Genomic DNA, 57,671 nt, shown 5'->3' on the forward strand with positions numbered 1-57,671 from the left:
CAAAGGCCTTATGCCTTCCATTCCTGCCCTGTATGAAGATCCTGCATTCGTAGATTTCAAAGATGATTTCTTCGGTGGACAACAAACCGCTGTAGAATTCGGTAAAGCAGCAAACCGGGTAAAACCTGTATACTACGGTCCGCTTCACGACCAAACCGATACTTTCTTCAAAAACGCCTTGAAAAATGTGTTGGAGAAAAAAGCAGATCCGACCAAAGAATGGAACGAAGCAGTAAAACAAGCGAAAACATTGGCTGAACGCAGCTAAGATTTCAAGCTTATGAAATTCAATTTCTAGAAGGTCCGGATTCATAGAGTGAAACATTCTCTGTGAATTCGGATTTACACGTTAGATTACCTGGAGGTGTGACATGGCACAACCTGTTATTTCAAGTCCGCATGCCGAGAGCAAGCGCCGCTTTTTAACTGAACAAAGAAGGAGCCGCATCACTGCTTACACGTTTATTTCGCCCTTTTTTATTCTGTTCTCGATATTTGGACTATATCCGATCTTTTTCACGATCTATCTCTCGTTCTTTAAATGGGATGCCCTGAATCCTATGAAATTTGTAGGGTGGAAAAACTATGATCTGGTCACAAGTGATCCGACCTTTTGGATTTCTTTTAGCAACACGTTAATTATGGGGCTTATGGGTACTGTTCCACAGATATTACTAGCTCTATTGATTGCTGTTTTGTTGAATTCGGCGATGACTCGCTTTAAGAAGACGTTCCGGGTTTTATTTTTTATGCCTAATATTACGTCTATCGTTGCGGTTACGCTCGTGTTCAGTACACTGTTTGGCAACAACGGAATGATCAACTGGATACTAAACGGCTTGGGACTGGATAGTATGGCCTTCAACTCTGGCTGGTGGGGCGTTAAAATCGCCATTTCTACGATGGTAATGTGGCGCTGGACGGGATATAATGCCATTATTTTTCTATCAGGCTTGCAAAGTATCCCTACGGATCTATATGAAGCGGCCCGTATTGACGGTGCGAACAGAAGACAACAGCTAACCTTTATAACGTTACCGCTATTGAAGCCATTCATTGTATTTGTTACCTTGCTTTCAACTATAGGTGCCTTGCAGCTGTTCACTGAGCCTTATGTATTTTTGGGCCAAGCGGGAACTGGATCTACACGTCAGGAAGGAATCACTATGGTTACTTATTTGTATAGCGAAGCATTCCGCAACGGATTTTTTGGTACGGCAGCAGCTACGGCAGTCTTGCTGTTCCTGGTCACGATTATTTTCTCTGTCCTCAATATGCTGGTCTCAAATCGCATGGGTGGAGATACGGGAGGGGGTAAAGCGTGAGTACGCTGCGTGTATTTAAAAAAGATCCGGATGATCTAGGGATCATCGGCAAGTTAGGATTTTATCTGCTGCTGGTTGTTGGTGCGCTCGTGTCCATCTTTCCTTTTTATTGGATGTTTGTAGTTGGCACTAATGACAGAGGCGCAGTATTCCATGTGCCACCTTTGCTTACGGTTGGAGACCAGTTTTTTGAGAATTTCCAGCGGGTACTGGACAAAACAGACTTCTTTCAAGCCTTGGGCAACTCTTTATTTGTCTCATCTATGGTTACAATATCAGTCGTGTTTTTCTGTACACTGGCAGGTTATGCCTTTGCCAAATATGAATTTCCGTTTAAAAATTTTCTGTTCTACTTTGTAATTGCTACATTATTTGTGCCACAGCAGCTTGGTGTATTACCTACTTACGTAATTATGGCCAAGCTCCACTGGATAGACTCTTTCAAGGCACTTATTGTTCCGGCGATGGTTAATGCCTTCGGGATCTTCTGGATGCGGCAGTATATCACTACAGCTGTACATACGGAATTGATTGAAGCAGGTCGGATCGATGGCGGCGGACATTTCCGGATCTTCTGGAACATCGCTATCCCGGTCATTACTCCAGCTATGGCTACACTAGGTATACTGAATTTTATGACCGTTTGGAATGACTTCTTCTGGCCTTTAGTGGTACTGAAGAATCAAGAGCATTTCACAATTCAAATTGCGCTCCAGCAGCTGTTCTCCAATCGCGATGGTCTAGACTACGGAATGATCATGTCAGCAACATTTACGGCAACCTTGCCACTGCTGATTGTATTCCTGTTATTTAGCCGCTGGGTGATTGCTGGACTTACTTCAGGAGCTATTAAGAGCTGATCTTACTTTTTGATCTTTACAGGGAATAGGCGGTTTTGTGAAGAATACTAGAGGACAGAGACAGCAGGGGGAAGGGGAATATCATGAAACTCCGCCGTAAAATCTTGTTCGCTATTATTCTTCTCGTCTTTATTCCGGTTATTCTGATGGGGATCGTCACTTACGTTAATTTTTCTAATGCAATGGAGAAAAAATCAAGCAACTTCTACTGGATTTCACTGCTTGAAACGGATCGAAAGCTTAAATTTGCGCTTAGTGAAATCACCTCGATCACGAATTCAAAAATTACGCAGCCGGTTGTTCAGCAATCACTGAAGCAGAAGAACTTTGTAATCACTTATGATCGAAAGCAGGAGCTTAGCAGTTATCTCATTGATCATCCAATGATTACTTCATTTAGTTTTTATAGTAAAGATCGTTTAATTTATCAATACAATGCATCGATGTCTTTTGAGGACTTGAAGAGACAAAGCTGGTTTGACGCGATGGAAGGCGCCGAAGGGCGGCCTGTGTGGTCAGGACCGGGAGAAAATGGCTCGGAGATCTCCGGCAATCCGGTACTTGTACAAGCAAGAGTAATCAAAGATTCATATTCTCTCGAAGATATCGGATATCTGGTTGTTAATGTAAAACCTGATTTATTGGATCAGATTTTCTGGGAAGCAGCAACCCTTAAGAAGGGGGATATTTTGCTGGTCAACAAGCTAGGAAATATCGTTTTTAATAAATCCGGTGAACATATTGGACAACGCACAGATTTCCCCTTTTTACAAAATGATTATGCTAAGGAACATGACTATTACATCGACAACTATCAGGGGGAAAAATCACTCATAACCTTCCTACCTTCTCATAATGCAGCCTGGTATTTAGTAGCCATTACACCTATGAATCTCATCTCGTCAGAATCTGTATCCATCCGGAATATTGCGATTATTTTAAGTACAGTTTCGCTGTTATCCGCCATTTTGTTCGACCGCTATTTCGTACGGAGGCTCGTTCATAGTATTAATAGTGCGGTTAACGGGATGAAGCGGGTGAAGCAGGGGATATTTACGCCGATCACTACACCCTATCGTGCTGATGATGAAAGTGATTTGCTGATTGATGGCTTTAATCGGATGAGCACGCAGATCAATGAGCTGCTTGTGCAGGTGGAGACTGAGCAGGGACGTAAGAAGGAAGCAGAAATGCAAGCGCTAATGGCGCAGATTAACCCTCATTTTATTTATAATTCACTCGAATCGATTAATTCGATGGCCGTGCTGCAAGGCAATAAAGATATTAGCAAAATGGTCATCTCACTCGGTAAGCTGCTGCGAATCAGCATCAGTCAGAATCAGGAGCTGATTCCGCTGCATATGGAGTTCGAGCATGTCCGTCATTATTTGGATATCCAGAAGTTTCGTTTTGAAGATAAATTCTCGTATATCATAGATCTTTCGGATGGTCTTAGGACGTTCATGACACAAAAGCTGATCGTTCAGCCGATTGTTGAGAATGCGCTGTATCATGCGATTGAGCAGATGGAGGACCCAGGGGTCATTGAGATTACGGCCTATGAAATGGGCATGGATATGATCATTATCGTAAAAGATAACGGCCCCGGCTTTGACCTTGCCAAGATGATGAGTCTTTGGGATAACGAGGGAAGTGCTCAGAAGAAATACAGTGATAGCGGCGTGGGGCTTAAAAATGTGCATGAACGCTTGAATATTCGGTTCGGCAGTCCATACGGCATACTAGTGTGTTCATCCCCCGGCTTTGGTTCAACCATCCGAATCCGAATACCAAAAATACTGCCGTAATCGACCGTACGGAAAGAAAGGGGGAGAATGTTATCAAAAAATGGTTATTGAAATGGGGCTGGATGTGGTTATATCTAGTGCTGATTTCGGGTGCGGTTTTATTTATAACTTTAGGAAAGCAAGAACCCATTGAAGATGATTCACCAGAGAAAATCACATTAACTTTCCGTCATTTCTGGATTAAAGAGCATGATCGGCCACTGTTGACTATTTATGAAGATATCGTGGACAAATACCAGTTAGAGCATCCAAATGTGAAAGTTAACTTTGAAGGTGTGGATCAGACGTTGCACCGTGATCAAAAGCTGAAGAACGAGATGGTTACTGGCACCCCGCCAGATATGTTTGTTTTGTTCGGTGGAGCGGAAATTGAGCCCTATGTGCGCTCTAAGCGTCTGATTGATCTGACGGATTTCGTCCGGGAGAATGCGCTAACCAATCAATTCAAGGATCTGGATCTCTGGACCTTTGACAACCATATTTATGGCTTGCCCATTGAAGGGAATGCTGAACCTTTATATTTTAATAAAACCATATTCGAAAAGCTCGGTTTGAAGCCGCCAGAAACGCTGCAAGAGCTTGATGCTGCCATACTAAAGCTGAAGTCGGCAGGATATATTCCATTTGCACTTGGCAACGAGGATCGTTGGCCCGCAGGAATTTTTGCACATTATTTAATGGATCGTTATGCCGGCGCCGACTTGATCGAGAAGCTGATCACTGGTGAAGATCAAGCCAGCTTTCAGAATGAGGCGTATTTAAAGGCTTTTCAGCACTTGGAGCAATGGATCAAAGAAGGTGCCTTCAGCACGAAATCGAATGCGTTATCCACAGAAAATGCGGTGGGACTATTTACGAGCGGCAAGGCTGCGATGTATCTGAACGGAAACTGGGATATCAATTTATTTGCCGGAACAGCAGCTCCTACGGATTTTCAAAATGAGGTAGGTGTTATTCCGTTTCCCACATTGAAGAAGGGGGAACAACCTTCGATTGCCGGCGGTTATACATTTGGCATCGGTCTTTCCTCCGAACTAAGCGGAGCGAAGCGGGAGGCTGCACTCGATCTAATGAAAGCTTTTTACACCCAGGAGGTTCAGACTCGGATTGTATATGAAGGGTTGAGAATTCCGTCCATGCGCATCGCCTTTGATCCTGAGAAGACAGGACCCGTATTCGCGCAAGTCATGAATATGATGGAAGTTAACCGGAAGAGCTTTGTCCCTTATGATAATGTATTGTCACCAGAAGTGAAAAAAACGTTCCTGAGTGTTATAGAACAGATGATTAACGGAGAAATGTCTGCTGAGCAAGCGTTAAAGCAAGTGCAGGCATCCTCCATTCAATATTGGAATTTGATCCAAAGCTCAAGTGTACAATGATGCTGGAGGTACAGGGAATGGATGAGTTACAAGAGAAATATAAAGTAATAATCGTGGATGATGAGCCGATTATTCTTCGTAGCTTAAAAGCAGCCATTCCATGGAATGATCTTCAGATGGAGATTGTGGGAGAGGCCCGAAATGGAGAATTAGCTCTCCGCTTGATAGAAGACACTTCACCACATATCGTGATTAGTGATATTCGCATGCCCGTAATTGACGGGATTACGTTGATGAAGGAAGTATTGTCTAAAAACCCGAAGCTGGTGTTTATTTTTATAAGCGGGTACGGAGAGTTCGAATATGCAAGAGAAGCATTACGTCAAGGTGCTTTTGATTATTTATTGAAGCCGATCGATCATGATGAACTGGTTGAAATGCTAAACCGCGCCAGAACCAAGCTGGATGAACAGAAGCAAAATGATCAGCTGATTCATTCTGTGCAGATGCTGTCACTGCTTGCACGTGAACGTCTGTTTGCAGAAATCACTTTGGGAAATGCAAGGCCGCTTGAGCATCTGAAATGGCTGGAGAACAGTGAACTGGAGAGCGGATATTTCATGGCTGTTGTCCAGTTAGATGACTACACCACACTGAGCAGTCAATGGAGTGTAGAAGAAAAACGGCTATGGCTGTTTGCAATCCGCAATATTGTGGAAGAATGGTCACTGGAGCATGGCGTGCTGACGGTTTTCCCGTTTCATAATGGAGAGTGGATACTACTGTTCCCTGGATCTTTAAGCGCCAGCAGGAGAGAACTTGGTGAACATTTGATAGCGGGAATCAAGAGATACTCCAAGCAGTCTTGTTCCGTAGGCATCAGCCGCACCACACAAGGCATTGATCAATTAAGTACGGTTTACCCTCTGGCCGCGAAGGCCTTATATCAACGGTTCTATTCGGGTCTTGCCGGGGTCTTTATTGATGAAGAGATATCGTTCCCAAGCAGTAAAGAGGTGAAATACCCAAAAGAGCTGGAAACCGCGCTGATAGAAAGTATACGTACCTTAAATAGAGACCGGATGTGGTCTTTATTTGATAAGCTTGCTTTATTTATTGAGTCACAAGCTGTTCCTAAGGATATGGCTGAACGTCTTCTTGTTGAACTGATTGTTGTTTTGTATAGAAATTATGAGTATTTGAATATAAATTCAGATTGGTCCTTGCATGGATTACTTAGCAAGATGCACAATCTCGGCACTTTAAATGAAGTGATCTCTGCTCTGAAAGAAGAGTTTGGTGTGCGATTGGAGCAAGGGAACAAGCCTGTGAATCGCGAGGATACGCGTAGCGCCATCGAGAAAGCGAAACGTTATATTGAGAGTAATTACCATAAAGATTTAAGTATTGAGGAAGTAGCGGAGCTGGCTGATCTCAGCATCAGTCATTTCTGCACTTTATATAAGCAAATAACGGGTTATACCTTTTTGGAGTATGTTACTCACTGCCGGATGGAGAGGGCAAAGTATATTTTGCAGAGCAGCAACGTAAAAGTGTATCAGATAGCTCCTCTTGTCGGTTATCAGGACCCACGTTATTTTACACAGGTTTTTAAAAAGGCTAGTGGTCAAACACCAACAGAATACCGAGAAGAGCATACTAAGCAGAGCCATTAACGAGGAGGTAAGGGATGGAATTTCATTTGGAGATGATTGTTAAGTGTTTAACGAACCTCAAGCTGCAGAAATATTGGAAAGGGTTCGAGGCTGTTTCTTTTGCATTTTATAATAAGGATAACGTGTATCTGTACAATCATCCCAAATTCAAAACGGTAGGATATCATCCACATTTGCTTTCTTGGAGTAATGAATTCTCAGGAGATACCATCATCTTATATGAGGATCACCCTACAGCCATCGTTAATCTGGAATTACATGAAGAATTCGAAGAATTGTACGCCATTTGTGTACACGAATTATTTCATGGTTATCAATTCCTGATGGGAGATGAACGTTATGCAGATGAATTATTGATGATTACCTACCCTTTATCCCTCGAAAATATGGAATTGCGGATTCAAGAAAGACATCATTTATATCTTAGTGTAATGGCAGCTACTATTGAAGAGCGTAATCACGCAATGTACAGATTTATTGCCATCCGTCAACAAAGAGAACAACTGCTTGGGGAGTACGTGCTAAATGAATATCTTATCGAAACGCTGGAAGGACCCGCTTGGTATGTTGAATTAAATGCCTATGCCGAAAAATCCACCCTACCTAATGAGGAAGTATTGCACAAATTCAGTTCGTATTTAATAGATGAACTTGAATCTTCGGCTAATATCAGAAGAAGCTGCTACGGTTCTGGTCTGTTTATATGTTTGCTGCTGGATGAGCTTCGCTCCGATTGGAAAGAAGAGTTTATGAAATCGGAGTTAAGTTTATATGCGTTTTTTAAGCAATTTGTGGATCAAGTCGTCATTCCCTTCGAGGAGATATCCATCAGCAAAGAAACGGAAGATATTATGCAATCGGTCAAAACAATCAGGGAGAAGGAATTCATTGATTTTATCAGCCTGGATGGGTACCACCTGTATATTGAAGGAGATATAAAATCTACGGGTTTTAATCCTATGGGTATTATTGGTGGAGATGAGAAATGCATTCATAAGAATAATTTACGAATCCAAATCAATGATGCGGAGTATTTTCTGGAAAAGCCAGTGATTAGCTACTATACAGCTGACCTTCGAAATATTAATAAACTGCACCTCGTACTAGATGAACCTCCAACTTTTAATAAAGATTCGTTAATCCTTAATGGAATTGGTGAGATCAAAGGTCAATACGAAGTGAAGGAAGATGGATGTTGGCTGCAATGCTAACGTAATTTAAATGAGAAGGAGAGTATGACATTTGTCATACTCTCTACTTGATGTTTATGACTTATAGGATGACACTTCATCACCTATACTTAGAGTAGATGAAAAGATCCTTAGCCGGACACATCAAGGAGGAAACGATATAGATGACTACAAAACAGACATCACAGCTCTCCAGCCTTAAAAAGAGTGTAGCCCCTTACGAGAAAAATGACCGCAACGCAAGTATAAGACAGCTCATCAATACTTTAGGACCACTTGTGCTGTTATGGGGCGGAGCTTATTTCTCTTTATCCGTTTCCTATTGGCTCACCCTTCTGTTAGCTATTCCTGCAGCAGGATTTGTAATTCGAACTTTTATTATTTTTCATGATTGCACACATGGATCGTTTTTTAAGAATCGTAAAGCGAATGATATTATCGGAACGATCACAGGTGTACTGACACTGGTTCCTTATCGGCAGTGGAAACATAGTCATTCCATTCACCACGCCAGCTCCAGTAATCTCGATAAAAGAGGGATCGGCGATATTTGGATTATGACGGTCGAGGAATACGCAGCCGCTTCCTTCTGGAAACGTCTATATTACCGGATTTACCGCAATCCAATCGTGATGTTTGGTCTTGGACCGATTGCTGTATTTATGATTCAGTATCGTTTCAATGTTAAAGGTGCTAGACGCAAAGAGCGGATGAATACCTATTTGACGAATATTTCAATCGCAGCGCTTTATGGCTTGCTAATATGGGCGATTGGCTGGCAGGCATTTCTTATGGTGCAGTTGCCTGTAGCATTTGTATCAGGGTTTCTCGGCATATGGTTGTTCTACGTCCAACATCAGTTTGAAGACTCTTATTTCGAGAATGAATCTGAATGGAGTTATGTGATGGCCGCGGTTGAAGGTAGCTCATATTATAAGCTGCCGAAGGTGCTGCAATGGATTACGGGCAATATCGGCTTCCACCATGTGCATCATTTAAGTCCAAAGGTGCCAAACTATAATTTGGAAAAAGCGCATAACGCGACGCCACCGCTACAAAAAGCAACAACGATTACGATTGGTACCAGCCTGAAGGCCCTTAATTTCCGTCTTTGGGATGAGGAAAATAAACGATTCATTAGCTTCAAAGAGATGAAGTCCATATTAAATAAACCGAAAACTGCAGGCGAGGTCCTGCAAGTTCATAAGCCCAGACTCCAGGGAGAATAATGGCTACATTGTAATCAAATAGCAGCAATATGGAAGGTTAGAGCCGGAGAACTCATTCGTGCTCTAATCTTTTTTCTCTTTATCGTTGTGGTTCACCGGATTTTACCGGATTTATGCTAGAATAAGGTGAGTGGCATATGGCAAAAAGGAGAGCAAACATGCAGAAGTGGCATCATATTTTTCATAAAAGTACAGGTCTTAGCCCTTATGTATGGGTCGTATTTTATATTCTACCGTTTTATTTCATCTTTCGGTCCTCTTCTCCCTACCAGGTAGTTTCGGGAATCTTGATGATCGCTGTGTTTTTTGTTTGTTATGTGCTTTCTTTTGTCTCCAAGGGTTGGTTAGTTTATTTTTGGACGAGCGTGCAGATACTGGTCTCTATAACGATGACGTTGTTGTTTGGATATATGTATTTTGCGCTTTTTTTAGCCTTTTTTATTGGGAATATCCAGAATCGAGTAGGGTTCTTCACCCTGTACTCCATTCATTTGCTGACTACGATTATTACGATCAATTATGAGCTGCTGTCGCGTAATCCCGTATTTATCAGCCAGCTTCCCTTTGTTCTTGTCAGTATGATTGCAGTGATCCTGCTGCCAATCAGTACCTATAACCGCAATAATCAAGGGAAGCTGCAAGACCAATTGGAGGATGCTAATAAGCGTATCTCAGAATTGGTTAAGCTCGAGGAACGCCAGCGGATTTCACGTGATCTTCACGATACATTAGGTCAGAAGCTTTCGTTAATTGGTCTGAAAAGTGATTTGGCAGGAAAGCTTATCGACAGTAATCCGACGCAAGCCAAAGCCGAGATCAATGATGTACGCCAGACGGCAAGAAGTGCACTGAAAGAGGTCCGGGAGATGATTACGCGAATGCGCGGCATTCGGCTTGAGGACGAACTCGTTCATATTCAGCAGTTTCTTGCGGCTGCGGAGATTGACTATGTTTTGCAAGGCAATCCTAAACTGTCTAATACTTCATTGATTACGGAGAATGTGCTCAGCATGTGTATTAAGGAAGCTGTCACAAATGTTGTGAAGCATAGTAATGCACAATCTTGCACAATTATCATTGAACCCACACGCACAGATCTCATCATTAAAGTGAAAGATGATGGAACCGGCATCCCGGGCAATGATCTTTATTTTAAAGGACATGGGCTGCAAGGTATGCGGGAACGTCTTGAATTTGTAAATGGCTGTATGGATATCGTGCGAGATGAGGGGACTACGATAGTAATTAAGGTCCCAAATGCATTTAAGCATCCGGAACAGGAGGTAACCGTATAATGATTAAGATTGTAATCGCTGAGGATCAGCGAATGCTCCTTGGAGCGCTGGCATCTTTGTTGGATTTAGAAGAGGATATGAAGGTCGTGGGCCGGGCAAGCAACGGGGAAGAAGCTGTAGCGATGGTTCAGCAGCATAAGCCGGATATCTGTATTATGGATATTGAGATGCCAGCGATGAGTGGTCTCGACGCTGCGGAAGCGCTGAAGAATAGCGGCTGCAAAACGATGATATTAACCACCTTTGCCCGTGCGGGATATTTCGAACGTGCGCTCAAGGCGGGAGTTCATGCTTATCTGCTGAAAGACAGTCCTAGCGAAGAACTGGCACTTTCGATACGTAATGTGATGGCAGGCCGACGCATGTATGCACCGGAGCTAATGGATGAAGCCTACAGCGGTGAAGTAAATCCTCTGACTCAGCGGGAGAAGGAAGTACTTGGACTCATTGCCGACGGTAAAAATACAAAAGAGATCGCCAGCCAGTTGTACATTACCACGGGAACAGTCCGGAATTACATCTCAGTTATACTAGATAAGCTGGATGTAGGTAACCGCATCGAGGCAATCACTCGATTTAAAGAAAAGGGTTGGTTTAAGTGAGCGGGGTAAGAAACGCTTAGTTGGTTGAAGCGGCTTGTAAACGCGAATAGCAGATCGCTGAACGCTGAACGCTGAACGCTAATCGCTGAACGCTAATCGCTGAACGCTAATCGCTGAACGCTAATCGCTGAACGCTAATCGCTGAACGCTAATCGCTGAACGCTAATCGCTGATCGCTGATTGCTAATCGCTAATCGCTAATCGCTGAACGCTAATCGCTGAACGCTAATCGCTGAACGCTAATCGCTGAACGCTAATCGCTGATCGCAGATTCCTGATTTATGCTCACCAATCGCAAATAGATGTATTTCCTACAACTATATGCTATAAAATGCTCTGCAGATGCGATTTAGTTGCATTTCTTACATCTAAAAGTTCACTTAGAGGGCATTTCCATTATTTTTCGGGGAAATAGTTGTAGAGAATGCAGTTAAAGAGTTGTCTAAGCAGAAAATATACTTATAATTGTACTGAGTGCAGCTATTTCTTTTATTAGCATGAGTGAAATTCTATATAATCCGCTAAAAATAAAATTTTTAATGTTATTTTGATGTTAACACTCGCCAAATGTTCCCGCGCCGTATATCATTAATTATCGGCCTATTATTCACAATAGGACAGTTAATCAAAAGGAAGTGTATTTTCTGATGTCAAGAAAGCTAAGAGCCGGCATAGTTGGCGGCACAGGTATGGTAGGACAACGTTTTATTGCCCTTCTAGAGAATCATCCTTGGTTTGAAGTAACTGCGATTGCTGCCAGTGCTAGATCTGCTGGAAAAACGTATGAAGAATCGGCCAAGGGCAGATGGAAGTTATCTACTCCAATGCCTGAGAACGTAAAGAATATTATGGTCCAAGATGCTTCTAAGGTAGAAGAAGTTGCTGCGGACGTGGATTTGATTTTTTGTGCTGTAGACATGAAAAAAGATGAGATTAAAGCGCTCGAAGAGGCTTATGCTCGCACCGGAACACCAGTAATCTCCAATAACTCAGCGCATCGCTGGACGCCTGACGTGCCTATGGTCATTCCTGAGATTAATCCGGAGCATCTTGAGGTTATTGCACAGCAAAGAAAACGTCTGGGAACAGAGACAGGTTTCATTGCGGTTAAACCTAACTGCTCCATTCAAAGTTATGTGCCTGCACTTCATGCGCTCAAAGACTTCAATCCATCTAAAGTGGTGGTCACCACCTACCAAGCCATTTCTGGTGCAGGAAAGACTTTTGCAGACTGGCCAGAAATGCTGGACAACGTGATTCCTTACATCGGTGGCGAAGAAGAGAAAAGCGAGCAAGAGCCTTTGCGGATCTGGGGAAGTGTTCAAGAAGAGGGTATCGTAAAGAGTGAAGCGCCAACGATTACTTCGCAGTGTATCCGTGTGCCTGTAGCGGATGGACATATGGCTGCTGTATTTGTTTCTTTTGAGAAAAAACCGTCCAAAGAAGAGATTCTGAATCTCTGGAAGAGTTTTAAAGGACGTCCTCAGGAGCTTGAACTGCCTAGCGCACCTAAACAGTTCATTACCTATTTTGAAGAGGACAATCGTCCACAGACCAAGCTGGATCGTGATATCGAGAACGGAATGGGCGTATCGACGGGCAGACTTCGGGAAGATGCCCTCTATGATTACAAATTCGTAGGTCTCTCCCATAACACCCTGCGCGGAGCGGCTGGCGGTGCTGTGTTGATCGCTGAGCTTCTGAAAGCAGAAGGTTATATTCAACCGAAATAAGTCCATGCATGAGCTGCAAAGCTGATGTGAATAGACACCTCATCAAAGCTTAGTCTTTGGTGGGGTGTTTTTATTTTAATTTTGAATTTGGTAAAATAAGTTATGGAAGGAGAGGATACCATTGAATAAATATTTATTAGCTTTTATATGGTTACCATTAATCCTGTTTACAAGCGGTTGTACATCATCAACTCAAGAGGAACAAGAGTATGGAGTGTCCTCTATAAATGCCGAAATTCCTATTCCGAAGAATGCCAAAGAAATCGTAGTGATAACAAATTCAAATAACCCTAATATAAAAATTGGAGCAAAGTACGAGTCGGATAATATAGGGGGAGAACAAGGTCTTTATCGGCCTGACGGCTATTTTAATAAATTAAACGATGCTGGATGGATAGAGCTGGAGGACAAGCGGTTAGGACATGTGCATTTTTTTGAAAAAAAGGACACCGTCATCGCCATCGAAATACATCAGGATACCTTTGATATTCATGAAATGAATAAAGATGCTAAATTCTAAACAGTGGCTAGTTAGATGAAGCATTTGTTATTACTTAAACAGAAAGGTTGAGAGTGTGGTAAGATAGGTAAAGTGTATAAACTATACGAATTCTGAATGACTGACGGAGTGATATGATGGGTGCAAAAAGTAAAGGTGGCGGCACAGGCAGAGGTACGGGGAGTAAAGGCTGGACACGCTGGAACAAAACAGCAAAACCAGTTAAACCTGCAAAAGGTGACCCAACGACGGGTCCAGGTGCTAAAGGTGCAGGTGGAAGCAAGGGCAGTAACGTGAAAAAAAGCGGAAGCACCAAATAGCTCCCTTAAACTGGGTTATTCCTGAAGGTTAACATCTGATTTTGATCGTTAAAATCAGGTGTTTTTTTATGACTAGAGGTAAGGTAAGTATATAGAATGAAAGTAGGATCAGCAGTGAGAATCGATAAATATATAAGCGAAACAGGCTTTTGTTCCAGAAGGGAAACCAAACGATTAATTGCAGCAGGTCGAATCGCTGTAAACGGTATTGTCTGTGAGGCGAACATTCTTATAGAGCCAGAGGATATCGTATGGATCGATGGGGAGCCGATAACAAGCAGTAAAGGGGAGCCAGTGTATCTCGCTTTGAATAAGCCGATAGGTATTACCTGTACAGCAGCCCCACATGTGGCTGGGAACATTATTGATTTTGTAGGGTATCCTTCACGGATCTTTGCGATTGGCAGATTAGACAAAAACTCGGAAGGCCTCATTTTGTTAACCAACGATGGAGAGATTGTAAATAAAATGATGCGTTCCGAGAATGGGCATGAAAAAGAATATGTAGTTCATGTAGACAAACCGGTTACGTCAGAATTCTTACAAGAGATGTCTAGCGGCGTGAACATTCTGGGAGTCACAACGAAACCTTGTGAGGTCTATCGGATCACAGAATGTCAGTTTAGAATTATCCTAACTCAAGGTCTTAATCTGCAAATACGCAGAATGTGCAAGGAGTTAGGATATAGAGTACTAAAGCTGGAGCGCATAAGAATTATGAATATTACATTAGACGGCTTGGAGCTGGGACAATGGCGGCATTTAAGCAGTGAAGAGCTGTATGAGCTTATGTCCCGCTTAAACTGACTTTGTCAACGAAGCCTCTGGCAGTTGTGGTAATATCTTCAGCTCCGGCAATCGCTGAGATAACAGAGATCCCATCCGCACCAGCTGTTAATACTGGTGCAACATTTTGCAGCGTGATTCCCCCAATGCCAACCAAAGGGATGGTAATGCCTTTATTTCTTAGTTCTTCAATCATCGCAGTGCCTTGAACAGCTTTGGCATCCTCCTTGGATGACGTAGGATAAATGGGACCCACGCCCAGATAGTCGGCTCCATCGGCAATCGCCTGCTGAGCTTCAGCGAAGGAGTGAGCGGATACACCAATGATTTTATTCTCTCCAAGTAGCTGGCGGATCGCCAATGCAGGGGTATCCTCCTGTCCTACATGAATTCCGTCCGCATCAAGTGCGATCGCTAAATCAATGTCGTCATTCACGATAAAGGGCACGCCATTGGCATGACAGATCTTTTGAAGTCGTCTGCCAAGATTAAGTCGTGCCTTATCGCTTAAGGATCCGGTACCCTTTTCACGGAATTGAAACATGGTTATGCCCCCAGCTACCGCTTCCTGCAGCACCTTAACGGGAGCTTTACGGCAATTTACGCTGCCCATTATGAAATAGACTTTTAATAGATCTCGCAGATGTTCACTGTTCATTCGTTGCACTGTTTATCCCTCGCAGTCTGTTTTGATAAGCAAAATGATTGGTTGGTCCATGCCCAGCCCCTATGCCCAGCTCGTCCTCAATCGCCGCTTGTATAAATGCTTTGGCAGTTTGAATGGCCTCAGCTACGGATTTGCCTTTGGCTAGCTCGGCGGTGACCGCTGCTGAATAGGTGCAGCCTGTACCATGCGTATGTCTGGTCTGAATCCGGCTACTCTCCAATAAGGTATATTCCTGACCATCATATAGAAGATCGGTTACGGCTGTGGTTGAGGTATCATGCCCCCCTTTTAGCACTACATATTTGGAGCCCATGCCATGAATGATTTTGGCTGCTTTTTTGCGTTCTTCGATGGTGGAGATCGTCATCTTTGTGATCATTTCGGCTTCGGGAATATTGGGTGTCGTCACCAATGCTAAGGGCAGCAGATGGCTGATTAAGGATTGAACCGCCTCCTGCAGCAGCAGTGTGGACCCTCCTTTAGCGACCATCACAGGATCAATTACAAGATTAGACCAGCCGTAATACTTAATTTTATCTGCCACAATGCGGATGATGTCGCTGTTAAATAACATCCCGGTCTTTACGGCATCTGGTTGCAGGTCAAGTCCTATAGAATCAAGCTGCTGATCTATAGCTTCCAGAGTCACTGGATAAACCCCTTGGACACCCAGCGTATTCTGCGCTGTCACAGCTGTGAGGACGGACATGCCATAGACAGAAAGCTCTTGAAAGGTTTTTAGATCGGCCTGAATGCCAGCACCACCGCCGCTATCGGAGCCGGCAATGGTTAGAGCTTTGGATATAATCATCGAATACACTCCTTTGAGGGTCATTAACTGAGCTGTTTGATGCTAGATCTTTCTAGGAAGACTTCTGGCGTGACACATGTCAGTTGATTTAGAAACTCAACCTGAAAGCTTCCCGGCCCTTGACCAGTTGTTAGTTCAGCGGCGATTTCAGCGGCTACTCCATAGAAGGAGAGAGCTTCCACTGCGGCCTCCAACGAGGCACCGCCACTTACCGCGAGAAATGCACCCACAACAGCACTGAGCAAGCAGCCAGTTCCTGTAACCTTCGTGAGAATAGGGTGACCGTTGCTGGAAATATAAGTGTTTTTTCCATTCGTGATCACATCGTCTTTTCCAGTTATGATGACCACACAGCTTAACTTCCTCGCAGCAGCTTCAGCCAAAAGGACTACATCGCCTTCACCTTCGCCAGCATCCACCCCTTTAATGGACCAACTCTCCCCAATCACATTAGCGACTTCAGCCACATTCCCCCGCAGTGCGGTGATTTGCATCTCATTCACTAGCTTTTGAGTGACAGCGGTCCGATAAGAAGTTGCGCCTGCACCTACCGGGTCAAGCACTAGGGGAACCCCGTGTTTATTAGCGGATTTACCAGCAAGCAACATAGATTGAATGGCGTAGTCATTGAGTGTGCCTATATTTAGAACTACAGCAGACGACATAGCGGCGATGTCGATCACTTCTTCGTGGGCATCCGCCATAAAGGGAGAGGCACCCAGCGCCAACAGACCGTTTGCTGAGAAATTGGCTACTACAATATTAGTGATGTTGTGGATCAAGGGGTTGGATTCCCGTACTTTGGCTAAGTAACTCATCATAATTCCTCCTCAAGCTTGTATGAATAACTAACTAAACGTTACAGATTGATAAAAGCTTCCTGTGCTTTAATATCTTCTGGTAGAAGATCGTTGGTGGATAACCACAGCTGAACCTTTTCCCAAGATGTCGGGTCTTGATAACCAAAAGATTGATCGCCAGCATTCATCAGTGGCAGTAGAATCTCAAGACTTTTTTTCTCAATCTCCTTGTCGAGCGGTGAAGTTGCATCTTCATGTGCAACCAGTAAATCCAGGGCTTGTTCAGGATTCTGCTCCACAAATATCTGTCCTTTTGTTATGGCATTTAGAAATTTTTTAAAGTAGGCTTCAGAATTTTGCAATCCTTGTTCGCTGGCCACCAGCACAAGCTCATAATAGTCAGGTACTCCGTAATCCGTTGGATTAAGCGAGGTGACCGGATGTCCCTCTTTTTCAAGGATCAGTTGTTCATGGTTGATGAACCCGCCCATTATTGCGTCCACTTGTCCTGTAGAGATCGCAGGGATAAGGTCAAAACCTACGTCAATTAGCTTGGCGGATGAAGGATCGCCTCCATCACTCTGGATCATTGTCCGAATCATTGCTTCATAGAGCGGAATGGAGGAATAGCCGATTTGTTTTCCTGCGAGCTCTTTGGGACTATGAATACTGCCTGCCTGAGGAACCATCAGATGATTCAGTGGATGCCGCACGATTGCTGCAATCGAACGTACAGGGATTTTCTCGCCGCGTGCCATAAGCACCTGAGGCTGATAATTGAGTGCTAGATCAATTTGATTTGCTGCTACAAGCTTTAGGGCGTCATTGCTGTCCGCAGGCATTTTGATCTCGACATCCAAACCTTCCTCTTGGAAAAATCCTTGCTGTTGCGCAGCGTATAGAAAGGAATGAACGGCATTGGGATACCAATCAAGCATAATCGTCAGCTTGTGTGACTGCTTATTATCGGTATTGGAGGAACCGGTTTGGGAGTTGTTATTTAGCTTGTCTGCCTTCCCGCAGCTGCTTAAGAGCAAAAGTGTGCATACTAGAAATACAGAAATAAGTCCTCGTTGTGGGGATTTTAAATGATTCATTGGTTAGATCCTCTTTTCTTTAAAAATAATTGTTCGAGTAAAGCTATCGCCAGAAAAAGTACAACACCAAGCGCGGACAGCAGAAATACAGCCGCGAACATTTCATCGCTCTGCATATTTCCGGCCATTCTGCGGCTGAAGTAACCGAGTCCTTTACTGCCGCCGAGCCATTCCCCGATAGTAGCTCCGATGACGCAGTATACAATGGACAGCTTTAAGCCAGAGAAAAAAGCAGGCAGCGCCAGTGGAATTTGGGTTTTGACAAGCAGCTGCCAGCGGTTTGCACCAAATGTTAATAATAAGTCCTTGTAGGTCTGGCCACTTGTACGAAGTCCATCAAATGTACTCACTACGACTGGAAAAAAAGCCGTCAAAAACACCACAGCCACTTTGCTCCACAGCGAATATCCGAACCACATAATAAAAATGGGCGATAGCGCAATTAATGGGACCGTCTGGCTAATGATAAGGAAGGGATAGATGGCCTTTTCTACGGGGCGAAACAGGAACATTCCAATACCCAGCAATACACCACAAACCACAGAAAGGACAAAACCTACCAGTATCTCCTGCAACGTCGCTAATAAATGTTGTCCGAATAACAATTGCCTTTGCTCGATCAATGCGATGCCAATAGATGAAGGTGCAGGGAGAATAAAGGCTGGAATCATGTGAAGGCGAACAGCTGACTCCCAGATTACAAGAATGAGCAGTACCAGAAGAAGGAAGGGAGCATAGTTGTCTAGATGTTTTTTAAAAGGTATAGGTTGCATGCAATCTTCGCTCCAACTCTGCCCGTAGTGCTATAAACCGGGGTTCATAGTTCATCTTATAATGTCTTGGTTTTGGTAGATCGACAACGATCTCCTGTAATTCGCTGTGCGCACCGCCAGATAATAAATAAATCCGGTCACTGAGCAATAGGGCTTCTTCCAGATCATGAGTGATGAGCATAATCGTCTGATTCAGTTCACCCCATAACTCCAACAGCCAACGGTGTATCTCACGTTTGGTCATGGCATCGAGAGCGCCAAAGGGCTCATCCAGCAGCATAAGACCACTTCCGCCTCCAGCCACTAAGGTGCGCAGAAATGCTACTCGCTGTTTCATACCTCCCGAAAGTTCATGGGGATAAGCCTTCTCTACATCTGTTAAGCCGAAGCGGGCCAACATTTCCCGAATCTGAGTGATCGTTTTCTGTTTACTAAATCTGGGCTTGATCTCCCAGGGCAAAAGGCAGTTATCGAGCACTGTTCTCCAAGGCAGCAATAAATCCTGCTGAGGCATATAAGCGATCTGACCTAAACGACTAGCGGTTGAGGGGAGCGTAGGGAGTTTTATTTTTCCATGAGTAGGTTCGAGTAAACCGGCAACCGTTTTGAAAAATGTGCTTTTCCCGCATCCGCTAGCACCTACTACGGAGACGAATTCCCCTTGCCTGATATCCATGGATAGATTTGCGAATACAGGGGGTTGTTCAGTTTCCGGAAAAGAGTAGGTTAGGCCTTGAATAGATAAAATGGTCGTGATGATCTAACCTCCTAATATTTTTGTGGAGCGCCTAAACAAATAAAGACCCATCCATTTCCAGAGGAAATGAATGGGTCAAAAAGTTCATTCTGCATAATAACACTTAACATGCTTGATGAAAATTCTGCTCCACTTCCCTCCGCTGGTATGATCCAGATCAGGTTCCAAGGGTCCGGAGCTTGAAGCTCCGTCTCAGTCGGCCGACTCCCCTAGTGAAATAACAGGTCCATATTAATTTGTTTATAAATATACCATATCTTTCTGAGAAGTAAAGAGAGAAAGAAGTGAAGGATTAATCCAAGATTGGGTAAGATATAAGTAGAAATCTAGTTAATATTACAATTCCGATGTATATAATCGGAAAAAAGTATTGACGATCATGTGATGGCAGTGTACTATTCAATTTACCGGAAAAAAACCGGATAGAGAGAGGGGATTTAATAATGAAAAAATGGAGTTTAACTATTATATTGGCGTTAACCGTGGTTCTTGTAGCGGCTTGCGGCAATAATTCGAATACCAATACGGCTGCTGAACCAACAGCTGGAACGAATGGTGGAGCAGCATCTTCAGCGCAAAACAGTTTGGAGGCTGTGAAGGCCAGCGGCAAATTGCGGATAGGTACAGAAGGGACTTATGCACCTTTTACTTATCATGACACTGCGGGGAAATTGACGGGTTTTGACGTGGAAATTGCCGAAGAAGTAGCCAAACGTTTAGGTGTTGAAGCTGAATTTTTTGAAACTCAGTGGGATGGTATTTTTGCTGGGATGGATGCGAAACGGTTTGATGTCATTTTTAATGAAGTTTCCATTAACGAAGATCGCAAAGTGAAATATGATTTCTCTGAACCCTATATTGTATCCAAGGCAGTATTGATCGTGAGCGAAAACAATGAGGATATTAAGACCTTTGCTGATCTAAAGGGTAAAAAAGCCGGACAATCCCTGACCAGTAACTTATCCGACATCGCTCGTGAGAACGGTGCTGAAATCGTAGCTACGGACGGTTTCAATCAAGCGATGGACCTGCTGACTTCGGGACGTATTGATGCAACTGTGAATGATGGCTTGTCTTATCTGGATCTGAAAAAACAAAAACCAGATGCAAAAATTAAAGTGGTTGATGAGATTCCTGAAGGCTCACAAAGTGCCGCGGTATTCCTGAAAGGCAATGATGAGCTGGTGAATGCGGTCAGTGATGCGATTAAAGAGATGAAAAGTGATGGAACGTACTTGAAAATTTCCGAGAAATACTTTGGAGCTGACGTTTCAAAATAATACAAGGCTAGCAAGGCTAATTAAGCCTAGAAGCTAAAAAGGATGTCTGAATAATGGATGACCGCAAAATACAAATTTTCTTAGATACACTGCTACCCCTGCTTAAAGCCGGGGTGGCTTTTACCATTCCGTTGGCGCTACTTTCCTTTGTGCTTGGATTGATTTTGGCGATCCTAACCGCGTTGGCACGTCTTTCACCGTGGGTAATTCCGAAGCTAATCGCCCGTTTTTATGTATGGGTCATTCGGGGAACCCCGTTGTTAGTGCAGCTATTTATTATATTTTATGGTTTGCCGGCTGTTGGTATTGTACTCGACCCTTTCATTGCCGCCACCATTGGATTTACCCTTAGCGTAGGGGCTTATTCATCGGAAATCGTACGCGCTGCTATCCTGTCGATACATAAAGGCCAGTGGGAAGCTGCCTTCTCAGTCGGGATGACTCGTGGGCAGGCTCTGCGCCGCGTAATTCTGCCACAAGCTGCACGCGTTTCTGTACCGCCGTTATCCAATTCTTTTATTAGCTTGGTCAAAGATACATCGCTTGCAGCGATCATCACCTATACGGAGATGTTTAGAACTGCTCAGCAGGTAGCCTCTACCACTTATGAGCCTCTGCTGGTATACTCCGAAGCAGGATTGTTTTATTTAGTGTTCTGTTCTGTGCTGTCGGCGCTGCAAAATTACTTGGAGAAACGACTCGATCGTTACTCTGCGACCTAAAGGAGAGATACTTGTGATTGAAATCATTAATTTGCATAAATCCTTCGGTGCACTCCAAGTGTTAAAGGGTATTGATCTGAAAATGGAGCATGGAAAGGTACTTGTCATTATTGGGCCATCCGGCTCCGGTAAAACTACACTGCTGCGCTGTTTTAATCTGTTGGAAATCCCGGATCAAGGCAGCCTGTCACTCGGGGATATCACCATCAATTTTACAGATCATAAGAAAATTCCTCAGAATTCCGTATTAGCTCTTCGGCAGAAAACAGGGATGGTCTTTCAATCGTATAATTTATTTCCGCATATGACTGCGCTAGGCAATGTGATGGAGGGACAGGTAACTGTCTTGAAACGAACCAAGGAAGAAGCGCGTAAGCGGGGCCTTCAACTGCTGGCTAAGGTGGGTTTGGCTGATAAAGCTGATAACTATCCACATCAGCTGTCAGGAGGACAGCAGCAGAGAGTGGCCATCGCCCGGGCTATGGCAGTAGATCCAGAAGTGCTGTTGTTTGATGAGCCCACTTCGGCGCTCGATCCCGAGCTGGTAGGGGAAGTGCTTAAGGTCATCAAACAATTAGCAGCAGAAGGTATGACTATGGTGATTGTGACCCACGAGATGAAATTTGCCGCCGATGTAGCGGACCGGATCATTTTGATGGATGGCGGTCATATCTTAGAGCAAGGAACTCCGCAAGAAGTGCTGGAGCATCCGAAGAATCCCCGGGCTCTGCAATTTCTGAATAGACTGAATGGTGAAGAAGAGTAGAAAGACAATATATATGAAAAAGCAGCTCGGGAATCATCCGGAGCTGCTTTTTCGTGTGTAGATTATTCAAATGAGAAGAGTAACTGAAATTTGGCTTATCCTCCAGTTTTCAGGAACTCCAAAGCGTTGTAGAGCATAATCGCAGCTTCGGCACGGGTGAGTTCGCTTTTTGGATTAAACTTTCCGTTAGCGTCTAGAGTATTGATCTTGTATTTCAGGGAGCGCTGAATACTGCCTTGATATGCAGGGGTCAGTGACGCTTCATCAGCGATATCTACTGGAACGATATTGATCATCGGCAGATTACCTACGCCTTCGATCGCTTGCACTAGATAGTTAGTGAATTGCTCTTTGGTCATAATTAGGCTAGGATCAATGTCTTTTGGTAGCTTAACTTGATTGTAATAAGCATTGATAAAGGCTTCAGCGTACCAGGCTTTGTCTTTTACTTTTGTGAACAAGCCGCTGGCAACAGGAGCTTTGTTAAAGTCAATGGCTGCGAGGCTGAGCTGAAGACCGCCGGAGATAAACTGAATCCCTTGGGCTGTAGTTACCTTAGAGCCAGGGAGAAATTGAGATTCGCTGACACCTTTAATTAACCCTTGATTTTTTAAAGAAATGATTTTTTCTTTGCCGTTTATGTTATCAATATCCTTAAAGGTGTTCCCAGCTGCAAACATCTGACCACCCAAAGAAAAGGAGAAAATGGCTACGGTTGTGATCGCTGCTAGTGTGCTTTTTTTCATGTTCATGTCTTTTCACCTCGTTGTATGGATAGGCTCCTTAGCCTTTGTCACTCCTTTAACGTTGTAAATTATGGAAAGGTTGCGGTCTAATCTGTATTATTTCACGAAAAAGTAGATTTTAATAGAAATATAGGCCAGATTGGGGTGTAGTACTTTGGATAAGTGGCATGAAATGATATAATGATGTCAGGCTCTTTTCATTCGTGGTTAATTTTGTTATGATTATATCGTAACGATTACTATTTATGGTTTGTCTTAACTGCATAAATAGGAGCGTCTCAGAGGGTACGGATGTTAAATCGTTCCGGGAAGGTAGGAGACCAAATGGATCAAATATCAAATATCAGTCAATTGTTTGCGGCGCAAAAATATAAATTAACGCCTCAGCGTGAAGCTATAGTGAACGTTCTGCTCGACAATGAGAAGGATCATTTAAGCGTAGAAGAAGTATATATGCTTGTTAAGAACAGCTATCCACATCTGGGCCTGGCAACGGTATACCGTACACTTGAGCTTTTATGTGAGCTACACATTGTAGAGAAGATGAACTTCGGAGACGGAGTTGCCCGTTACGATTTGCGCGGGAACGATCATTCGCATATGCATCATCATTTGATATGCAGCGTATGCGGTCGGTTGGAGGAAATTAAGGACGACTGGCTTGTGGAGCTGGAGAGAAGAGTGGAACGTGAATATGGCTTTAACGTCACGGATCACCGCCTTGATTTCAAGGGTACTTATGGAACATGTAAACGTACTGGCTGCAAAAAAGCAAAAGCAGAAGCAGATAAAGCAGTCTCGTAAGATTGCTTTCTAACCTAAAGACACAGGCTTTCTCTAAGCCTGTGTCTTTTTTGATTACTGCGTTCTAGGAAGTCTAGCTTCGAGTAGGTACAAAGGATTTGATCCACGTTCCGAAACTGCCAGGGTTACGGCTCTGAACGAGAATTACACCTTCTCCACGGAAGCGGCAGACAAGTGCTTCACCACTGGTTATGCTGTTAAGCCAGCCAGAGGCTGCCTTTTCCACCTTGTAGTCCATATAGTCTGGCCATGCTACGAGGTGTCCGTTATCGATAATCATTTCTTCACCAGGTCCTAAATTTATTGCATGGATAGCACCGAAGGAAGACAGGAACACCGTTCCTCTGCCACTGATTTCTACAATGAAGAAGCCTTCACCGGAGAAGAGCCCTCTGGTTAAATTCTGCATTTTGGTATTTACTTGAATGCCTTCAGTTCCGGCGAGAAATCCGTCTTTTTGAACTAACAGTTTATACGATCCGTCTAATTCTATCGCCTGAATATCGCCGAGTGAGCCAGGTGACAGCAATACCTCACTTTGACCACGGGTCGCTCTAAGTTCTTGAAAGAAGAATTTCTCACCGCTCAGCATTCTCCCGAGACCGCGCATTAAACCACCATCCACGGTTCCTTTTAATTCTACGTTAGGTGACATCGCGACCATTGCGCCCATTTCAGCCTTTACGCTTTCACCGGGATTTAGTTGGACCTTTAACATAGCAAAAGCACCTTCATACAAAACCTGGTAATTCATCCTTTAAACCTCCGCATCTATTTAGATAAGATAGAATACTAGCTTTGCTCTAAGTGTAACGGAATTCTTGCTTCGCTCATAGTCTGGAATATGTTAAAATGAAGTTGTCTTATAGATGTAAGATCAATAATCATTCACCCATGAATAGGAGAGTGGTGTCACATGGCACGAACCAAGACACAAAAAGCCTTGCGTAAGGCAGAGCGCTCCGGAGCCTGGTGCGCAGCACAGAGTCGTAGATTGAATAGTGATTATGGAGCCATTTCACAGCATGTACGATTAACACCAAGCAAGCAGGAACAATTGAATAAGAATAGATATAAGGGGCAGATCTTCCAAGATGATGCTCCTTTTTTATTGGCTATTTGATAAGAGAACATCGCTCAGCGTATAGTAATTGAAGAAATAATATATAGGAGATGTATCCCTGATGAAACAAAATAAATATGACGATTCGAATTTCTTCTCCGCCTACCAGCAAATGCCCCGTTCTATTGGAGGGCTTGCAGCAGCAGGAGAATGGCATGTATTAAAGGCGCTTCTTCCAGACTTACATAATAAAAGTGTGCTTGATCTAGGCTGCGGCTTCGGCTGGCATTGCCTATATGCCCGTGAGCAGCAGGCGAGTTCAGTTATAGGTGTGGATATCTCTGAAAAAATGCTGCAACAGGCGCGTGAAAAAACGAACGATCCTGCTATAACTTATATCCAGCTGCCGATTGAGGACATTGATTTTACGAGCGAGCAATTTGATGTGGTCCTCAGTTCATTGGCTTTTCACTATATTGAATCTTTTGCAGCCATCTGCCGAAAGGTGCATTCGTTTCTTAAGCCTGGCGGGAGTTTTATTTTTTCAGTGGAGCATCCAATCTTTACTTCACGTGAAGAGCAAGACTGGTATGCCGATGAGCAAGGCAACCGCCTGCATTGGCCCGTAGATCATTATCAATCAGAAGGACTTCGTGAAACTAAATTCTTAACAGAAAATGTGATTAAATACCATCGCACGATTTCCACCTACTTTAATGACCTGATTGAAGCTGGCTTTACTATTAAAGCGGTTAAAGAACCAAAGCCTTCAGAAGAAATGAGTAATGATCCTTGGATGAAGGATGAGGAGCGTAGACCGATGTTCCTGATCATTTCGGCTGTAAAAGAATAATCTCATGCTCACGAGTTATATTCGAATATAGAAGCAGGGGTTGTCCTAAAAGTAGCTTTTTCTACTAAGGGACAACCCTTTTGCAATGAAACGGGTTTACTTCATTTACACCTGTTCTCTGCTGTGCACACGATATTCTCTTGGTGACATCCCGAAACGACTTCGGAAGACCCGGTGAAAATAGGTGTAGTTCGCAAAACCACAAGTTTCTGCTACTTGCTCCAGCGGCATGGGACTGAAGGTTATCCGTTCTCTGGCCATTTCCAGTCGGACATCGTTTACATATTTAATAATACTGGTCCCAAAGGCTTCCTTAAATAAATGAACGGCCCGCGAGACGGATATACCCACAAAACCTGCTACATCCTCCAATAGAAAGGGTAGGGTTGCGTGCTCCTCAACATATTGCTTCATTCGGTATGCCAGATAACCTTTTGGAGTAATTGCTGGCTGGTCTGTAATTAGCCGGTCGATTTCCATACATAGAATTTGCAGATAGCAGGCAGATATTTCTGGAGAGAAGTCGGAAAGTCGACGGTGCTCCAGAATCAATTGGCGAAACAAGCCAAGAAAATTCTCACTAAGCGGCACACTTAGGCGAGTGGGTCTTTGTGAACGTTGCCACCATTCATCAATCCATGTTCCTCCGCAAAAGATATGATAATCTCCGCTTTCAATTCGTGGCTTGCCTACAGGGTACTCTTCTTTATCTATGATCAAATAGTAAGGATCATTTGGAGCGAATAACATAATATCCCCGCTTTCCACAGGTGACATCACACCATCGATCAATGCACGGCTTCTTCCTTCTGTTTGCAGACGTATAAGAAAGTTCTGGTTCCCTTGACTTTGAGACATATGAAAAGGCTTGCGATGAAAAGAAAATCCGGCTGATAATACGTGACAGGTAGCAGAATGAGTCATAGGTCCTCCTGGGTGTATTGAAATGATAAGCAGATTGTTCATGTTTTAATCATATTATTCATTTTAATATATACGCTTTCATATTACTATGTAGCTAAGCAATAAAGAAAGAAATCGACCATCAACGCTAGAAACAGTCGGTATTAGCTGTGCTTACAAGAATGACAGTTTAAGGAAACTGATGTGAATCAGATTAGTCAATTCTGTTACAGCATTATTGTTCAAGTGATTGTCACTACAGAAAGCTAACTTTAAATCCAATTGGAGTGATTCGAAAATGCTGAAGATAGGCCTGCAATTGTATACGCTCAGAGAAGAACTGGAACAGGATTTTGAAGGGACATTGCGTAAAGTAGCAGCCCTTGGTTATAAAGGTGTGGAGTTTTTCCATTACTTCGGCCGTAGCGCAGCAGAAGTCAAACAATTGCTTGATGAACTTGGACTAGTAGCGCTGGGTGCACATCGTCCCTATGACGCGTTGTTGAATGATACAGAGGCAGAGATCGCGTACAACCTGGAGATTGGAAATCATCATCTAATTGTGCCGTATCTGTCAGAAGAACAACGTAACTATGAAGAAGTTGCTGCGAATCTGAAGATTATTGGAGAAAAGTGTAAGGCGCGTGGAGCGGTTCTTTTGTACCATAATCATGACTTTGAGTTAACTGATCGATATGGTGACCGTACAGCGTTTGACGGTTTGTTTGAAGAGGTGCCGGCTGATTTGCTGCAAGTTGAAATGGATACATGCTGGGTACATCACGCAGGTTATGATGCCGTAGAATATATCAACAAATACGCTGGCCGGTTGCCAATCATCCATCTTAAAGATTTGAAGAAACATGAGGATGGTTCACCGGAAACGGTTGTTCTAGGCGAAGGAGAAGTAAACCTTACAGCAATTCTTGATGCGGCTGTACAGGCAAAGGTAGAGTGGGCGGTAGTGGAGCAGGATTATTGCAGCCGTTCACCATTAGGAAGTGTAGAAGATAGTTTGAAATGGGTAAAAGCATACGCTAATCAAGGGGGAAATGTTCATGTCTAAAAAGTTGAGAATTGCTATTGTCGGTTGCGGTGGAATTGCTAATGGAAAACATATGCCAAGTTTGTCACGTCAAGCAGATGCTGAAATGGTAGCCTTCTGTGATATCGTCGAAGAACGTGCACAGGAAGCAGCAAAAACCTATGGTGCTGAAGGCGCGGCTGTATATACAGATTATCAAGAGCTTTTGAAAGCCGGAGGATTCGATATCGTGCATGTATGTACACCGAATGACAGTCACTCCGTGATCACAATCGCAGCATTGGAAGCTGGCAATCATGTAATGTGTGAGAAGCCAATGGCGAAGACTACAGCTCAAGCACAGGAAATGTTAGAGGCTGCCAAACGCACTGGCATGAAATTGTCTGTAGCTTATCAGAACCGTTATCGTGCGGATAGTGAATATCTTAAAGACGTTTGTGAAAACGGTGAGCTTGGTGAGATCTATTATGCAAAAGCGATTGCCGTTCGTCGTCGTGCGGTTCCTACATGGGGCGTATTCCTGGATGAAGAAAAGCAAGGCGGCGGTCCGCTGATCGATATCGGTACGCATGCGCTTGATCTAACATTATGGATGATGGACAATTATAAACCGCGTAGTGTTATGGGCTCGACTTTCCATAAGCTCGGTAACCGTAAAAACGGCGGAAATGCCTTTGGTCCATGGGACCCTGAACAATTTAAAGTAGAAGATTCAGCATTTGGATTTATTACCATGGAAAATGGTGCTACAATTGTACTGGAATCAAGCTGGGCTCTTAATGTATCTGAATTTGGAGAAGCGAAGACGCTCCTAGCAGGTACAGAGGGTGGCGCAGATATGAAGGACGGGTTACGCTTAAATGGTGACCGTGGTGGCCGTCTGTACGAGACTAAAATTGACTTGTCCGCAGGGGGAGTAGCTTTCTTTAACGGAGGACAAGAGAGTGAATCCGATCGTGAAGCTCGCTTGTGGCTTGAAGCAGTTCGGGAAGATAAAGAACCAGTAGTTAAACCTGAACAAGCCCTTGTCGTTACCCAAATTTTGGAGGCTATTTACGAATCTTCCCGTACAGGTCGTGCTGTGTATTTTGACGGAACATCAGATAACTAAACGAGAAGCAGGTGTGAAGTTCATGAGTTCAAACAGACATTCTGTAGTCATTGTTGGTTTTGGAGGAATGGGAAGTTATCACGCAGGATTGATAAAAGAGACCTCTACCTTAATCGTAGTTGGAACGTACGACGTGCTTGAAGCACGTCGTACCAATTCCAACGACGCTGGCTACAAGGCGTACCAAAGTTATGAAGAAGTATTGGCAGATTCTTCGGTCGAAATTATTCTAATTGCCACACCGAACGATGTGCACAAAGAAATTGCGATTCGTGCATTACAAGCTGGCAAACATGTCATTTGTGAGAAGCCAGTTGCTCTATCTAAGGTTGAATTTCAAGAAATACTGGCGGCGGCTGATCAAGCTGGACGTGTGTTTATGGTGCATCAGAACAGACGTTGGGATGAAGATTTTTTAACCATCAAAAAAATGTACGACGAGGAGACGATTGGATCCCTATTCCAGATCGAATCCCGCGTGCACGGAGCGAACGGAATTCCTGGTGACTGGCGTCATGTTAAGGCACAAGGCGGAGGGATGCTGCTGGATTGGGGCGTTCACTTATTGGACCAGCTATTATTCATGATTGATAGCAAAATTACCAGTGTGAGCAGTAGTCTAAGCTTTATTTTAGGAAACGATGTCGATGATGGTTTTGAAGCTATTCTGCAATTTGAGAATGGAATTAAAGCGATCGTAGAGGTTGGGACGACTAACTTTATTACATTGCCAAGATGGTATGTGAAGGGTATCGAAGGCACTGGAATTATTGAAGACTGGTCTTTAACTGGAAGATTGGTGACCAGAAATAACGCAGGTGAAAAAATCGAACCGAAGCCGATTCGTGCAGGTGTAGGACTAACTAAAACTATGGCACCTCCATCGGAGGGGGCAACGATCACTGAGGAATTACCTCAGCCGTCGGAGTTAAGCTCTAGCTTTTATGATAATTTCGCTGCTGTCATTGAGGGTACTGCAGAACCTATCGTTAAGAACGCTGAGGTTATGCGGGTACAGAATTTGATTGAAGTTATTTTTGAAGCTGCTGAGAGTAATCAAGTGGTGAAGAATTTTGATATCTACGATAAATAATAAGTAAACTATTTCCAAGAGGAGGTGGCCTACAATGAAACTTGGAGTATTTATGGTCTTGTTTGGAGGTCGTAAGCTGGAGGATGCTCTTGATTACGTAGTATCCAAAGGGCTAAAGGCGGTAGAAATCGGTACGGGAGGCAATCCTGGCAACAGCCACTGCGACCCTAGAATGCTGCTGGAGAATGAAACAGCCTTACAAGAATTCAAACATGCCGTGGAATCTCGCGGACTTACAATCAGTGCTTTGAGCTGCCACGGTAACCCATTGCACCCGCAAAAAGAACTTGCTCAAAAGGATCATGAGGATTTCGTAAACTCGGTCAAATTGGCGCAGAAGCTAGGGGTTCCGGTTGTGAATACCTTCTCTGGATGTCCTGGAGATCATGAGGGTGCTAAATATCCGAACTGGCCTGTAGCTCCATGGCCCAATGATTATCAAGAAATTCTGGACTGGCAATGGGAGAACAAGGTTATTCCTTATTGGAAAGAATGGGGTGCCTTTGCCGCTCAGCATGATGTAAAGGTAGGTCTTGAGCTGCATGGCGGATTCTCTGTACACACACCAGGTACTCTGCTGCGGCTGAGAGAAGCAGCAGGTGAAGTGATCGGTGCGAACCTTGATCCGAGTCACATGTGGTGGCAAGGAATTGATCCTGTGCAAGCGATTCATATTTTGGGACGCCAAGGTGCAATCCATCACTTCCATGCGAAGGATACCGTTATTGATCCTGTGAATGTCAATATGCACGGATTAACTGATATGCAGTCGTATACCAAGATGCTTGACCGTGCTTGGCAGTTCCGTTCTGTCGGTTTTGGACATGATCTTAAGACTTGGGCTGACATTATTAGTGCACTTCGTTTGGTTGGGTATGACTATGTGGTTAGTATTGAGCATGAAGATGGGCTGATGTCTATTGAAGAAGGTTTCTCCAAAGCTGTAAGTAACCTTCAACAAGTATTGATTGAGGAGCCACTGACAGAAATGTGGTGGGTTTAAACGAAATGGAGAGCTTCACGAAAGTTAAATTAAATGATGAACAGCTGGATATTTTGGTGAAAGCGGTTTTCGGTTCAGAAACTGCGGTTAACCTTAGTTCAGAACTTACGGGAGGCTTTTTTAATACAGCCTATGATTTGGAACTCAGCACTGGGAAATCTGTCATTCTAAAGGTTGCCCCTGCTGTAGAGACAGATACGTTAAGTTACGAGAAGAACATTATGCGAACTGAAGTGGAAGCTCTCCGTATGGTTGCAGATAAGGGTGTTGTGCCCGTGCCTGCCGTCTACCATTATGATGAAAGTCTGCTGCTTATTCCTATTCCGTATTTCTTTATGGAAAAGGTGGAGGGCCAGCCCTACAGTGATGTGAAGGAGAGTCTTTCACTTCCGGAGAGAGACGCTATCGAAACGGAGCTGGGGCGTTACAATCGCATAATCAATGAGATACGCGGAGAACGTTTTGGCATTTTTGGAACGGATTCAGAGGAGCCAAGAGCCTCGTGGAGAGAGACCTTTTCATGCCTGATGGAAAGTGTACTTGCTGATGCCAAGAGGCTGAATGCAAAGCTACCTGCGTCCTGTGAAGAGATTATGCAGGAGGTTTCCAAGTATCTCCCTGCATTAGATGCCGTAACCGAGCCACGACTGGTGCATTGGGATTTATGGAATGGGAATGTATTTGTGAAGGATGGAGTCATCGTATCGCTGATTGACTGGGAGAGAGCCCTGTGGGGCGATGTGCTGATGGAGTATTATTTTAGGCATTTTGAGAATTCTGCCAGTTTCTATAAGGGGTACGGAACAACCTACGACAGTCCGAACGAGATTCAGCGGAAGAAGCTTTATGATCTTTATCTTGATCTTATTCTTACTATCGAATGTTATTCACGCAAATATGCAGACGAAGGTTATGTCCGTTGGACGCATGATAACTTGACTGAGGGTTGGAACCGTTTTAAAGGCAGCAGTGAATAAAGGTTATAGGTGTGAAAAATGACGTGCGAAAGCACGTCATTTTCCTGTATCTAATTAGATTGGAGGATTACCATGCAGCCGTTAAAAATACCGAGAGAACATAAGCTTCAGATTACAGCTAGTATTCAAGAATATTTTGATACAGAGCTGTCCAGTGAAATTGGGCAATTAGCCAGCGAGAACCTTCTCGATTTTATGCTCAAAGAACTTTCGCCTTATATTTACAATCAAGCGTTGGCAGATGCACGAAAAATGATTGAGCAAAAGATGATTTCTCTGGAAGAGGAGATTTATGCTCTCGAACAACCCTTATCCTCAGGCAGAAGATAATCCGAAAACACGATTAATTTTAGCGCAGATTTATAACAGTTACGTCTGGATCAGTATCAGCTTCGTAATTTACACCTTCAGTCTCGAATCCAAATAGCTGGAAGAATTCCTGTTTATAGCTGTGCAGATCCGTTAGGTCGTAGATATTGTCTGAAGTAAGCTGGTCCCAGATTTCTATAACTTCTTGCTGGACTGCCGGAGACAATTCCCAATCATCTATACGGATACGCCCTTCTTCATCCACAGGAGTTCCTTTCGCTGCGTAGAGATGTTCAGCAAACAACCGATAGGTTTGCTCAATACAACCTTCATGAAGACCGTGCTCTTTCATGACTTTGTAAAGGGCGGAAATATAGAGGGGCACGACAGGAATCGCCGAGCTGGACTGTGTGACAAGACCTTTTGTGACCGCTACATAAGCTCTACCGTGAGTAACAGATAACGCTTCGTTAAGTGTTCTTGCCGTAGCTTCGAGATGGTCTTTTGCAAGTCCAATCGTTCCCTGGCGATATACGGCTTGAGTAAGCTCTGATCCGATATACGAATAAGCAATAGTGGTTGCGTGATCAGCTAATACTCCGGCTTGCTGGAGTGCTTCTATCCATAACTGCCAATCATCACCGCCCATCACCCGTACGGTATCATGAACTTCCTTATCGGTTGCGGGTTCGATGGAGATTTGAGTGACTTCACCGGTATGAAAATTTACAGTTTTGTTGGTAAAGGTGTCGCCAATAGGTTTGAGAACAGAGTTATATACTTCACCTGTCTCCGGGTCTGTACGGCGCCCAGAAGCAACACTGTAGATGACCAAATCGACTTGTCCTAATTCGCTGCGGATCAGCTGAATCGTTCTTTCTTTGGTCTCTTTGGAGTAAGCATCTCCGGTAACGCTGTAGGATTGCAGACCTGCAGACTCCGCAAGTTGTTCGAAGGCGGCGGAATTGTACCACCCAGCAGAGGCTGTACGGGCTCCATTGCTGCTGCTCGGCCGATATACGCCTACTGTGCTGGCTCCAGCCCCAAAGGCGGCTGTAACCCGTGAGGCGAGGCCGTAGCCTGTGGATGCGCCAATGACAAGCACCTTCCGGGGTCCTTTGATCGCGGGTTGTGCCTTAATATACTCAATTTGCCGCTCGACTTGACGAGCGCAGCCTTGCGGATGTGCGGTTGTACATATAAAGCCACGTGTTCTAGGTTTTATGATCATAATAATAGTTTCCTCTCTTTCATGAAAAGCAGCTAATGATACGTGTTATTTCTAATTTTAACAATTTTCATTCCAATGGAGAAGGATTGTTTATCTTTCTTGGATCAAATACAATGAATCCCGGGCTTTTATGAGGTTGGATTTTTGCATTTTTACTTAACTCTGTATGGTGGTGAAGTCTTGGAAAGTCAGACTAAAACAAAATTGACGGTTGAGCAGCAGGACATCCTGGTGGGTGCTGCTTTTGGAAGCCATGTGAAAATCATTCAAAGTACGGAATTGACGGGAGGTTATTTCAACGCAGCTTATGACCTCCTATTGTCAGATGGCAGAGCTACGATCCTTAAAATATCGCCATCCGATGAGACAGACACGCTAAGTTACGAGCACGATATCATGGCTACAGAGGTTGCGGCAATGCAGCTAATGAAGTCTAAAGGAACGGTACCTGTGCCTGAGGTATACGCTTATGATAACAGCAGAAATTTAATATCGAGTGACTTTTTTTTCATGGAGAAAATAATCGGCCAGCCCTATAATGAAATTAAGGAAGAGCTTAGTCCGCAGCAAAGAAGTTGTATTGAGGAAGAATTAGGTCGTTATAGCCGGATTATCAATGAGATTCAAGGGGATCATTTCGGATTATTTAATGTATCCTCGAAGATAAAGGGGACTTCTTGGCGGGAAACCTTTCAAAATTTGATTGGCAACCTCCTTGATGATGCTCGGCGCTTAGAGGCAAAGATGCCCATTCCTTTAGAAAAGATTGAGGCGGAGATTAACAGCCGTATACATGTGATGGATGTGGTCACTGAGCCACGTTTAGTTCACTGGGATCTATGGGATGGGAATGTGTTTGTGCGAGAGGGAAGCATTGTTGCCTTAATCGATTGGGAACGGGCGTTATGGGGCGATCACCTTATGGAATATTATTTTCGCTATATTGAGGATTCTGAGCATTTCTGTAGAGGTTATGGGGACAGCTTTGATAGCCCTAATGAATGTGCACGCAAAAAACTCTACGACTTATATATCGATTTAATTTATTTCATTGAGTGTTATTCGCGTAAATACGATAGCCAAGGCCATTTCCAGTGGGCACAGGATAATCTGCTGGAAGGTTGGGAACGTTTCATGGGTTAGGACATTTTCAGCAAGATTACAACATAAGAAGGTAAGGAGGCTGAGCAGGAGAAGGGAGAGGATTCTCATGTTTGAGTGGCTAAGTGTACATATAGATATCGTAAGTTTGCTGTGGCTGTTGCCGATCCTATTTATGTTTCATGATTTTGAAGAAATATTAACGATTGAAGCATGGGGGGCAAAGTATAGAACCAGGTTAGAGGACGCAATTCCTTCGTTTATGCGCAAGACGTATCATTCGATGTTACAAATGACTACACGTAATTTTGCAATGGACGTATTATTCGTGTATATTTTTATAGTGACGGTAACTTGTATTGCAGTATTCTTTTCTAATTACTTATTGTACTTGGCAGTGCTTGCGGTATTTTTCTTACATGTATTTACTCATCTAGGACAGACGATATATTTAAAGATATATACACCAGGGGTAGTTACAGCAGTACTAGTAGTTCTTCCCTATTCTCTTTATGCGTATTATCGACTATTGAATGACAACTTGGTATCTCTTGGAGATATCGGATGGTCTCTGCTGTTAGTTCTTTTGCTGCTTCCGCCAATATTGTGGTTGTTAGTGAAGAATAGAACTCGCATTAAACAGAACTAGTACATAAGGCTGCTGCTGGCCATATCTTTTTCAGAAAAATCTTGACTAGAACCCTTAGAACTAGATAAAATAATACTTATTGCTTACAACTTGGTGAGAATCATTATCATAATTGACGAGGAAATGAGAGGGTGACAAGATGGAGCGCCTTTTAGAGGTAAAAGATCTAGCGATATCATTCAAAACACACGGTGGAGAAGTACAAGCGATCCGTGGTGTTAGCTTCCATGTAGATAAAGGTGAAACTCTAGCGATTGTTGGGGAATCCGGTTCCGGTAAAAGTGTAACTTCACAAGCGGTAATGAAGTTAGTTCCAACGCCGCCAGGAGAATATAAACGTGGACAAATTTTATTTGATGGACAAGATTTGATCGGTAAGTCTGAGAAGCAAATGCAGAAGATTCGTGGTAAAGAGATCGGTATGATTTTTCAGGATCCGATGACTTCCTTGAACCCGATGATGAAGGTCGGCAGACAAATTACTGAAGTACTGCACAAACATGAGAAAATCTCCAAAGAAGCTGCCAATAAACGTGGGGTTGAACTGCTTACGCTAGTAGGTATTCCTTCACCAGAGCGCCGCTTCAATCAATATCCGCATGAGTTCAGTGGCGGTATGCGCCAACGTGTCGTTATCGCAATGGCACTTGCAGCAAACCCTAAGCTTCTGATTGCGGATGAGCCAACTACAGCGCTCGACGTTACCATTCAGGCACAGATTCTTGACCTGATGAAGGAATTGCAGAAGAAGATTGATACGGCGATTATTTTTATCACCCATGATCTTGGTGTTGTAGCAAGAATGGCGGATCGTGTAGCGGTAATGTATGCCGGACAAATTGTTGAAATGGGAACTGCAGAAGAGATCTTCTACGATCCAAGACATCCTTACACTTGGGGATTGCTTGCATCCATGCCAAGTTTAGAGAGCAAAGGTTCTTTGCTTACCGCTATTCCTGGTACCCCTCCAGATTTGATCAAACCGCCTAAGGGTGATGCCTTCGCACTTCGCAGCACCTATGCTATGCAAATCGATATGGAGAAAGAGCCTCCAATGTATAAGGTTTCGGATACCCATATGGTGAAGTCTTGGTTAATGCATCCGATGGCACCTAAGGTGGAACCGCCGACAGTCGTTAAGAATAGACAACGTATACTTAAGAACGCTTATCCAGAGCCAGTTTTAGTGCAAGAAGGCGCTAAGTAAGCAACTTGTTTTAACTAAATAATAAGAGGAAACGCTAGGCCATTTAGTTGGCTTAGCGTTTTTTTTATTTTCTACAATGTTCACTATTATTTAAATAAATATGAATTAATACGAACTTAATTAAATAAAAGGGTTGACTATTTATCGTTTTCATCTCAAAATGAAAAGGCATACATAGGGGGTATAACGATGAAGAAGATAATTATTACTACTTTACTTAGCGTTTCATTATTAGCTGTAACCGCGTGCAACAACGACACGGCTAATTCTGGCAACACAAACAGCGGACCTGAGCCTGTTCAGCCTGTCTTCAAGAATGTTTCTGTACATGATCCTTCCATTATTTTGGCTGATAATAAGTACTATGTGTTTGGCTCACATTTGGCTTCTGCTAAATCCGACGACCTGATGTCCTGGACTCAATTGTCCTCTGGAGTTGTTGATGGAAACGTACTCATCCCGAATGTCAAAGAGGAATTAAAAGAGGCCTTAACCTGGGGAAAGACGGACACTTTATGGGCACCGGATGTCATTCAATTGGCGGATGGTAAATATTATATGTATTACAACGCGTGTAAAGGTGATTCCCCATTATCAGCACTTGGTATAGCCGTGTCAGACCATATTGAAGGACCTTATAAGAACAAAGGGATCTTCTTAAAGTCAGGTATGGTGGGTGTAGGCGATGACGGAGAAACTTATGATGCCACACAAAAGCCGAATGTTGTAGATCCGGATGTGTTCTTTGATAAAGAAGGCAGATTGTGGATGGTGTATGGTTCTTATTCCGGTGGTATTTTTATTATGGAACTGGATACAAGCACAGGATTCCCACTGCCAGATCAAGGTTATGGCAAAAAGCTTCTAGGCGCAAATCATGCGCGGATAGAAGCTCCCTATATGCTGTACAGTCCTGAGACGGATTACTACTACCTGTTCCTATCCTACGGGGGGCTGGCTGCTGATGGCGGATATAACATCCGTGTAGCTCGCTCGAAGACACCTGATGGACCATTTGAAGATTCTGAGGACCAGGATATGATCGATTCACAGGGCACAGCTGGCGTATTGTTTGATGATCCTGCTTATGCTCCTTACGGAGTTAAACTCATGGGGAATTTCGAATTCCTGAATAATGACGATGAGCTCCCAGTAAGTGGGGAAGGATATGTATCACCAGGACATAACTCCGCATTTTACGATGAAGAGACTGGCAAGTATTATTTGATCTTCCATACACGGTTCCCGAATCGTGGTGAAAAGCATGAGGTTAGAGTACACCAGATGTTCATGAACGCTGATGGCTGGCCGGTGGTCGCACCACACCGTTATGGTGGCGAGACCATTGATAAATATACGAAAGAGCAAATCGCAGGCGAATACAAATATGTGAATCATAATAAAGAAATTACGGCAGATATCGTGCAATCGGAGCTAATTCAATTGACGAAGAGTGGTAAAATCAAAGGCGCAGTAAAGGGCAAGTGGAAGCTTATCGACGATCATACTGCAGAGTTAACGATAGGTGGTTCTACTTATAAGGGTGTGTTCCTGAAAGAGTGGAATGAAGCTACAGCCAGTAATGTTATGACGTTCACCGCGGTTTCTAATGAAGGGATCTCTATCTGGGGAAGTCATGTATCACCTTCGGAATAAGATAGTTTAAAAGGATTAACAGCAGAAGGGGTTTCAACTAGTCATGTGTAATGGCTAAGTTGAAACCCCTTTTATAATGTAGGATTAGTCTACGAACTTTCGGATCACAATAACAGCATTATGGCCGCCGAAGCCAAATGAATTGGAGATGCCTATTTCGAGATTAGCTTTTCGCGCATTGTTAGGTACGTAATCTAAATCACAGATGGAATCAGGCGTGCCCTGATTGATGGTAGGAGGAATGATCCCTTCTTGGATACTCTTAACTAAAGCGATGGCTTCTAAGCCGCCAGCGGCCCCTAAAGCATGTCCAGTCATGGACTTATTAGCGGTTACGGGGATGTGGTAGGCATGCTCGCCAAATAATTTTTTAATCGCTAGGGTTTCAGAATGGTCTCCTACTACTGTACTTGTCGCATGCGCACTGATTACATCTACGTTGTGGGGCTGGAGATTAGCTTCATTTAGCGCTAACTTCATAGCTTGATAGGCACCAATCCCCTCTGGATGAGTGGCAACCATATGATAAGCATCAGAGCTAGCACCATACCCGATCACTTCACCGTGAATCTTGGCGTTTCTACGCTGAGCATGGGAGAGTGACTCAAGAATGACTATGCCGCCACCTTCACCGATTACAAAGCCATCCCGTCCTCCATCGAAAGGGCGGCTCGCTTTAGTAGGCTCTTCATTTCGTGTAGATAAAGAGGTGGCATTCCCGAAGCTGGCCAACGAGATTTCAGTAATAGCAGCTTCAGAACCCCCGGCTATAACAATGTCCGCACCGCCATAACGAATTAAACGGAAGGCCTCACCAATCGCAGTATTTCCAATAGAACAAGCTGTTACTGGAGACATGGTCGGGCCGAGAGCTCCAAATTTAATGCTGATCATCGCCGCAGCCATATTGGAGATCATCATGGGAATTAAGGTAGGGCTGACTCGATCAGGTCCACGCTCTTTCAGGACCGTACCTTGATCCATCAAGGTCTGAATTCCTCCAACACCAGATCCTACATAAACGCCAAGTCTCTCCTTGTCAATCTTATCAAGCTGGAGGCCAGAATGTTTCCAAGCCTCTTCAGTAGCTGCGAGGGCAAACTGACTGAATCTGTCCATTCGCCGTGCCTCTTTACGCCCAAATCTGCCTTCTGCATCGAAATCACGTACTTCGCCGGCAATTCTCGTCTTAAAACCTGTTGTATCAAATGAAGTGATCGGGGATATACCCGATTCACCAGAAATTAGCCGATCCCAAAATTGCCCGATTGTATTTCCAAGTGGTGAGATTAAGCCCATGCCTGTAATCACTACGCGTTCCATAATGAACCTCCTCAGCTAGTGTATACTAGTATTTTTCCACTTTATTTATCCTATTACAAGTTATCGTTTATCCTAGTATAATTTGTACTATACTAAAGGAACAGAAATCCCAAAGTGGAGGTAGCTTATGGCTAATCAAACAAGATTACAAGCATTATCCGATTTTTTGAAAGCACGTCGTGCGGCAATTTCACCAAGCTCTGTAGGCTTGCCAGAAGGCACACGCAGAAGAACGCCAGGACTCCGCAGGGAAGAGGTTGCACAGCTTGCAGGGGTAAGCAGTACCTGGTATACGTGGCTTGAACAAGGCAGAGATATAAAAGTCTCGTCCTCTGTTTTGGACTGTATTGCCACTGCACTTAGGCTGACTAAAGATGAGCGGAAGTATCTTTTTGCATTGGCTTTAGAAACTGGAACCGGAACCACACCCTATCCGCAAGATGAATCTTCCGTAATTAGTCCTTCGCTGCAGAAAATTTTACAGGAACTTAAATATTGTCCTACGATAATTTCTGATAGACGTTGCGGAATCGTCGGTTGGAATGAAGCTGCCGCCCATGTTTTTCTTGATTTCTCAAAGCTGCCCATCGAAGAGCGGAATATGATCCGATTGTTATTTGTTCGTAAGGAGTTTAGGCGCTTAGCAGTGAATTGGGAACAATTCGTCAGCGGTTATCTTTCTATCTTCAGAGCGTATTACGGACAGTATGTAGAGGATCATTGGTATGATGAATTTATAGAGGAATTGAAAGAATTGCATCCGGCTTTTAATGAGATGTGGGAGCAAAGTCGGGTTAGTTCGGCCCCGGATGTGTTACTAGAATTCAGACATGCCAAGGCGGGAAAAATGTTATTTCATCTAACCTCTTTGCAGGTTCATGGCAGTGCAGATTTACGCTGCAGCATCTATACTCCTGCGGGAGATTCGAATACTGAAACCAAGCTGAAGCAGCTTATGGAGCAGCATACAATAGAAGGATTAAGCTAGATTCACATAGAGAAGCATCCCTAGCTGAACTTCCAGCTAGAGATGCCTAATGCTACACTATTAGAAATCTGATGTTGAAATTTCAATAGTTCCGAATGTGGTGCCAGCAGGAGTGCTTAAGAGTGCAGCTACCAAAAGGGCATGAACTGCAAGCGTAAGGCTATTGAATGCTGGAATCGTGTATGTGATAACTGGAGCATTCACACGAGTGATTACTAAATCTACTGGGAAGTTGGAGTTGTTGTTCACAGTAACAGCAGCGTTAATTCCACCTGCAAGGTTTTCATAATAAGATTTACCAATGACAGGGGCTAAATTGAAATATTGAAGCGGTAATACGATGGCCATAGTAACGACCTCCTTTTCGTTTGATAGGATATTCTATGTTGAAAATCTATTAATGCTAGAGCGAATGCCATGGTGAATTAGCACTTTTTAATAGAAAAAACCGGGGATGTCCAATAGCCACTTAGAAAGCGGCTGGGACATCCCCGGTTTATTTTCGTACGCTTATTCCGTTTTTTTACGATAAATCAGATACAGTATCAATCCGAATAGCATGCCGACAAACGACATTGCGGAGATCGTTAAGTAAAGAGCTTTACCCCCAAAGGCATCATATAATGCCCCACCAGCATAAGAAGCCAGGATACCTGATACACCGAAGAACAATAGTGCAAGGACGGTTTGCCCTGTAGCACGCCATTCCTCGGGTACAATGCTGTACAGGTATTGAATAGCAGCCGAGTAGAACACAGGGAAGGTAAGAATTTGCAGAATCTGCAAATACGCTAACAAGTGTGGATCAATGATCCAAGCTGAAATCAAGAAACGAAGGAAATAGAAGGCTCCGGAAATCGATATGATAATCAGTTCTTTTCCTTTTCGCAACCACCAGAAGCTTAATGCAAAGACAATGATTTCACTTATTGCCGCGAGGAAAAATGATTGGCCTACCAGTTGAGGACTGCCACCAAGCTCACGAATATAAACTCCAATAAATGTATCGTTCATTCGTGCGGGTACAGAGCTAATAAATATGAGCACCAGAAACATCAATGTCTTTTTGTTGCCAAAAAAGTGCTTGAGGCTATCCAGCGTGACCGGCTTACCTGTGACGGGGGCATCTGGCATGTTCCAGCTTACTATAAAGCTTATAAGGCAAATGGCAACAAACAGAAGAGCTATTCCATGAGAGCCGAAAAAACCAAGCACATAGCCAGTAATCAGAGCCATTACACCATAACCTAGCGCACCATATGTACGGATAGAACCATAGCTAATTCCAGCCGCCTCAGAGACTCGGAAATTCAAGCTTTCTGTCAGCGGATCAATGGGCATTAAGAAGAAATACAGCAGCATAGCAAAAAGAATGAGAACAACGTAACTGCTGGAATCGAACAAAAAGTATCCGGTTACCGCTGAGCATAACAGCAGAGCTAACAGCACTTTGCGGATGGTTTTTGTTTTATCACTGATCATCCCCCATAAAGGCTGGGCAACGATGGTAACAAAACCACCAGTTCCAATAATGAAGCCGATTTGCGATGGGCTTAGACCTTGTTCACTTAGATAGACTGGCAGAAAGGGAATAAACATGGCTAGCAGAGCAAAATACAAAAAGTTAAACCCTCGTAAAAGATTTGGTGCATTCATAAGTTTTTTTACCTCACGTGTTAGAAAATTTGTATAGAGTCAATTTTGCTATTGTATCATGGATAATAAATGATTAGGATATAAATCTATTCGCGGAACTGCTCAAGATGACCCTAACCCTCTATAAATTTCTGGCCGTAATATGATAAACTGGTTACTATTAAAGCAAAATGCAAGGAGAAACGTTAATGATAAAGTTGGTATCATGGAATGTGAATGGTCTTCGGGCCTGTGTGAAAAAAGGGTTTGATGATTATTTTAAGGAAGTAGAAGCAGATATTTTCTGTGTACAGGAGACGAAGCTGCAAGAAGGGCAGATTGTTCTGGAACAGGGTGAAGAATACTATCAATATTGGAATTATGCAGTGAAAAAAGGGTATTCAGGCACAGCTATATTCACCAAAATCAAGCCGATCTCTGTGAGATACGGAATGGAAGAGGATGAAGAAGCGGAAGGTCGGATTATTACGCTGGAGTTCGAACATTTTTATCTAGTGAATGTGTATACACCAAATGCCAAACGAGATCTGGCTAGATTGGATTACAGAATGGAATGGGAGGACCGCTTCCGCAATTACCTTCTGGAACTGGACAAGCTAAAACCAGTCGTTGTATGCGGCGATATGAACGTAGCCCATCAGGATATTGATATCAAAAATGCTAAAGCTAACCGCGGAAACTCTGGCTTTACCGATGAAGAAAGAGGAAAAATGAGTACGCTGCTGGAGTCCGGCTTCATAGATACCTTTAGATATTTTCATCCAGAGCTTGAAGGCGTTTATTCATGGTGGTCTTATATGCCGAAGGTGAGAGAACGGAATGTAGGCTGGCGGATTGATTATTTCCTAGCTTCTTCTAGACTTGCACCTAATCTGCTGGATGCCCAAATCGATTGCCACATTATGGGGAGCGATCATTGTCCGGTCATCCTCAAGCTTGCTGATTTCACAGATTAGAATCGAATATTTAAAAGGCCGCTAAGTCTCTTTAAAGGACGAAGCGGTCTTTTGTATTCATTAAGAATTATAGTCTGCCAATGATCTCAGGGAATTCAGTCGGTCCCATATTCACATTAAACTTTTGTTTAAGAATTAGCTGATTCTCTAGTAAGATTATTTCAAGAGTTATGCAGAAAGGCATTTCAATAAACAATAAAGTAAGCTGTAGCTGATCATCAGCAACCCAAGTAAAGCTGGACATGATTCGGTTCAAGGAAGCATCAATGACCTGTGCGAAGCTTTCGAGCCATTCCCCTCGACCAAGACAGATCACAGAATCCTCTCCAGTCTTAAATTGTAAAGTAACTGCAGCTTCGTTGTTATTGAAAGAGATAGAGAAGCTGTCCAAGGCAAATTGGTTGTCATCGAGCTTATAGGTTAAGCCGTTTATTCGTTCTTCTTGTGATGAAGAGGGCTGCAGTTGTGGCGGATGGATAGATAAATTCTTTAATTGTTCAACCAAGTGGGCAGAAGCAGCCGGCTCTAATGGCAAGGGAGCTGGCTTCATCGCGGGAAGCAGATGTTCCCACACAGCATTCAACATTCCTTGTATACTGTCTGATGCAGCAGTAGTAATAATTACGGCATCTTGCTCCGGAAGCACAACACAGAGTTGACCGAAGGCGCCATCTGCCCGGTAGGCACCGTGCTGGCATTGCCAGAACTGATACCCATATCCCATTGCCCAGTCATGATCACCTTCGCCATTGGAAATATGTTTGGTAGTAGCCTCATTAATCCACTTTTCAGGCAGAACCCGTTGATTATTCCAGATTCCTTTTTGTAAGTATAGCTGGCCGAATTTAGCGATATCCTCGGTTGTAATGTTTAAGCCAAATCCCCCTGTGTTAATTCCACGTGGACAAGACTCCCACGTTGCACCCTGAATGCCCAGAGGAACGAAGAGGCGCGGTTCTAAATATTCTAGCAGTGTTTGGCCAGTAACCCGTTGAAGGATCGCGGCCAGCATGTAAGTAGCACCGGTATTATATAGGAAATGTGTACCCGGTTGTTTCTCGACGGGGACGGAGAAGAAAGCTTTCACCCAATTCCCGTCGGCACTTTTGCGAAGGGTGTCCATAGTATCCACGACATGCCCGGTACCCATCATCAATAGATGTCTGATTGTCATATTAGATAGATTCTCCGTGATAATCGAAGGAGCCTCTTCAGGGAAAAAGGAGAGGACAGAATCATCGAGGGTGACAAGTTTCTCAGTAACAGCAAACCCGATTGCGGTTGAGGTGAAGCTTTTGCTAAGGGAAAATAACATATGCGGAAGAACGGACCTGTAAGGAGCCCACCAGCCTTCAGAGACCATATAACCATGTCGTAGTAGCATAAAGCTGTGCAGGCCTAAATTTTGTTCCTCTACTGCACTAATAAAGCGGGATATTGCGGTTGATGAAATCCCCTGTTTTTCTGGAAGACTTCTAGATAACTGCAAGCTGCTTGTAGTTTCCATACGCTCATCTCCTAAATTTTGAGAATGCTCACCTCCTAATTCTATAATAATATCCAATGTAAAAATACCATTTAAATAATAACTAGTTTAGCTTTCTACAGGGCTGTTGCTGGATACATCAGATTGGAGCCGTTTCTCTGGCCAAGAAATAACATGAGAAGTTCGACTTAGTTTCTCATATATTAGCTGAGTTTCTTTTTTGAATATACTAATGACTAAATGAATAAAGAAAGCCAAGTCTATCAATAGAACAAACAGATGAATAAGCATATTCCATACGGAGGAAAGATGCCCTAGAAGGGCGGAATCAAGCAAAAGAGCGTGAATCCCAAGCAGCACCCAATATAGCAGGCCATATCTGATCATCAGAGCCCAGAAAAAAGCATGATTCCCGCTGCTCTTCACCCGAATCCGCACCATCCATTTCCCTAAGGTCCGTCCGCCCGTGAGAGCCGGAACAAGCATGAAGTAAATACCAGTTACAATCCAGAAGGCAGCTTTTATATCGAATCCGAAGAGTACCCCAAACCCGATGCTCCACACCATACTATCGATTAGAAAAGCTATTCCTCTGCGGGTATAGGAGACTCTTTTGGCAGAGCGGTCAATGTTTGTATCCAGTTGTTCTATACGTGGCAATAGCCCGGAGATCCAAATGGAAATTCGAAATCCAAAAATCCCTCCGATTGTGTTGGTAATGAGATCATCGACATCAAAAAGACGGTAAGGATGATCGAAGAAACCATAAATTCCTGTAATCTGCGTGATCTCAAAGGACAAGGAAAAGGCAAAGGATAGTAGAATGCACACGACCCAGCGTGTACGAAAATAATAGCCCAAAAACATTCCAAACGGTACGGTCAATGCAACGTTAAAAATGACCTGTAAAAATGCAGGCTCACGCAGTAATGACCAGTAGGTCGAGATTTGATCAGGGATGATTGACGATCCATCCACAATATCCTGAATAAACTGAAGGGGAATGAATTGGACGATACTCCCAGAAGGTGCTGCATTGTGCCGGGAGGATGGAAAAGGAAGCAAGACAAGAAAATAAGCGTTCATCAGATAGAGCAGCAGCAGATATAGGATTAAAGCTCTAAGCTTATGTATATAGCCATGTCTGCGGTATTGTACGATAAGAAAAGGTAGTGTGAAGACCAGCGCTGCTATTGGAAACATCATGAACGCATACGAAATTGGAAAAAAGTACGAATGAAACATAAGTCACCTGCCGTGGAATTGTTTTTATAAGAAATTTGACTCTACTTGGAAATTAGCTATCCCCGGCTCATTATAAGTTTTTATGATAGGGAACTCAACTAATTTATCCAACGTTTCCGGCATACATATGTCTATGAAGGAGCGTGAAGTGGATGGAGAAAAAGGTTCAGCAGTATTATCGGCTCAAGCAAAAGCAAAAGGATATTGAAAAAGAATTGGCCGAGCTTCGTCAGGATATTTTAAATTATTGTAGTGAGCAGGAAACTAACGAGACTGAAATTGGCCGCTATAAAGTGAAGCTGGTCGTGCAAAACCGCAAAGAATATGATGATGCAAAGTTATATGAGACCTTATCAGACCCCGAAGTGTGGCGTTTGCTCTCCAAATCAGATCCGGCAAAGGTGGCAAGCTTGACCAAGTTGAATGTAATTTCAGAGGATAAAATCATGCATACTTATGCTTTGAAGACAGTGACACTGTTACAGGTGGATAAAAAATAGGGATTGAAGTGAGCGGTTCCTCGCGGGAGCCGCTTAATTTGGCTCATAACTGGCCAAATTAAGGAAATATGTTACAGTATTAGGGTGGAAGGGAGGTTGAATAGTGAAAAAAATAATCATCGGAGGCGTCATGGGCTTAACGATTTTACTTTTTTTCTTCTTTATTTTGCGGCATAATAATCAATCACTTGAGGTAAAACCGGATGTTATGTTCCCAACAGCGGAATACAGGGTGACTGATAGTAGTGCTCCAGGATTACCTATGCTTATAACTGCTGAAGGGGCGGATGTTATTAAGATACAGGCTACATCCGGCAATTTATTGTTATGGACTCCCCCTGACTACAAGGTGCATAACAAAGGTCTTGAGCTGAAAATCAAATCTGGAGATCAAATTTACTGGAGTCCAATGGATGGGGGGAATAAGCAAATAGATGAACCTCAGGATACCAAGATCACAGTGATTGCTTACCATAATGATAAGCAGATCGGAACGTCCAATGTAGAGATTCATAAGAATGATCTAGGTGTCTATACAGGTGAAATACCTGAAGTGAAGTAGCTGAGAATCTAAATCGAATCGCAACTATCCTCGTTTTGCGTTAAAATAAGAAGTGAAGCTGACCGAGTGCTTATAGCAACCCTAGAGATGGAGGAAGAGAATTCATGAAAGATTTTGAAGTAATGCTGGAGAAATATGCGAACCTAGTTGTAAAAGTAGGAGTAAATGTACAGCCTGGACAAGTCCTTATGGTACATGCACCGATAGAAACCGCAGAACTTACTCGCTTGATTGTAGCGAAAGCCTATGAAGCGGGAGCTAAATATGTAATTGTTGACTGGGACGATGAAGCAACTACACGGATCCGTTATGAAAAAGCCTCAGAGGATTCTTTCGATTACTATCCACAGTGGCAGGCTGAGATGATGGAGAAATTCGCGGAAGAGAATGGTGCCATCTTACATATTAAAGTACCTGATCCTGAACTGTTTAATGGCATTGATTCTTCTAAGGTATCTAGAGCAGTCAAAGCAGCGGCTGTTGCTCGCAAGAACTACTCCAAATATACTCGGAACAGCAAAATCAGCTGGTCTCTGGTCAAAGCGCCAACACGTGCTTGGGCGAACAAGGTTTTTGCCGATCTTCCTGAAGAAGAGCGGGTAGAGGCGATGTGGGAAGCTGTATTCCAGATGAATCGTGTGGGCAGCAATGATCCGGTAGCTGCTTGGAGAGAGCATATTGGTCAGTTGAAAGAAAGTCAGGACAGAATGAACGCTAAACGTTATAAAAGCTTGCATTACCGTGCTCCGGGAACGGATCTGCATGTAGAGCTTCCGGAAGGCCATTTATGGCGCGGGGGTGGCGGTGAGAATGATAAAGGCGTTTATTTTGTAGCTAATATGCCAACGGAAGAGATTTATTCCATGCCCCATCGTACTGGCGTTAATGGCACAGTTAGAAGCACGCTCCCTCTTAATTTGAATGGACGGTTAGTTGAAGGACTTTCATTCACTTTTGAAAAAGGGAAAGTCGTAGCTTATGAAGCTGAATCCGGACGCGAACATTTAACCTCACTGCTGGCAACGGATGAAGGTGCATCTTATCTAGGAGAAGTAGCCTTAGTGCAGCATGATTCTCCAATCTCTCGCTTGAACCGCATTTTTTACAATACAGGGATTGATGAGAATGCCTCCTGCCATTTCGCGCTAGGAAGTGCTTATCCTGTAAATATTGAAGGCGGCACAAAGCTTACGAACGAAGAGCTTGTGGCTAGAGGAGCTAATGTCAGCTTAACTCATGTCGATTTTATGATCGGTTCAGCAGAGCTGGATATTGACGGAGAGCTGGCGGACGGCACGATTGAACCCGTATTCCGTAAGGGAAATTGGGTGTTGTAAGGAGAAGAAAAAAGCCGGATCTCTTCCAATGAGATTCCGGCTTTTTTTGAGTGCCTATACTGGTCATTTTTAGATTGAAAAATAGTTAAGACTCATAGCCTCACGTACTTCGGCCATTGTTTCTTGAGCAATGCTGCGGGCATGCTGTGTTCCAGAGATTAAGATTTCCTGCACAAGCTTGGGCTTAGTAGCATAATAGGAACGACGCTCTCGCATCGGTTCTATAAGCTGATCTAGAGCTGTCGAAATCAACTGTTTGCAAGCAGAACAACCCATAGTACCCTGCTCACAGCCTTCACGAATTTCGATTACCCCCGCTGAGCGAAAAGCACCATGATAAGCAAAAATAGGACAGATATCTGGATGTCCAGGATCATTTTTATGCACACGCGCTGGATCGGTTGTGGCTTTTCGTATCTTAAAGATAATCTCTTCCTTAGTGGAGTCCAGCTCGATGGCATTGCCAAGGCTTTTGCTCATTTTAGCGTTTCCATCCGTACCCACAAGCCTCGGAGTCTCACTGATCAGCGCTCTGGGTTCCACCAGTATCGGGCTGTACAGCTCGTTGAATCTGCGGACGATTTTACGGGTTAATTCCAGATGAGGGAGTTGGTCTTCCCCTACAGGAATTATCGTTGCTTTACAAAATGTTATGTCAGCAGTCTGACTAACTGGATAACCAAGAAAACCGTAATACAATTCATCTAAGCTCGAATTTTTCGATTCGGCTTTAATCGTGGGATTATGCCGTAAAGAATTCACAGTAACAAACATAGAGAACAAGAGGGTCAGCTCTGCGATTTCAGGGATCATCGATTGAATAAATATTGTTGTTTTCTCCGGATTTATACCCGCAGATAAATAGTCCAGTGTGATCTCATGCAGATGTTGACCCAGCAGCTGTGGACGATCAAAATGGGTCGTTAGGGCTTGAATATCCGCTAAAAACACAAAAGTTTCATATTGCTCCTGAAGGGCTACTCGGGTCTGCAAGCTGCCGGCGTAATGGCCAAGGTGAAGCTTTCCAGTCACTCGATCTCCAGTTAAGACACGTTCGTTCATCATATAAATTCCTCCTGTTATTTAGCATTTGGTTACACTCGAGTCGCCACCACCAGCCATCATCCATGGCCATCACCTCCTTTAAATGACAAAAAAACCTCATCCAATAAGGACGAAGTTGTCGTGGTACCACCTTAAATGATCGTGTCACCTTACGATTCTTGGCTTTCGATCTTCTCTTACCTGTACGGAGAGGTTGAATTTATTCTCGATACAGGTCCCTTGATAACGGCGGGAACCCCGGTTTTCCCTACTGCATCCATTAAGATAGTTCGGAAAAACAACTATAAAGGCCATTCGAGCATACGCTGGTCACCGGTTCGCACCTACCACCGGCTCTCTGAAGACCATGTTCGTCTGTCTACTTACCCTTTGTCATCGTTGTTCATGATATGTGAATTATTGTAATTCTGAACAGGGGTGTTGTCAATGAGTAGAAATCGTATGGTGATTGACGAGGTATCTAGGTTTATATGATCTAGCAAAGTATACCTTAAATGTATATAATCATCAGGAATTAAGTCCAATCTATCATTGTGGATTCACAATATACTACTCTATAACCTTGAAATGGAGTGATGATAAATGGCGACAATAATAAGTTATGGGTCACAGGCAAAAATCCCGTTAGATCCGTTTACTACTGCTATAACGGTTGCAGGGATTCCTGGAGCTGGAGCGGGTTTAGCTACAGCGCAAGTAAATATTAGTCCGGCTAATCCGGCTTCTTTCTCCAGTAGAGTCGAGTTAAATGGTAGTTTTAGTCTTACTGCACTTGCTAATAGCCAATTTCTTGTTATCATCCGACGAGCTGGAGTCGATATTTATAGATCCTTTTATCGTTTTACTACAATTACTGATATTCAATTAAGTGCTCAGTGGGTCGATGGTGCTTATATTGGAGTCCACAACTATGAATTGGTAATTCAGAATGATAGCAACTTGCCTATCAATCTATTTGGACCCATATCATTCACAGCAACTGCTATAGGAGGAGAAGGCGTAATTTAAGTTATGTTCCAATGCGCCATTCAAGGGACGGGTGAATCAAAGCTTTGGACAGTTGAATCGATCTGATTCAGCTGTCCTTTTTTCGTGGGTGTATAATTGAAGTCCAACTCTCGCAGCATAAATCTCCAACCATTTTCTTGATATAGCGGTTTATTTATTTAAGATGTTATCCTCTAAAACAGCGTATTTATCACCGTATTGCTTAATGATATGTTGTTCTCCCCAATTACATAATGCAGTCAAAATATCGCTTAAACTATCCCCATATTCACTAAGCTCGTATTCTACTTTTGGTGGAACCTGATTATAAACAATTCGGTTGATGATTCCATCTGCCTCAAGCTCGCGTAGCTGCTGGGTTAACATTTTTTGAGTAATGCCGGGCATCAACTGTTTTAACTCGGAGGTGCGTTTTTTGCCATGAGTTAAATGACATAGAATTACGCATTTCCATTTCCCTCCGATGACCTCTAGGGTGGCTTCAACAGAAATATTGTATTTTTTCTTGACAGTTGTTGTAGATGTTGTTGTCATGATAACCTCCAAGGTATGGGTACTTTTTAGCACCTATGGCACTTTTAAGTGCGTACTATTAATTATGTCCAATTTAACTCATCATAACATTTTTCGTTCAATTTTTATAGAATGCTATAATTTAGAGAGCTTTGGGCGAAAAAAAGTTAAGTGAAATAAAAACCGTTTCTATACCTCCCCCGTCTTAATCTATGAAAGGTTGAAGAGAGGAGGCTAAGGAAGGACATGACGATGACTAATGCAGAAATGAAAAAAGTAACGATTCTTGATACTCGGAGCGAGACGGATTTTTACGATTCGATATTGGTACATAGAGAACAATTGTACAGTATTGCTTATAGTTACTTGCGGAACCGAAACGATGCGCTGGAAGCGATGCAGGAAATGACTTGCCGGGCTTGGATTAAAAGAAAAACTTTAAAGGACCCCAAAGCATTCAAATCATGGATTATTCGCATTCTAATTTATGTCTGTATAGATGAACAAAGACGAAGAAAACGTTCCATGCCGCTGGTAGATGAAAGAATAGGAGAACAGGTCACACACATTGGCCATCATCGGATGGAAATGCTGTGGGCACTCGAGCAGGTTAAGCCCAAGTATCGCCATGTGCTGCTGCTAAAATACTACAATGATATGACCTTGACTGAGATCGCTAACATTATGAATAAACCCGAGGGGACGGTTAAGACTTGGCAGCATAAGGGGCTCAAGCAGTTGCGAACCATCATAAAGAATCGGGGTGAATGGAACAATGAGTAGTCAAGAGGAGCTTGCCATGTTAAGCGATGCCGGACATATCCCACAAGAACAAAAAATAGAGAATGCAGCCGCTCAGATCTATGCGATCCAAGCAGGTTTGGAATTAGGCAAGAAACGTGGCAGAAGGTTAATGTTCACAAAAAGCGCGATGTCTGTGCTGGCGGCTGCAGTGATGATAGCGGGCTTGCTGTTCTTCAATCCAACCCAGCTGTTGCCACAGCAAGGGACTTCGAGTGTTGAAACGTTTGATTGGGGCGTATTGGAGCCTTTTAAAACATTGGCTGCAGCTGATATTGATGCTCTTACACTAGAGTCTGCAATCCGGAATGATTATGTACAAATCGTTAATAAGAGTGCTGAATCAAATGGATATAAAATTACGCTAAATGCTGTGCTTGCTGATGAAAATAAAATCATGCTGCTGTATACAGGGACAACAAGTGATGGTCAGGAAGTGTACAGTGTAAATAGTGTGAAGCTGACAGATGCTGAAACTGGACGAGACGTAATGGAGGAGAATGGGAATAGGGGCGGAATGGGAGCACACGCAGAGGGAACCATATATACTTGGCTCGGTAAAACTGTATTCTCACTGGACCGAAATAAACCAAGGCCAACAGACGTAGTGGCGGATTTTCAGATTGCCTCTGTAGACCCGGGAATGTTAAGTAAACCGAAAACAGGAACGGTTTTATCCGACATGCGGTATTCTGATCGTTTAAAAGTGAACTTCTCTATTGATCCTAAGTTTTGGGAGCAGAAGACGGAGACATTAGTTGTAGACCACCCCTTCATAATTGACGGACAGGAAGTAAAACTAGCCGAAGTCGAGCTTTCTCCGTTAAGCATAGCGCTCAAATTTACGATAAATGAGGAATTGAAAACGGATTGGATCGTCCGAAATGAACTGTTTCAAAAGCTCCCCTATGAATTAACAGCGCAGATTGGGAAGCACGACATTAAAATTAATCCGAATTCTGGTAGTGGATCTGATGATGGATTTATAAGTTACTTCAGCAGTAATGTGTTGGATCACCCGAAGTCACTGCGACTGAAACTTAATGCGGGGGCAGATCGAGAGAAAGAAGAGTATATTGATATTCTGAAAAAATGAGCGGTAAGCGATATTAGTGAATATGCGTTGGGAGTTGTAATATAGAAAAAGGCCGCTGGTTGCGGCCTTTTTGTTATTGTTGGGACATTATACTAACTTTGCGAGTTACCTTTTAACACCAAACACGCCACTTGTTAAATGAGAACAAACTCCTGATGCTCCTATCGGGACTGTATGTGCATAATGCTCCTCACGTTTCTCAGGTTCCTCATGTTCCTCACGCGCGTAACACTTCTAACGGACTGTATTGCAGCTATTTTAGCTTTTTTGAGCATTTTGCTGAGTTTTCGGACTGCATAGCTCTTATTGGTCTAAATCCACACCAAAATTGAGCATATTGGGTTGAATAGCTGCATCTGAGTCCGATAGCACTGCGAAATGCCCGGATTCTTCGAAATAAGGGCTCCTGAGTCCGAACCATCTGACCTCGTAAATACTGCACTGTAAACGGTAAAATCACCGCCTAAGCGTCTGAGCAATTTCGGCGGTACAAAAGTGGTGCTAATGTGGCATTAGTGCGGTACAAAAGAGTTGCTAATGTGGCAACTAAGTTAATAACGCTCCTCAGGTTTCTCATGCTCCTCACGTTTCTCATGTTCCTCACGCGCGTAACACTCCTAACGGACTGTATTGCAGCTATTTTGGCTTTTTTGACCATTTTGCTGGGTTTTCGGACTGTATAGCTCTTATTGGTCTAAATCCACACCAAAATTGAGCATATCGGGTTGAATAGCTGCATCTGAGTCCGATAGCACTGCGAAATGCTCGGATTCTTCGAAATAAGGGCTCCTGAGTCCGAACCATCTGACCTCGTAAATACTGCACTATAAACTGTAAAATCGTCGTTTGGCCTCGTAAATACTGCACTATAAACTGTAAAATCGTCGTCTGACCTCGTAAATACTGCACTGTAAACTAAAATCGTCGTCTGACCTCGTAAATATTACACTCTAAACTGTAAAATCACCGTCTGAGCGTCTGAGCAATTTCGGCGGTACAAAAGTGGTGCTAATGTGGTGCTAATGTGGCGTTAATATGGCGGTAGTAGCACTAATATGTCGCTAATTTGGTGCAAAGGTGGCGCTAGTGTGGCAACTAAGTTAGTAACTTTTCTCGTTGTAGTAATGGGATATGTGTTCAGTAATTAGTTAGTCGAGTTAGTTGCTGTAATTTGTTTTCAACCATTCCTCGTTTGACCAGGACAATTTGCCTGCTCCTGAGCCGTCAACAGCGGTAAGTCTAGATTTTAGACTAGCTGGGTCATCTGAAGTGTAGCTGTAAGGTAGTGTTGTGAATCCGTTCCATGCAAATGCTTTAACGGCAGCGGGTGCAGGGGAGAGAGGGCTGTTCTTTGCTGTACTGTCTCCTCTGAATGTTGCTCCATCAAGTGAATAGATCGTATCTAAAGCTGCGATTGCACCCGTATATTTGCTATTATTTGCATCCGCTTGATTGTTGCGAAGAGGATACACTACATCAATGATTACAGAACTTTCAAGTAATACAGCTCCTCCTTCTGTCGAGATGGCTCCGTTACTTGTAACCCCGAAATGATACCCCTTGCTTGAGATCGCTTTTTCCATAGCGGAGGTTAGACGTTTTTTAGCCAATCTGGTATCTTCGTTGTCCATTACAATGTTATAGGCATGCGCATTACCACTACGAAGGCGGGGCATGCGGTCTTGTATATCTTTATAGTAGTTGTGATGGAGCGTTACAGAAAGAAGCGCATTATCAGCTGCAAACTCTGTTGCGCCTATTAAGTGGCCCTTTTTTTGACTAGCGGCAATCGCAATGATGTCGTCTTTACTTAGGCCAACTGAGCTGCTTCTTAAATAAGCGTACATGGGATAGGCAGCCTTGTTGGCTTCCATAGCATTAATTTGCTGAGTAACCCAGCTGTTTGCGTTTCTATCATCCCCTAAGAAGGATGACCATGAAATGGTGACGCCGTTGCTGCCTTTTTTAACATCGACAACTCCGTCATAAGATTTATTGAAAGTGCAGTGGTCGATCCATACGTTGTTGCTGTTTTCAATGGTGATGTAGTCCCAGTCGTTTTTATCGTAATTCCCTTTGGTTGCTTCATCCCATTCCCACAGCTCATCAAATTCAAGGTTGCGGATGATGACGTTAGAGCTTCTTTTAAAGGTAAAAGCGGCATGTTTAATGGTTGCACCCTTAGCAGAGAAAATGGTCAAACCGTCGAAGTTGTCCATAGACACTTTGCTGACACCAGTCTCTATTAATACGGGATGTGTTAAAGCATTGTTATGAGCGCTAAATGGGGAGATCTTTGCTGCATCAGAAATTTCATTCCATCCCAGATCCAAGTCGTTCATAATTTCAATAACCTTTATTTTGGATCCTTTTCTCAGTGCAGTGGCAAGATCTTCTGCGGTATATACCTTTTTATAGAGTGGACTGGTTTCTTGGATATTTCCACCACCTGTTGTTCCTGTGGCAAACCCAGCCAAATCATATTCACTAACCTGAACCGGTGTCGACGTTGGTGAAGCAGTCGGTGTCGGTATAGCAGTAGACGTTGGTGAAGCAGTCGGTAATGGCGTAGCAGTAGGCGTTGGTGAAGAAGTCGGTGTCGGCATGTCAGTTGGTGTTGGTGAAGCAGTCGGTATCGGCGTAGCAGTTGGTGTTGGTGAAGCAGTCGGTATCGGCGTAGCAGTAGGTGTCGGTGAAGCAGTAGGCGTTGGTGAAGAAGTCGGTATCGGTGTAACAGTCGGTGTCGGTGTTGGTGTAGCAGTAGGTAATGGCGTAGCAGTAGGTGTTGGTGAAGCAGTCGGTAATGGTGTAGCAGTAGGTATTGGTGTCGGTGTAGTGCCAATGGTGTCAGAAACGGTCACGTTGTCGAACATCGTAATTGTCTTAAAGGTAACGAGCCCTGCTGCACCTTTTTTTAATTTGGAATCGGAAGCTGAGAGCTCCAGCGTATCATTTACATACATGTTGATGGTATTTCCGCTCATTTCGAGTTTTACATTATACCAAACTCCTGTTTGCAGAGCGTAAGGTTTGCTGGTCAAAGTTGTAGTAGATCCAGAAACCTTCTTTCTGATTTCCAGCATGCCATCATTATTATTATACAAAGAAGCTGCATAAAAATTATTTCCATCTATGTATCTGCCCGCAACATAAGTTCTGTTTGAGCCATTAAAATCAACAACTTTTACATCCGCTTCCACAGTGTAATCGCTCCAGGCTGGATCACCTGCAGAAGTACGTCCTTCTTTTGTGGCAGAATGGTAATATACGCTGTTGCCTTCGTCCTCAACAATAGTCCAATTCCCACTAGTGGATGTCCATAGATTATCGCCCTCTTCAAAGCGGTCTTGGAAGAAGGTAGAAGCACTTGCCGGATACACAATAAAAAGAGAAAAGAGCAGGGTAATGCACATAATAACACTCGCATTTTTCTTGAATGATTTTAGCAAACTCATTGTAATCCTCCTTATGTATTTATAAATTTATATTAATATAAATACATATATCGGAAATAAATATAAGTAATAATATGATTATAAAGTCCTTTTTTTAATTAGTGCTATAATAGCTTTTTGGGTATTCAACGATGAATTCTGATCTATACGAACTAGGAGTGATAGATTTGAGCGTAATCCGAATGGAGAACGTAACTAAGAAATATGAGAATACATTGATCTTTCGAGATATTTATTTTCGTGTGAGCAAGGGCGAACGTATTGGCTTAATCGGACGAAATGGAGCAGGTAAATCTACTGTTTTTAAGCTAATCATGGGAAAAGAGGAGCCAACGGCAGGAAAAGTAGAGTTAGATCCCAATGTGAAGATCAGCTACTTCTCTCAATTTTCGGAGCTTTCCGGGTCTTTGTCTGTACAACAAGAGTTAGAACTTTGCTTCGAAGAGGTAGCACGCATTGAACAGGAGCTTAACCAAATAGGAGAACAGCTTGGGCAGGTGTCGGATGATGTCCAGATGAATGCACTTTTAGAGCGCCAAGCTGAGCTTTTTGAACAAATGGAGCATTTGGATGGCTGGAATGTATCTGTGGAAATCAATACGGTGCTGACTAAATTAGGATTCGATGAGAGATCGCGGCATCAACCTGTAGAGGAGTTATCCGGAGGCTGGAGGAACCGCGCGGCACTGGCTAAAGTCTTAATTGAAGCGCCCGATGTTGTATTGCTCGATGAGCCTACTAATTTTTTGGATATGGAAGGAATCGTATGGTTGGAGCAGTGGTTGCACCGTTTCAATGGGGCGATGCTTCTGGTTTCTCATGATCGGCAATTTATTGACAGAGTGGTCACGCGGACGATAGAAATCGAGAACTATCATTTTCAGGAATATGAAGGCAATTATACCGATTACGTTCGTAAAAAGAAGATGCGTAAAAAAGTGCTCGATCGGCAATTTGAGTGGGAAGAAGAACTTCTCCTTATGGAGTCCGAGGCCATTGAAAACCGTGGTAGCAAGAAGTCTTCTAAGGACCGTCTATCCCGTAAGCTAACGGATATGAAAAAACGAGTGGAACCTCATCCAGTTAACGTATTAATCACTGATATTTATAGTAATTTACGTTTTCCTGACAAGCTGGGGGAAGTGAAGCGGATTGGACAAAGTTATGATGGCCGCTCCATTTTCCAGAACATTAGCTTCGATATTCAAAAGGAAGACCGGATAGCTATCGTGGGTCCGAACGGCAGTGGAAAGTCGACACTCATCAAGGTACTGACTGGACAAGAAGCACCGGAATCGGGGGAAGTGACTTGGGAACGCGGGGTCGGTTATGCGTACTTTAATCAGATGTGGGATGAGCTGGATCATAAAGATACCGTCAGCCATGCCGTAAATGTTTATGGACTGGGACTGGACGCACCGCGGAAAAAGGTGAATAAATTTCTAGCGATGCTGCAATTCTCGGAAATGGATCTGAGTAAAACGATTGGCAGCCTTTCAGGCGGACAGCAGGCCAGAGTGGCTTTAGCGAAATGCCTTCTCTCCGGAGCTGCTGTCATTATTTTAGATGAGCCCACTAACCATTTGGATTTAACCAGTATTCAGGTGATGG

General features: G+C 43.4%; 57 protein-coding genes, 1 riboswitch and 1 other annotated feature (2 of these 59 cut by a window edge). Of the genes, 39 read left to right on the plus strand and 18 right to left on the minus strand.

Translation table 11 applies throughout. The annotated features are described in order from the left end of the window. The 14 genes from MHH50_RS12680 to MHH50_RS12745 form a co-directional block, all read left to right on the plus strand. Positions 1 to 268: the 3' portion of an extracellular solute-binding protein gene (locus MHH50_RS12680; protein WP_076218205.1), read on the plus strand. It extends 1,091 nt beyond the left edge of the window; 268 of the gene's 1,359 nt are visible here — the last part of the coding sequence; its start codon lies off the left edge, out of view; it ends in the stop codon at positions 266 to 268. 103 nt (positions 269 to 371) lie between these two features. Further along, positions 372 to 1,325 carry a sugar ABC transporter permease gene (locus tag MHH50_RS12685; RefSeq protein ID WP_036686279.1) on the plus strand — a complete coding sequence of 318 codons (954 nt, stop codon included), beginning with the start codon at positions 372 to 374 and terminating at the stop codon, positions 1,323 to 1,325. Beyond that, positions 1,322 to 2,185: a carbohydrate ABC transporter permease gene (locus MHH50_RS12690; RefSeq protein WP_076304180.1), complete on the plus strand. Its 864-nt coding sequence runs from the start codon at positions 1,322 to 1,324 to the stop codon at positions 2,183 to 2,185. The genes MHH50_RS12685 and MHH50_RS12690 overlap by 4 nt, the downstream gene beginning before the upstream one ends. 83 nt (positions 2,186 to 2,268) lie before the next feature. Then, a complete protein-coding gene (locus MHH50_RS12695; protein WP_076304181.1) occupies positions 2,269 to 3,993 on the plus strand; it encodes a sensor histidine kinase in 1,725 nt (574 codons plus the stop codon). 62 nt (positions 3,994 to 4,055) lie between these two features. Beyond that, a complete protein-coding gene (locus MHH50_RS12700; protein ID WP_076308159.1) occupies positions 4,056 to 5,375 on the plus strand; it encodes an extracellular solute-binding protein in 1,320 nt (439 codons plus the stop codon). A 17-nt stretch (positions 5,376 to 5,392) separates the two neighbouring features. Continuing rightward, positions 5,393 to 6,991 (plus strand): response regulator, encoded by a 1,599-nt coding sequence (locus MHH50_RS12705; RefSeq protein ID WP_076306336.1) that lies wholly within the window; start codon positions 5,393 to 5,395, stop codon positions 6,989 to 6,991. Positions 6,992 to 7,005: 14 nt separating this feature from the next. After that, the gene (locus tag MHH50_RS12710) at positions 7,006 to 8,202 is read left to right on the plus strand and encodes a hypothetical protein (RefSeq protein WP_076308118.1); all 1,197 of its coding nucleotides are present in this window, start codon (positions 7,006 to 7,008) and stop codon (positions 8,200 to 8,202) included. 143 nt (positions 8,203 to 8,345) lie between these two features. Continuing rightward, positions 8,346 to 9,410 (plus strand): fatty acid desaturase, encoded by a 1,065-nt coding sequence (locus MHH50_RS12715; RefSeq protein WP_076125939.1) that lies wholly within the window; start codon positions 8,346 to 8,348, stop codon positions 9,408 to 9,410. Between the two features lie 158 nt (positions 9,411 to 9,568). Further along, positions 9,569 to 10,705: a sensor histidine kinase gene (locus tag MHH50_RS12720; RefSeq protein ID WP_076279793.1), complete on the plus strand. Its 1,137-nt coding sequence runs from the start codon at positions 9,569 to 9,571 to the stop codon at positions 10,703 to 10,705. Then, entirely contained in the window at positions 10,705 to 11,307 is a 603-nt protein-coding gene (locus MHH50_RS12725; protein WP_036686291.1) for a response regulator transcription factor, read from the plus strand. The genes MHH50_RS12720 and MHH50_RS12725 overlap by 1 nt, the downstream gene beginning before the upstream one ends. Positions 11,308 to 11,954: 647 nt before the next feature. After that, a complete protein-coding gene (gene asd, locus MHH50_RS12730; protein WP_036686293.1) occupies positions 11,955 to 13,040 on the plus strand; it encodes an aspartate-semialdehyde dehydrogenase in 1,086 nt (361 codons plus the stop codon). A 121-nt stretch (positions 13,041 to 13,161) separates the two neighbouring features. Continuing rightward, positions 13,162 to 13,560 (plus strand): hypothetical protein, encoded by a 399-nt coding sequence (locus MHH50_RS12735; RefSeq protein ID WP_340034399.1) that lies wholly within the window; start codon positions 13,162 to 13,164, stop codon positions 13,558 to 13,560. Positions 13,561 to 13,676: 116 nt separating this feature from the next. Beyond that, positions 13,677 to 13,859, plus strand: coding sequence for a DUF3934 family protein (locus tag MHH50_RS12740; RefSeq protein WP_036686296.1), 183 nt, complete (start codon positions 13,677 to 13,679; stop codon positions 13,857 to 13,859). Between the two features lie 114 nt (positions 13,860 to 13,973). Continuing rightward, positions 13,974 to 14,666, plus strand: coding sequence for a pseudouridine synthase (locus MHH50_RS12745; RefSeq protein ID WP_076218199.1), 693 nt, complete (start codon positions 13,974 to 13,976; stop codon positions 14,664 to 14,666). Here MHH50_RS12745 and thiE read toward each other — a convergent pair. The 6 genes from thiE to MHH50_RS12775 are packed head-to-tail and all read right to left on the minus strand — an operon-like array spanning position 14,647 to position 19,469. Beyond that, on the minus strand, positions 14,647 to 15,303 hold the full coding sequence (gene thiE / locus MHH50_RS12750; RefSeq protein WP_081383238.1) for a thiamine phosphate synthase: 657 nt from the start codon (positions 15,301 to 15,303) through the stop codon (positions 14,647 to 14,649). The genes MHH50_RS12745 and thiE overlap by 20 nt on opposite strands. After that, positions 15,293 to 16,123 carry a bifunctional hydroxymethylpyrimidine kinase/phosphomethylpyrimidine kinase gene (gene thiD, locus MHH50_RS12755; RefSeq protein WP_340034400.1) on the minus strand — a complete coding sequence of 277 codons (831 nt, stop codon included), beginning with the start codon at positions 16,121 to 16,123 and terminating at the stop codon, positions 15,293 to 15,295. Before thiD ends, thiE begins: the two co-directional genes overlap by 11 nt. A gap of 23 nt (positions 16,124 to 16,146) precedes the next feature. After that, entirely contained in the window at positions 16,147 to 16,941 is a 795-nt protein-coding gene (gene thiM, locus MHH50_RS12760) for a hydroxyethylthiazole kinase (RefSeq protein ID WP_076279796.1), read from the minus strand. A gap of 41 nt (positions 16,942 to 16,982) precedes the next feature. Then, entirely contained in the window at positions 16,983 to 18,020 is a 1,038-nt protein-coding gene (locus tag MHH50_RS12765) for an ABC transporter substrate-binding protein (RefSeq protein ID WP_076279797.1), read from the minus strand. Next, entirely contained in the window at positions 18,017 to 18,793 is a 777-nt protein-coding gene (locus MHH50_RS12770; RefSeq protein WP_081387256.1) for an ABC transporter permease, read from the minus strand. Before MHH50_RS12770 ends, MHH50_RS12765 begins: the two co-directional genes overlap by 4 nt. Further along, positions 18,774 to 19,469 carry an ABC transporter ATP-binding protein gene (locus MHH50_RS12775; protein WP_175619994.1) on the minus strand — a complete coding sequence of 232 codons (696 nt, stop codon included), beginning with the start codon at positions 19,467 to 19,469 and terminating at the stop codon, positions 18,774 to 18,776. The genes MHH50_RS12770 and MHH50_RS12775 overlap by 20 nt, the downstream gene beginning before the upstream one ends. A gap of 198 nt (positions 19,470 to 19,667) precedes the next feature. Beyond that, positions 19,668 to 19,771: riboswitch (TPP riboswitch) on the minus strand. Between the two features lie 222 nt (positions 19,772 to 19,993). On the opposite strand from MHH50_RS12775, the gene MHH50_RS12780 reads away from it, so the two are divergent. The 3 genes from MHH50_RS12780 to MHH50_RS12790 are packed head-to-tail and all read left to right on the plus strand — an operon-like array spanning position 19,994 to position 22,318. Then, positions 19,994 to 20,830, plus strand: coding sequence for an amino acid ABC transporter substrate-binding protein (locus MHH50_RS12780; protein ID WP_076183478.1), 837 nt, complete (start codon positions 19,994 to 19,996; stop codon positions 20,828 to 20,830). 53 nt (positions 20,831 to 20,883) lie between these two features. Then, the gene (locus MHH50_RS12785; protein WP_036686309.1) at positions 20,884 to 21,552 is read left to right on the plus strand and encodes an amino acid ABC transporter permease; all 669 of its coding nucleotides are present in this window, start codon (positions 20,884 to 20,886) and stop codon (positions 21,550 to 21,552) included. A 13-nt stretch (positions 21,553 to 21,565) separates the two neighbouring features. After that, positions 21,566 to 22,318 (plus strand): amino acid ABC transporter ATP-binding protein, encoded by a 753-nt coding sequence (locus MHH50_RS12790; protein WP_076189904.1) that lies wholly within the window; start codon positions 21,566 to 21,568, stop codon positions 22,316 to 22,318. A gap of 95 nt (positions 22,319 to 22,413) precedes the next feature. Here the strand turns inward: MHH50_RS12790 and MHH50_RS12795 are convergent, their stop codons facing one another. Then, positions 22,414 to 23,070, minus strand: coding sequence for an S-layer homology domain-containing protein (locus MHH50_RS12795; RefSeq protein WP_076125959.1), 657 nt, complete (start codon positions 23,068 to 23,070; stop codon positions 22,414 to 22,416). A gap of 318 nt (positions 23,071 to 23,388) precedes the next feature. Between MHH50_RS12795 and MHH50_RS12800 the strand changes: the two genes are divergently transcribed. Continuing rightward, the gene (locus MHH50_RS12800) at positions 23,389 to 23,868 is read left to right on the plus strand and encodes a transcriptional repressor (protein WP_036686314.1); all 480 of its coding nucleotides are present in this window, start codon (positions 23,389 to 23,391) and stop codon (positions 23,866 to 23,868) included. Between the two features lie 73 nt (positions 23,869 to 23,941). Here MHH50_RS12800 and MHH50_RS12805 read toward each other — a convergent pair whose 3' ends face one another. Further along, the gene (locus MHH50_RS12805) at positions 23,942 to 24,622 is read right to left on the minus strand and encodes a TIGR00266 family protein (protein WP_036686316.1); all 681 of its coding nucleotides are present in this window, start codon (positions 24,620 to 24,622) and stop codon (positions 23,942 to 23,944) included. 162 nt (positions 24,623 to 24,784) lie between these two features. Between MHH50_RS12805 and MHH50_RS12810 the strand changes: the two genes are divergently transcribed. Together MHH50_RS12810 and MHH50_RS12815 are read left to right on the plus strand one after the other, a co-directional pair. Further along, entirely contained in the window at positions 24,785 to 24,991 is a 207-nt protein-coding gene (locus MHH50_RS12810; protein ID WP_076125962.1) for a hypothetical protein, read from the plus strand. A 61-nt stretch (positions 24,992 to 25,052) separates the two neighbouring features. Continuing rightward, positions 25,053 to 25,784 (plus strand): class I SAM-dependent methyltransferase, encoded by a 732-nt coding sequence (locus tag MHH50_RS12815; protein WP_076183484.1) that lies wholly within the window; start codon positions 25,053 to 25,055, stop codon positions 25,782 to 25,784. Between the two features lie 105 nt (positions 25,785 to 25,889). On the opposite strand, the gene MHH50_RS12820 is transcribed toward MHH50_RS12815, so the two are convergent. Further along, positions 25,890 to 26,708: an AraC family transcriptional regulator gene (locus tag MHH50_RS12820; protein WP_076135544.1), complete on the minus strand. Its 819-nt coding sequence runs from the start codon at positions 26,706 to 26,708 to the stop codon at positions 25,890 to 25,892. A 277-nt stretch (positions 26,709 to 26,985) separates the two neighbouring features. Between MHH50_RS12820 and MHH50_RS12825 the strand changes: the two genes are divergently transcribed. The 6 genes from MHH50_RS12825 (at position 26,986) to MHH50_RS12850 (ending at position 32,246) form a co-directional block, all read left to right on the plus strand. Next, positions 26,986 to 27,753: a sugar phosphate isomerase/epimerase gene (locus MHH50_RS12825; RefSeq protein WP_076125967.1), complete on the plus strand. Its 768-nt coding sequence runs from the start codon at positions 26,986 to 26,988 to the stop codon at positions 27,751 to 27,753. Next, positions 27,746 to 28,843 (plus strand): Gfo/Idh/MocA family oxidoreductase, encoded by a 1,098-nt coding sequence (locus MHH50_RS12830; protein WP_036686323.1) that lies wholly within the window; start codon positions 27,746 to 27,748, stop codon positions 28,841 to 28,843. The genes MHH50_RS12825 and MHH50_RS12830 overlap by 8 nt, the downstream gene beginning before the upstream one ends. A gap of 22 nt (positions 28,844 to 28,865) precedes the next feature. After that, positions 28,866 to 29,936 carry a Gfo/Idh/MocA family oxidoreductase gene (locus MHH50_RS12835; protein WP_076125969.1) on the plus strand — a complete coding sequence of 357 codons (1,071 nt, stop codon included), beginning with the start codon at positions 28,866 to 28,868 and terminating at the stop codon, positions 29,934 to 29,936. Positions 29,937 to 29,970: 34 nt separating this feature from the next. After that, positions 29,971 to 30,939, plus strand: coding sequence for a sugar phosphate isomerase/epimerase (locus tag MHH50_RS12840; protein WP_339190717.1), 969 nt, complete (start codon positions 29,971 to 29,973; stop codon positions 30,937 to 30,939). Between the two features lie 5 nt (positions 30,940 to 30,944). Next, entirely contained in the window at positions 30,945 to 31,916 is a 972-nt protein-coding gene (locus MHH50_RS12845) for an aminoglycoside phosphotransferase family protein (RefSeq protein WP_076275885.1), read from the plus strand. Between the two features lie 72 nt (positions 31,917 to 31,988). Beyond that, positions 31,989 to 32,246, plus strand: a complete 258-nt coding sequence (locus tag MHH50_RS12850; RefSeq protein WP_076125970.1) for a DUF2164 domain-containing protein — start codon at positions 31,989 to 31,991, stop codon at positions 32,244 to 32,246. Between the two features lie 19 nt (positions 32,247 to 32,265). Here the strand turns inward: MHH50_RS12850 and fabV are convergent, their stop codons facing one another. Continuing rightward, complete coding sequence (gene fabV, locus MHH50_RS12855; protein ID WP_340034402.1) at positions 32,266 to 33,456, minus strand: enoyl-ACP reductase FabV; 1,191 nt, start codon at positions 33,454 to 33,456, stop codon at positions 32,266 to 32,268. A 180-nt stretch (positions 33,457 to 33,636) separates the two neighbouring features. Here fabV and MHH50_RS12860 point away from each other — a divergent pair, with 180 nt between their 5' ends. The 4 genes from MHH50_RS12860 to MHH50_RS12875 all read left to right on the plus strand — a co-directional run bounded on the left by MHH50_RS12860 (position 33,637) and on the right by MHH50_RS12875 (position 38,069). Further along, complete coding sequence (locus tag MHH50_RS12860) at positions 33,637 to 34,599, plus strand: aminoglycoside phosphotransferase family protein (protein ID WP_076190157.1); 963 nt, start codon at positions 33,637 to 33,639, stop codon at positions 34,597 to 34,599. A gap of 67 nt (positions 34,600 to 34,666) precedes the next feature. After that, complete coding sequence (locus MHH50_RS12865) at positions 34,667 to 35,206, plus strand: HXXEE domain-containing protein (RefSeq protein WP_076125975.1); 540 nt, start codon at positions 34,667 to 34,669, stop codon at positions 35,204 to 35,206. Between the two features lie 139 nt (positions 35,207 to 35,345). After that, positions 35,346 to 36,413 (plus strand): ABC transporter ATP-binding protein, encoded by a 1,068-nt coding sequence (locus MHH50_RS12870; protein ID WP_076125977.1) that lies wholly within the window; start codon positions 35,346 to 35,348, stop codon positions 36,411 to 36,413. Positions 36,414 to 36,602: 189 nt separating this feature from the next. Then, positions 36,603 to 38,069 carry a family 43 glycosylhydrolase gene (locus MHH50_RS12875; protein ID WP_340034403.1) on the plus strand — a complete coding sequence of 489 codons (1,467 nt, stop codon included), beginning with the start codon at positions 36,603 to 36,605 and terminating at the stop codon, positions 38,067 to 38,069. 84 nt (positions 38,070 to 38,153) lie between these two features. Here MHH50_RS12875 and fabF read toward each other — a convergent pair whose 3' ends face one another. Further along, positions 38,154 to 39,392: a beta-ketoacyl-ACP synthase II gene (gene fabF / locus MHH50_RS12880; protein WP_076308114.1), complete on the minus strand. Its 1,239-nt coding sequence runs from the start codon at positions 39,390 to 39,392 to the stop codon at positions 38,154 to 38,156. Positions 39,393 to 39,519: 127 nt separating this feature from the next. On the opposite strand from fabF, the gene MHH50_RS12885 reads away from it, so the two are divergent. After that, positions 39,520 to 40,380, plus strand: coding sequence for a helix-turn-helix transcriptional regulator (locus tag MHH50_RS12885; RefSeq protein ID WP_076125982.1), 861 nt, complete (start codon positions 39,520 to 39,522; stop codon positions 40,378 to 40,380). Positions 40,381 to 40,440: 60 nt separating this feature from the next. Here MHH50_RS12885 and MHH50_RS12890 read toward each other — a convergent pair whose 3' ends face one another. After that, positions 40,441 to 40,728 carry a hypothetical protein gene (locus tag MHH50_RS12890; protein WP_076125983.1) on the minus strand — a complete coding sequence of 96 codons (288 nt, stop codon included), beginning with the start codon at positions 40,726 to 40,728 and terminating at the stop codon, positions 40,441 to 40,443. A 162-nt stretch (positions 40,729 to 40,890) separates the two neighbouring features. Next, complete coding sequence (locus MHH50_RS12895) at positions 40,891 to 42,036, minus strand: MFS transporter (protein WP_076183499.1); 1,146 nt, start codon at positions 42,034 to 42,036, stop codon at positions 40,891 to 40,893. Positions 42,037 to 42,227: 191 nt separating this feature from the next. Here MHH50_RS12895 and MHH50_RS12900 point away from each other — a divergent pair, with 191 nt between their 5' ends. Further along, entirely contained in the window at positions 42,228 to 42,992 is a 765-nt protein-coding gene (locus MHH50_RS12900; protein WP_076279814.1) for an exodeoxyribonuclease III, read from the plus strand. A 67-nt stretch (positions 42,993 to 43,059) separates the two neighbouring features. Here MHH50_RS12900 and MHH50_RS12905 read toward each other — a convergent pair whose 3' ends face one another. After that, complete coding sequence (locus tag MHH50_RS12905; protein WP_340034404.1) at positions 43,060 to 44,499, minus strand: serine hydrolase; 1,440 nt, start codon at positions 44,497 to 44,499, stop codon at positions 43,060 to 43,062. 87 nt (positions 44,500 to 44,586) lie between these two features. Next, the gene (locus MHH50_RS12910; protein ID WP_340034405.1) at positions 44,587 to 45,684 is read right to left on the minus strand and encodes a VanZ family protein; all 1,098 of its coding nucleotides are present in this window, start codon (positions 45,682 to 45,684) and stop codon (positions 44,587 to 44,589) included. 191 nt (positions 45,685 to 45,875) lie between these two features. Here MHH50_RS12910 and MHH50_RS12915 point away from each other — a divergent pair, with 191 nt between their 5' ends. The 3 genes from MHH50_RS12915 (at position 45,876) to MHH50_RS12925 (ending at position 48,122) form a co-directional block, all read left to right on the plus strand. Next, positions 45,876 to 46,223, plus strand: coding sequence for a hypothetical protein (locus tag MHH50_RS12915; RefSeq protein ID WP_076219158.1), 348 nt, complete (start codon positions 45,876 to 45,878; stop codon positions 46,221 to 46,223). Positions 46,224 to 46,326: 103 nt separating this feature from the next. After that, positions 46,327 to 46,785 (plus strand): hypothetical protein, encoded by a 459-nt coding sequence (locus MHH50_RS12920; protein ID WP_076219157.1) that lies wholly within the window; start codon positions 46,327 to 46,329, stop codon positions 46,783 to 46,785. Between the two features lie 104 nt (positions 46,786 to 46,889). Further along, complete coding sequence (locus tag MHH50_RS12925; RefSeq protein ID WP_076275828.1) at positions 46,890 to 48,122, plus strand: aminopeptidase; 1,233 nt, start codon at positions 46,890 to 46,892, stop codon at positions 48,120 to 48,122. A 69-nt stretch (positions 48,123 to 48,191) separates the two neighbouring features. Here MHH50_RS12925 and trpS read toward each other — a convergent pair whose 3' ends face one another. Further along, positions 48,192 to 49,187, minus strand: coding sequence for a tryptophan--tRNA ligase (gene trpS, locus MHH50_RS12930; RefSeq protein ID WP_076275827.1), 996 nt, complete (start codon positions 49,185 to 49,187; stop codon positions 48,192 to 48,194). A gap of 102 nt (positions 49,188 to 49,289) precedes the next feature. After that, positions 49,290 to 49,572: a binding site (T-box leader), on the minus strand. A 197-nt stretch (positions 49,573 to 49,769) separates the two neighbouring features. On the opposite strand from trpS, the gene MHH50_RS12935 reads away from it, so the two are divergent. Next, on the plus strand, positions 49,770 to 50,195 hold the full coding sequence (locus MHH50_RS12935) for a hypothetical protein (RefSeq protein WP_036686349.1): 426 nt from the start codon (positions 49,770 to 49,772) through the stop codon (positions 50,193 to 50,195). A 150-nt stretch (positions 50,196 to 50,345) separates the two neighbouring features. On the opposite strand, the gene MHH50_RS12940 is transcribed toward MHH50_RS12935, so the two are convergent. Next, entirely contained in the window at positions 50,346 to 50,729 is a 384-nt protein-coding gene (locus tag MHH50_RS12940) for a winged helix-turn-helix transcriptional regulator (protein WP_076125996.1), read from the minus strand. A 225-nt stretch (positions 50,730 to 50,954) separates the two neighbouring features. Here MHH50_RS12940 and MHH50_RS12945 point away from each other — a divergent pair, with 225 nt between their 5' ends. Together MHH50_RS12945 and MHH50_RS12950 are read left to right on the plus strand one after the other, a co-directional pair. Continuing rightward, the gene (locus MHH50_RS12945) at positions 50,955 to 51,491 is read left to right on the plus strand and encodes a sigma-70 family RNA polymerase sigma factor (RefSeq protein WP_036686352.1); all 537 of its coding nucleotides are present in this window, start codon (positions 50,955 to 50,957) and stop codon (positions 51,489 to 51,491) included. After that, the gene (locus MHH50_RS12950) at positions 51,484 to 52,605 is read left to right on the plus strand and encodes a DUF4179 domain-containing protein (RefSeq protein WP_340034406.1); all 1,122 of its coding nucleotides are present in this window, start codon (positions 51,484 to 51,486) and stop codon (positions 52,603 to 52,605) included. Before MHH50_RS12945 ends, MHH50_RS12950 begins: the two co-directional genes overlap by 8 nt. Positions 52,606 to 53,762: 1,157 nt before the next feature. Here the strand turns inward: MHH50_RS12950 and MHH50_RS12955 are convergent. Continuing rightward, positions 53,763 to 56,060, minus strand: coding sequence for a hypothetical protein (locus MHH50_RS12955; protein WP_340034407.1), 2,298 nt, complete (start codon positions 56,058 to 56,060; stop codon positions 53,763 to 53,765). A 167-nt stretch (positions 56,061 to 56,227) separates the two neighbouring features. On the opposite strand from MHH50_RS12955, the gene MHH50_RS12960 reads away from it, so the two are divergent. After that, positions 56,228 to 57,671 carry the 5' portion of an ABC-F family ATP-binding cassette domain-containing protein gene (locus MHH50_RS12960; protein WP_076126001.1) on the plus strand. It continues 128 nt past the right edge of the window, so the window shows 1,444 of its 1,572 coding nt (coding positions 1-1,444); the start codon lies at positions 56,228 to 56,230; its stop codon lies beyond the right edge, outside the window.

It is taken from the genome of Paenibacillus sp. FSL H3-0302, assembly GCF_037982245.1.
Classification (GTDB): Bacteria; Bacillota; Bacilli; order Paenibacillales; family Paenibacillaceae; genus Paenibacillus_AQ; species Paenibacillus_AQ odorifer.

Bases quoted from the DNA above. Each gene is read 5' to 3' on its own strand.
- MHH50_RS12820 (WP_076135544.1), bottom strand. From the start codon at position 26,708: ATGACTCATTCTGCTACCTGTCACGTATTATCAGCCGGATTTTCTTTT.
- MHH50_RS12835 (WP_076125969.1), top strand. From the start codon at position 28,866: ATGAGTTCAAACAGACATTCTGTAGTCATTGTTGGTTTTGGAGGAATG.
- MHH50_RS12700 (WP_076308159.1), top strand. From the start codon at position 4,056: ATGTGGTTATATCTAGTGCTGATTTCGGGTGCGGTTTTATTTATAACT.
- MHH50_RS12770 (WP_081387256.1), bottom strand. From the start codon at position 18,793: ATGCAACCTATACCTTTTAAAAAACATCTAGACAACTATGCTCCCTTC.
- MHH50_RS12785 (WP_036686309.1), top strand. From the start codon at position 20,884: ATGGATGACCGCAAAATACAAATTTTCTTAGATACACTGCTACCCCTG.
- MHH50_RS12810 (WP_076125962.1), top strand. From the start codon at position 24,785: ATGGCACGAACCAAGACACAAAAAGCCTTGCGTAAGGCAGAGCGCTCC.
- MHH50_RS12885 (WP_076125982.1), top strand. From the start codon at position 39,520: ATGGCTAATCAAACAAGATTACAAGCATTATCCGATTTTTTGAAAGCA.
- asd (WP_036686293.1), top strand. From the start codon at position 11,955: ATGTCAAGAAAGCTAAGAGCCGGCATAGTTGGCGGCACAGGTATGGTA.
- MHH50_RS12925 (WP_076275828.1), top strand. From the start codon at position 46,890: ATGAAAGATTTTGAAGTAATGCTGGAGAAATATGCGAACCTAGTTGTA.
- thiE (WP_081383238.1), bottom strand. From the start codon at position 15,303: ATGAACAGTGAACATCTGCGAGATCTATTAAAAGTCTATTTCATAATG.
- trpS (WP_076275827.1), bottom strand. From the start codon at position 49,187: ATGATGAACGAACGTGTCTTAACTGGAGATCGAGTGACTGGAAAGCTT.
- MHH50_RS12825 (WP_076125967.1), top strand. From the start codon at position 26,986: ATGCTGAAGATAGGCCTGCAATTGTATACGCTCAGAGAAGAACTGGAA.
- MHH50_RS12800 (WP_036686314.1), top strand. From the start codon at position 23,389: ATGGATCAAATATCAAATATCAGTCAATTGTTTGCGGCGCAAAAATAT.
- MHH50_RS12910 (WP_340034405.1), bottom strand. From the start codon at position 45,684: ATGATGTTTCCAATAGCAGCGCTGGTCTTCACACTACCTTTTCTTATC.
- thiM (WP_076279796.1), bottom strand. From the start codon at position 16,941: ATGAGTTACTTAGCCAAAGTACGGGAATCCAACCCCTTGATCCACAAC.
- MHH50_RS12795 (WP_076125959.1), bottom strand. From the start codon at position 23,070: ATGAACATGAAAAAAAGCACACTAGCAGCGATCACAACCGTAGCCATT.
- fabF (WP_076308114.1), bottom strand. From the start codon at position 39,392: ATGGAACGCGTAGTGATTACAGGCATGGGCTTAATCTCACCACTTGGA.
- MHH50_RS12805 (WP_036686316.1), bottom strand. From the start codon at position 24,622: ATGAATTACCAGGTTTTGTATGAAGGTGCTTTTGCTATGTTAAAGGTC.
- MHH50_RS12780 (WP_076183478.1), top strand. From the start codon at position 19,994: ATGAAAAAATGGAGTTTAACTATTATATTGGCGTTAACCGTGGTTCTT.
- MHH50_RS12875 (WP_340034403.1), top strand. From the start codon at position 36,603: ATGAAGAAGATAATTATTACTACTTTACTTAGCGTTTCATTATTAGCT.
- MHH50_RS12775 (WP_175619994.1), bottom strand. From the start codon at position 19,469: ATGGATATCAGGCAAGGGGAATTCGTCTCCGTAGTAGGTGCTAGCGGA.
- MHH50_RS12740 (WP_036686296.1), top strand. From the start codon at position 13,677: ATGGGTGCAAAAAGTAAAGGTGGCGGCACAGGCAGAGGTACGGGGAGT.
- MHH50_RS12710 (WP_076308118.1), top strand. From the start codon at position 7,006: ATGGAATTTCATTTGGAGATGATTGTTAAGTGTTTAACGAACCTCAAG.
- MHH50_RS12840 (WP_339190717.1), top strand. From the start codon at position 29,971: ATGAAACTTGGAGTATTTATGGTCTTGTTTGGAGGTCGTAAGCTGGAG.
- thiD (WP_340034400.1), bottom strand. From the start codon at position 16,123: ATGATTATATCCAAAGCTCTAACCATTGCCGGCTCCGATAGCGGCGGT.
- MHH50_RS12830 (WP_036686323.1), top strand. From the start codon at position 27,746: ATGTCTAAAAAGTTGAGAATTGCTATTGTCGGTTGCGGTGGAATTGCT.
- MHH50_RS12870 (WP_076125977.1), top strand. From the start codon at position 35,346: ATGGAGCGCCTTTTAGAGGTAAAAGATCTAGCGATATCATTCAAAACA.
- MHH50_RS12695 (WP_076304181.1), top strand. From the start codon at position 2,269: ATGAAACTCCGCCGTAAAATCTTGTTCGCTATTATTCTTCTCGTCTTT.
- MHH50_RS12685 (WP_036686279.1), top strand. From the start codon at position 372: ATGGCACAACCTGTTATTTCAAGTCCGCATGCCGAGAGCAAGCGCCGC.
- MHH50_RS12725 (WP_036686291.1), top strand. From the start codon at position 10,705: ATGATTAAGATTGTAATCGCTGAGGATCAGCGAATGCTCCTTGGAGCG.
- MHH50_RS12890 (WP_076125983.1), bottom strand. From the start codon at position 40,728: ATGGCCATCGTATTACCGCTTCAATATTTCAATTTAGCCCCTGTCATT.
- MHH50_RS12865 (WP_076125975.1), top strand. From the start codon at position 34,667: ATGTTTGAGTGGCTAAGTGTACATATAGATATCGTAAGTTTGCTGTGG.
- MHH50_RS12895 (WP_076183499.1), bottom strand. From the start codon at position 42,036: ATGAATGCACCAAATCTTTTACGAGGGTTTAACTTTTTGTATTTTGCT.
- MHH50_RS12815 (WP_076183484.1), top strand. From the start codon at position 25,053: ATGAAACAAAATAAATATGACGATTCGAATTTCTTCTCCGCCTACCAG.
- MHH50_RS12845 (WP_076275885.1), top strand. From the start codon at position 30,945: ATGGAGAGCTTCACGAAAGTTAAATTAAATGATGAACAGCTGGATATT.
- MHH50_RS12715 (WP_076125939.1), top strand. From the start codon at position 8,346: ATGACTACAAAACAGACATCACAGCTCTCCAGCCTTAAAAAGAGTGTA.
- MHH50_RS12850 (WP_076125970.1), top strand. From the start codon at position 31,989: ATGCAGCCGTTAAAAATACCGAGAGAACATAAGCTTCAGATTACAGCT.
- MHH50_RS12915 (WP_076219158.1), top strand. From the start codon at position 45,876: ATGGAGAAAAAGGTTCAGCAGTATTATCGGCTCAAGCAAAAGCAAAAG.
- MHH50_RS12705 (WP_076306336.1), top strand. From the start codon at position 5,393: ATGGATGAGTTACAAGAGAAATATAAAGTAATAATCGTGGATGATGAG.
- MHH50_RS12935 (WP_036686349.1), top strand. From the start codon at position 49,770: ATGGCGACAATAATAAGTTATGGGTCACAGGCAAAAATCCCGTTAGAT.
- MHH50_RS12940 (WP_076125996.1), bottom strand. From the start codon at position 50,729: ATGACAACAACATCTACAACAACTGTCAAGAAAAAATACAATATTTCT.
- MHH50_RS12905 (WP_340034404.1), bottom strand. From the start codon at position 44,499: ATGGAAACTACAAGCAGCTTGCAGTTATCTAGAAGTCTTCCAGAAAAA.
- MHH50_RS12955 (WP_340034407.1), bottom strand. From the start codon at position 56,060: ATGAGTTTGCTAAAATCATTCAAGAAAAATGCGAGTGTTATTATGTGC.
- MHH50_RS12765 (WP_076279797.1), bottom strand. From the start codon at position 18,020: ATGAATCATTTAAAATCCCCACAACGAGGACTTATTTCTGTATTTCTA.
- MHH50_RS12945 (WP_036686352.1), top strand. From the start codon at position 50,955: ATGACGATGACTAATGCAGAAATGAAAAAAGTAACGATTCTTGATACT.
- MHH50_RS12720 (WP_076279793.1), top strand. From the start codon at position 9,569: ATGCAGAAGTGGCATCATATTTTTCATAAAAGTACAGGTCTTAGCCCT.
- fabV (WP_340034402.1), bottom strand. From the start codon at position 33,456: ATGATCATAAAACCTAGAACACGTGGCTTTATATGTACAACCGCACAT.
- MHH50_RS12950 (WP_340034406.1), top strand. From the start codon at position 51,484: ATGAGTAGTCAAGAGGAGCTTGCCATGTTAAGCGATGCCGGACATATC.